This window comes from Longimicrobium sp. (assembly GCA_036377595.1).
Taxonomy (GTDB): Bacteria; Gemmatimonadota; Gemmatimonadetes; order Longimicrobiales; family Longimicrobiaceae; genus Longimicrobium.
Window position 1 is genome coordinate 1 of record DASUYB010000136.1, and the last position, 56,698, is coordinate 56,698.

At 71.7% G+C, this 56,698-nt stretch carries 52 protein-coding genes, 2 tRNA genes and 1 pseudogene (1 of these 55 cut by a window edge); 37 read left to right on the forward strand and 18 right to left on the reverse strand.

The window, feature by feature from the left end; all coding sequences use genetic code 11:
- The 11 genes from VF092_24400 to VF092_24450 form a co-directional block, all read left to right on the forward strand.
- Nucleotides 1-957, forward strand: a 957-nt coding sequence (locus VF092_24400) for an inositol-3-phosphate synthase (protein HEX6750455.1), incomplete at its 5' end; no start/stop codon positions are given.
- Nucleotides 958-1,477: 520 nt separating this feature from the next.
- Nucleotides 1,478-2,122: a YigZ family protein gene (locus VF092_24405; protein ID HEX6750456.1), complete on the forward strand. Its 645-nt coding sequence runs from the start codon at nucleotides 1,478-1,480 to the stop codon at nucleotides 2,120-2,122.
- 150 nt (nucleotides 2,123-2,272) lie between these two features.
- Nucleotides 2,273-2,656: a Minf_1886 family protein gene (locus VF092_24410; GenBank protein ID HEX6750457.1), complete on the forward strand. Its 384-nt coding sequence runs from the start codon at nucleotides 2,273-2,275 to the stop codon at nucleotides 2,654-2,656.
- A 140-nt stretch (nucleotides 2,657-2,796) separates the two neighbouring features.
- A complete protein-coding gene (locus VF092_24415) occupies nucleotides 2,797-2,994 on the forward strand; it encodes a hypothetical protein (protein ID HEX6750458.1) in 198 nt (65 codons plus the stop codon).
- 148 nt (nucleotides 2,995-3,142) lie between these two features.
- Entirely contained in the window at nucleotides 3,143-4,639 is a 1,497-nt protein-coding gene (locus VF092_24420; GenBank protein ID HEX6750459.1) for an NAD(P)H-hydrate dehydratase, read from the forward strand.
- Nucleotides 4,640-5,011: 372 nt separating this feature from the next.
- A complete protein-coding gene (eno, locus tag VF092_24425; protein ID HEX6750460.1) occupies nucleotides 5,012-6,289 on the forward strand; it encodes a phosphopyruvate hydratase in 1,278 nt (425 codons plus the stop codon).
- Nucleotides 6,280-6,606, forward strand: a complete 327-nt coding sequence (locus tag VF092_24430; protein ID HEX6750461.1) for a septum formation initiator family protein — start codon at nucleotides 6,280-6,282, stop codon at nucleotides 6,604-6,606. The genes eno and VF092_24430 overlap by 10 nt, the downstream gene beginning before the upstream one ends.
- 38 nt (nucleotides 6,607-6,644) lie before the next feature.
- Nucleotides 6,645-6,718 (forward strand) — tRNA-Met (locus VF092_24435).
- 38 nt (nucleotides 6,719-6,756) lie between these two features.
- Nucleotides 6,757-6,830 (forward strand) — tRNA-Met (locus VF092_24440).
- A 278-nt stretch (nucleotides 6,831-7,108) separates the two neighbouring features.
- On the forward strand, nucleotides 7,109-7,438 hold the full coding sequence (locus VF092_24445; protein HEX6750462.1) for a helix-turn-helix domain-containing protein: 330 nt from the start codon (nucleotides 7,109-7,111) through the stop codon (nucleotides 7,436-7,438).
- Nucleotides 7,429-7,914: an SRPBCC domain-containing protein gene (locus tag VF092_24450; GenBank protein HEX6750463.1), complete on the forward strand. Its 486-nt coding sequence runs from the start codon at nucleotides 7,429-7,431 to the stop codon at nucleotides 7,912-7,914. The genes VF092_24445 and VF092_24450 overlap by 10 nt, the downstream gene beginning before the upstream one ends.
- On the opposite strand, the pseudogene VF092_24455 reads toward VF092_24450, so the two are convergent.
- A pseudogene (locus VF092_24455) lies at nucleotides 7,907-8,333 on the reverse strand (DUF427 domain-containing protein). The gene VF092_24450 and the pseudogene VF092_24455 sit on opposite strands and share 8 nt — an antisense overlap.
- Before the next feature lie 669 nt (nucleotides 8,334-9,002).
- Between VF092_24455 and VF092_24460 the strand changes: the two are divergent.
- Nucleotides 9,003-9,278: a hypothetical protein gene (locus VF092_24460; protein ID HEX6750464.1), complete on the forward strand. Its 276-nt coding sequence runs from the start codon at nucleotides 9,003-9,005 to the stop codon at nucleotides 9,276-9,278.
- A gap of 83 nt (nucleotides 9,279-9,361) precedes the next feature.
- On the opposite strand, the gene VF092_24465 is transcribed toward VF092_24460, so the two are convergent.
- The 6 genes from VF092_24465 to VF092_24490 form a co-directional block, all read right to left on the reverse strand.
- Nucleotides 9,362-10,879 (reverse strand): Do family serine endopeptidase, encoded by a 1,518-nt coding sequence (locus tag VF092_24465; protein ID HEX6750465.1) that lies wholly within the window; start codon nucleotides 10,877-10,879, stop codon nucleotides 9,362-9,364.
- 520 nt (nucleotides 10,880-11,399) lie between these two features.
- Nucleotides 11,400-13,358, reverse strand: coding sequence for a molecular chaperone DnaK (gene dnaK / locus VF092_24470; protein ID HEX6750466.1), 1,959 nt, complete (start codon nucleotides 13,356-13,358; stop codon nucleotides 11,400-11,402).
- 354 nt (nucleotides 13,359-13,712) lie between these two features.
- Nucleotides 13,713-14,108: a hypothetical protein gene (locus tag VF092_24475; protein HEX6750467.1), complete on the reverse strand. Its 396-nt coding sequence runs from the start codon at nucleotides 14,106-14,108 to the stop codon at nucleotides 13,713-13,715.
- On the reverse strand, nucleotides 14,101-16,020 hold the full coding sequence (locus VF092_24480; protein HEX6750468.1) for a CheR family methyltransferase: 1,920 nt from the start codon (nucleotides 16,018-16,020) through the stop codon (nucleotides 14,101-14,103). The genes VF092_24475 and VF092_24480 overlap by 8 nt, the downstream gene beginning before the upstream one ends.
- A 4-nt stretch (nucleotides 16,021-16,024) precedes the next feature.
- Nucleotides 16,025-16,621, reverse strand: a complete 597-nt coding sequence (locus VF092_24485) for a chemotaxis protein CheB (GenBank protein ID HEX6750469.1) — start codon at nucleotides 16,619-16,621, stop codon at nucleotides 16,025-16,027.
- 3 nt (nucleotides 16,622-16,624) lie between these two features.
- A complete protein-coding gene (locus VF092_24490; GenBank protein ID HEX6750470.1) occupies nucleotides 16,625-16,963 on the reverse strand; it encodes a hypothetical protein in 339 nt (112 codons plus the stop codon).
- Between the two features lie 194 nt (nucleotides 16,964-17,157).
- Between VF092_24490 and VF092_24495 the strand changes: the two genes are divergently transcribed.
- On the forward strand, nucleotides 17,158-18,195 hold the full coding sequence (locus VF092_24495) for a chemotaxis protein CheB (GenBank protein ID HEX6750471.1): 1,038 nt from the start codon (nucleotides 17,158-17,160) through the stop codon (nucleotides 18,193-18,195).
- A 168-nt stretch (nucleotides 18,196-18,363) separates the two neighbouring features.
- On the opposite strand, the gene VF092_24500 is transcribed toward VF092_24495, so the two are convergent.
- Both VF092_24500 and VF092_24505 read right to left on the reverse strand, forming a co-directional pair.
- Nucleotides 18,364-19,731 carry a sigma-54 dependent transcriptional regulator gene (locus tag VF092_24500; GenBank protein HEX6750472.1) on the reverse strand — a complete coding sequence of 456 codons (1,368 nt, stop codon included), beginning with the start codon at nucleotides 19,729-19,731 and terminating at the stop codon, nucleotides 18,364-18,366.
- Nucleotides 19,728-21,425 carry an ATP-binding protein gene (locus tag VF092_24505; protein ID HEX6750473.1) on the reverse strand — a complete coding sequence of 566 codons (1,698 nt, stop codon included), beginning with the start codon at nucleotides 21,423-21,425 and terminating at the stop codon, nucleotides 19,728-19,730. Before VF092_24505 ends, VF092_24500 begins: the two co-directional genes overlap by 4 nt.
- A gap of 379 nt (nucleotides 21,426-21,804) precedes the next feature.
- Between VF092_24505 and VF092_24510 the strand changes: the two genes are divergently transcribed.
- Complete coding sequence (locus tag VF092_24510) at nucleotides 21,805-22,596, forward strand: SDR family oxidoreductase (GenBank protein ID HEX6750474.1); 792 nt, start codon at nucleotides 21,805-21,807, stop codon at nucleotides 22,594-22,596.
- Between the two features lie 489 nt (nucleotides 22,597-23,085).
- Nucleotides 23,086-24,312: a hypothetical protein gene (locus VF092_24515; protein HEX6750475.1), complete on the forward strand. Its 1,227-nt coding sequence runs from the start codon at nucleotides 23,086-23,088 to the stop codon at nucleotides 24,310-24,312.
- A 90-nt stretch (nucleotides 24,313-24,402) separates the two neighbouring features.
- Here VF092_24515 and VF092_24520 read toward each other — a convergent pair whose 3' ends face one another.
- The 3 genes from VF092_24520 to VF092_24530 form a co-directional block, all read right to left on the reverse strand.
- The gene (locus tag VF092_24520) at nucleotides 24,403-24,969 is read right to left on the reverse strand and encodes a DinB family protein (GenBank protein ID HEX6750476.1); all 567 of its coding nucleotides are present in this window, start codon (nucleotides 24,967-24,969) and stop codon (nucleotides 24,403-24,405) included.
- 88 nt (nucleotides 24,970-25,057) lie between these two features.
- Entirely contained in the window at nucleotides 25,058-25,306 is a 249-nt protein-coding gene (locus VF092_24525) for a hypothetical protein (protein ID HEX6750477.1), read from the reverse strand.
- Nucleotides 25,306-26,364 carry a heme o synthase gene (locus VF092_24530; protein HEX6750478.1) on the reverse strand — a complete coding sequence of 353 codons (1,059 nt, stop codon included), beginning with the start codon at nucleotides 26,362-26,364 and terminating at the stop codon, nucleotides 25,306-25,308. Before VF092_24530 ends, VF092_24525 begins: the two co-directional genes overlap by 1 nt.
- A 251-nt stretch (nucleotides 26,365-26,615) precedes the next feature.
- Between VF092_24530 and VF092_24535 the strand changes: the two genes are divergently transcribed.
- The 6 genes from VF092_24535 (at nucleotide 26,616) to VF092_24560 (ending at nucleotide 32,639) form a co-directional block, all read left to right on the forward strand.
- Complete coding sequence (locus VF092_24535) at nucleotides 26,616-27,584, forward strand: COX15/CtaA family protein (protein ID HEX6750479.1); 969 nt, start codon at nucleotides 26,616-26,618, stop codon at nucleotides 27,582-27,584.
- A 130-nt stretch (nucleotides 27,585-27,714) separates the two neighbouring features.
- A complete protein-coding gene (locus VF092_24540) occupies nucleotides 27,715-29,127 on the forward strand; it encodes a hypothetical protein (GenBank protein ID HEX6750480.1) in 1,413 nt (470 codons plus the stop codon).
- Between the two features lie 437 nt (nucleotides 29,128-29,564).
- Nucleotides 29,565-30,506, forward strand: coding sequence for an N-acetylmuramoyl-L-alanine amidase (locus tag VF092_24545; protein HEX6750481.1), 942 nt, complete (start codon nucleotides 29,565-29,567; stop codon nucleotides 30,504-30,506).
- Between the two features lie 380 nt (nucleotides 30,507-30,886).
- Entirely contained in the window at nucleotides 30,887-31,519 is a 633-nt protein-coding gene (locus VF092_24550) for an SRPBCC family protein (GenBank protein HEX6750482.1), read from the forward strand.
- Nucleotides 31,506-31,997 carry a hypothetical protein gene (locus tag VF092_24555; protein ID HEX6750483.1) on the forward strand — a complete coding sequence of 164 codons (492 nt, stop codon included), beginning with the start codon at nucleotides 31,506-31,508 and terminating at the stop codon, nucleotides 31,995-31,997. Before VF092_24550 ends, VF092_24555 begins: the two co-directional genes overlap by 14 nt.
- Before the next feature lie 300 nt (nucleotides 31,998-32,297).
- Complete coding sequence (locus VF092_24560; protein ID HEX6750484.1) at nucleotides 32,298-32,639, forward strand: hypothetical protein; 342 nt, start codon at nucleotides 32,298-32,300, stop codon at nucleotides 32,637-32,639.
- 199 nt (nucleotides 32,640-32,838) lie between these two features.
- Here the strand turns inward: VF092_24560 and VF092_24565 are convergent, their stop codons facing one another.
- Nucleotides 32,839-33,567, reverse strand: coding sequence for a DUF3800 domain-containing protein (locus VF092_24565; protein ID HEX6750485.1), 729 nt, complete (start codon nucleotides 33,565-33,567; stop codon nucleotides 32,839-32,841).
- Nucleotides 33,568-33,897: 330 nt separating this feature from the next.
- Between VF092_24565 and VF092_24570 the strand changes: the two genes are divergently transcribed.
- Nucleotides 33,898-34,044, forward strand: a complete 147-nt coding sequence (locus VF092_24570; protein ID HEX6750486.1) for a hypothetical protein — start codon at nucleotides 33,898-33,900, stop codon at nucleotides 34,042-34,044.
- A gap of 174 nt (nucleotides 34,045-34,218) precedes the next feature.
- The gene (locus VF092_24575) at nucleotides 34,219-34,389 is read left to right on the forward strand and encodes a hypothetical protein (GenBank protein HEX6750487.1); all 171 of its coding nucleotides are present in this window, start codon (nucleotides 34,219-34,221) and stop codon (nucleotides 34,387-34,389) included.
- A gap of 76 nt (nucleotides 34,390-34,465) precedes the next feature.
- Here VF092_24575 and VF092_24580 read toward each other — a convergent pair whose 3' ends face one another.
- Complete coding sequence (locus VF092_24580; protein HEX6750488.1) at nucleotides 34,466-36,244, reverse strand: DEAD/DEAH box helicase; 1,779 nt, start codon at nucleotides 36,242-36,244, stop codon at nucleotides 34,466-34,468.
- 362 nt (nucleotides 36,245-36,606) lie between these two features.
- Here VF092_24580 and VF092_24585 point away from each other — a divergent pair, with 362 nt between their 5' ends.
- The 3 genes from VF092_24585 (at nucleotide 36,607) to thiD (ending at nucleotide 40,784) form a co-directional block, all read left to right on the forward strand.
- Nucleotides 36,607-37,770, forward strand: coding sequence for a CoA transferase (locus tag VF092_24585; GenBank protein HEX6750489.1), 1,164 nt, complete (start codon nucleotides 36,607-36,609; stop codon nucleotides 37,768-37,770).
- A 164-nt stretch (nucleotides 37,771-37,934) separates the two neighbouring features.
- The gene (locus tag VF092_24590; protein HEX6750490.1) at nucleotides 37,935-39,830 is read left to right on the forward strand and encodes a PAS domain-containing protein; all 1,896 of its coding nucleotides are present in this window, start codon (nucleotides 37,935-37,937) and stop codon (nucleotides 39,828-39,830) included.
- Between the two features lie 162 nt (nucleotides 39,831-39,992).
- Nucleotides 39,993-40,784: a bifunctional hydroxymethylpyrimidine kinase/phosphomethylpyrimidine kinase gene (gene thiD / locus VF092_24595; GenBank protein HEX6750491.1), complete on the forward strand. Its 792-nt coding sequence runs from the start codon at nucleotides 39,993-39,995 to the stop codon at nucleotides 40,782-40,784.
- A gap of 170 nt (nucleotides 40,785-40,954) precedes the next feature.
- Here thiD and VF092_24600 read toward each other — a convergent pair whose 3' ends face one another.
- From VF092_24600 to VF092_24615, 4 genes are all read right to left on the reverse strand, one after another.
- On the reverse strand, nucleotides 40,955-41,797 hold the full coding sequence (locus VF092_24600) for a M48 family metalloprotease (protein ID HEX6750492.1): 843 nt from the start codon (nucleotides 41,795-41,797) through the stop codon (nucleotides 40,955-40,957).
- Nucleotides 41,794-44,577: an adenylate/guanylate cyclase domain-containing protein gene (locus tag VF092_24605; protein HEX6750493.1), complete on the reverse strand. Its 2,784-nt coding sequence runs from the start codon at nucleotides 44,575-44,577 to the stop codon at nucleotides 41,794-41,796. The genes VF092_24600 and VF092_24605 overlap by 4 nt, the downstream gene beginning before the upstream one ends.
- 1 nt (nucleotide 44,578) lies before the next feature.
- Complete coding sequence (locus tag VF092_24610; GenBank protein HEX6750494.1) at nucleotides 44,579-44,905, reverse strand: hypothetical protein; 327 nt, start codon at nucleotides 44,903-44,905, stop codon at nucleotides 44,579-44,581.
- Nucleotides 44,906-45,435: 530 nt separating this feature from the next.
- Nucleotides 45,436-46,290, reverse strand: coding sequence for a purine-nucleoside phosphorylase (locus VF092_24615; GenBank protein ID HEX6750495.1), 855 nt, complete (start codon nucleotides 46,288-46,290; stop codon nucleotides 45,436-45,438).
- A gap of 544 nt (nucleotides 46,291-46,834) precedes the next feature.
- Between VF092_24615 and VF092_24620 the strand changes: the two genes are divergently transcribed.
- The 11 genes from VF092_24620 to VF092_24670 all read left to right on the forward strand — a co-directional run.
- Entirely contained in the window at nucleotides 46,835-48,052 is a 1,218-nt protein-coding gene (locus tag VF092_24620) for a lytic transglycosylase domain-containing protein (GenBank protein HEX6750496.1), read from the forward strand.
- A 272-nt stretch (nucleotides 48,053-48,324) separates the two neighbouring features.
- Entirely contained in the window at nucleotides 48,325-49,263 is a 939-nt protein-coding gene (locus tag VF092_24625; GenBank protein HEX6750497.1) for an alkaline phosphatase family protein, read from the forward strand.
- Nucleotides 49,260-49,643: a hypothetical protein gene (locus VF092_24630; GenBank protein HEX6750498.1), complete on the forward strand. Its 384-nt coding sequence runs from the start codon at nucleotides 49,260-49,262 to the stop codon at nucleotides 49,641-49,643. The genes VF092_24625 and VF092_24630 overlap by 4 nt, the downstream gene beginning before the upstream one ends.
- Before the next feature lie 616 nt (nucleotides 49,644-50,259).
- The gene (locus VF092_24635) at nucleotides 50,260-52,611 is read left to right on the forward strand and encodes a DNA translocase FtsK (protein HEX6750499.1); all 2,352 of its coding nucleotides are present in this window, start codon (nucleotides 50,260-50,262) and stop codon (nucleotides 52,609-52,611) included.
- Between the two features lie 9 nt (nucleotides 52,612-52,620).
- A complete protein-coding gene (locus tag VF092_24640; protein ID HEX6750500.1) occupies nucleotides 52,621-52,914 on the forward strand; it encodes a BrnT family toxin in 294 nt (97 codons plus the stop codon).
- Nucleotides 52,901-53,197: a hypothetical protein gene (locus VF092_24645; GenBank protein HEX6750501.1), complete on the forward strand. Its 297-nt coding sequence runs from the start codon at nucleotides 52,901-52,903 to the stop codon at nucleotides 53,195-53,197. The genes VF092_24640 and VF092_24645 overlap by 14 nt, the downstream gene beginning before the upstream one ends.
- A gap of 113 nt (nucleotides 53,198-53,310) precedes the next feature.
- Nucleotides 53,311-53,718, forward strand: a complete 408-nt coding sequence (locus VF092_24650; protein HEX6750502.1) for a hypothetical protein — start codon at nucleotides 53,311-53,313, stop codon at nucleotides 53,716-53,718.
- Complete coding sequence (locus tag VF092_24655; protein ID HEX6750503.1) at nucleotides 53,715-54,332, forward strand: hypothetical protein; 618 nt, start codon at nucleotides 53,715-53,717, stop codon at nucleotides 54,330-54,332. Before VF092_24650 ends, VF092_24655 begins: the two co-directional genes overlap by 4 nt.
- On the forward strand, nucleotides 54,329-54,955 hold the full coding sequence (locus tag VF092_24660) for a hypothetical protein (GenBank protein ID HEX6750504.1): 627 nt from the start codon (nucleotides 54,329-54,331) through the stop codon (nucleotides 54,953-54,955). The genes VF092_24655 and VF092_24660 overlap by 4 nt, the downstream gene beginning before the upstream one ends.
- Before the next feature lie 141 nt (nucleotides 54,956-55,096).
- Nucleotides 55,097-55,534, forward strand: a complete 438-nt coding sequence (locus VF092_24665; protein HEX6750505.1) for a hypothetical protein — start codon at nucleotides 55,097-55,099, stop codon at nucleotides 55,532-55,534.
- Nucleotides 55,535-55,640: 106 nt separating this feature from the next.
- A protein-coding gene (locus tag VF092_24670) for an amino acid permease (GenBank protein ID HEX6750506.1) crosses the window boundary here: on the forward strand, nucleotides 55,641-56,698 show its 5' portion. The gene runs 304 nt beyond the window's last position; 1,058 of the gene's 1,362 nt are visible here — the first part of the coding sequence; its start codon is at nucleotides 55,641-55,643; the stop codon falls past the right edge of the window.

Here is a 56,698-nt window from a genome sequence, read left to right on the forward strand (position 1 = left end):
GAGGGGATCAACGTCAAGCCCGGCACCAGCAAGCGCGCCTGGGCCGACGCGCTGCGCGAGGACATCCGCCGCTTCAAGCAGGAGAAGGGGTGCGACCGGCTGGTGATGGTGTGGTGCGGCAGCACCGAGGTGTACATCAAGCCCGGCGCCGCGCACGCGAGCACCGAGGCCTTCGAGGCCGCGCTGGATGCCGACGACGACTCGATCGCGCCCAGCATGCTGTACGCGTACGCGGCGATCATGGAGGGTGTCCCCTACGCCAACGGCGCGCCCAACCTGTCGGTCGACTTCCCGGCCTTGGTGAAGCTGGCCGAGGAGCGCGGCGTGCCGATCGCCGGCAAGGACTTCAAGACCGGGCAGACGCTGATCAAGACGATCATCGCCCCCGGCCTGAAGGCGCGCATGCTGGGCCTCGACGGCTGGTTCAGCACCAACATCCTCGGCAACCGCGACGGCGAGGTGCTGGACGACCCGGAGAGCTTCAAGACGAAGGAAGAGTCGAAGCTCTCGGTGCTGGAGCACATCCTCCAGCCGGCGGCGTACCCGGACCTGTACAAGAACTTCTACCACAAGGTCCGCATCAACTACTACCCGCCGCGCGGCGACGCGAAGGAGGGGTGGGACAACATCGACATCCGCGGGTGGCTGGACTACCCGATGCAGATCAAGGTCGATTTCCTCTGCCGCGACAGCATCCTGGCCGCGCCGATCGTGCTCGACCTGGCGCTTTTCCTCGACCTCGCGCAGCGTTCGAGTCTTGGGGGGATCCAGGAGTGGCTCTCGTTCTACCTGAAGAGCCCGATGGCGGCCGAGGGGCTGTATCCCGAGCATGACCTGTTCATCCAGCAGATGAAGCTGAAGAACACGCTGCGCTGGCTGATGGGCGAGGAGCAGATCACCCACCTGGGCCTCGACTACTACCTCGAGGAGGCCGAGGCGCACGCGGGGATGCTGTAAGTGCCAAGTGCCCAGTGCCCAGTGCCAAGTGCCAAGTAGGAAGTGCTGAGTGCTGAGTGCTGAGTGCTGAGTGCTGAGTGCTGAGTGCTGAGTGCTGAGTGCTGAGTGCTGAGGAGATGGCCCTGCTTGCCGAGCGGCGAGCGGGGCCGTCTCTTTTGCGCTCGGTGCCGGCGCTGCGCCCTCTCCCTGGCGCTTCGCGCCTGTCCCTCCCCCAAAACCGACTGGGGGAGGGACCTGGGCTCGCTTCGCTCGCGGCTACTCAGCGCGGCCGCAGATTTCAGTTTTCTCCCCTCCCCTGCGCAGCGGGGGAGGGGCCGGGGGAGGGGGCCTGCCCGCGGCCGCGCGAATCCCCGCCGCCAGCGCGAATCTCCTCACCCCTACCTCTCCCGGTACGGGAGAGGTGGCGAGCCTAAGCGAGCCGGAGAGGGCGCGATGCCGAGGCGCGCTACGGTGCTCGCCTGACGTCGAGGGCTCCCGCTGCGCTATCCTGATCCTCATCTCCCGATACTCCACACCACCCGTGCCCCCCGACGACTTCCTCACCCTCGCGGCGCCCGCGGAGGCGCAGACGCGCGTGAAGGCGTCCGTCTTCCTCGCCTACGCGGCGCCCGTGGCGAGCGAGGAGGAGGCGCGCGCCGTCCTCGCCGCGCGCGAGAAGGCGATGTGGGACGCCACGCACCACTGCTCCGCGTGGCGCCTGCGCGGCGGCGTGTCGCGCGCGAACGACGCGGGCGAGCCGTCGGGGAGCGCGGGCGCGCCGATCCTCGCCGCGATTGAGGGCGCGGGGCTGGTCGACGCGATCGTCGTCGTGACGCGCTGGTACGGGGGGACGAAGCTGGGGGTGGGCGGGCTGATGCGCGCCTACGGGGAGGCCGCGGCGCTGGCGCTGGAGGCCGCGCCGCGGCGCGTGGGAACGGCTGCCGTGCGGCTGCGCGTGGCCTATCCCTACGCGCACACGGCGGCGGTGATGCGCGTGCTGGAGCGCGCCGGCGCCGCGGAGGTGGAGCACGGCTACGCGGAGTCGGGGGATTCGGGGATCGCGGAGTTCAGCGTTCCCGCGTCGGCCGAGGCGTTCGTGCGCGACGAGCTGCGCGAATCCACCGCGGGGGCGCTGGCGCCGGAGCGCGTGGGCGGGCGCGTGCTGTACCGGAACGCGGATTCGTGATCGGCGTATTCAGGGACACACGCGCCGCGGCACCGCCGCCGCGGGCGCGTTTTCTTCCGGCGCGACGCGCCGTTTCCCAGTCCGCACCGCCGCCCGCCGCAACCCGCGCGGCAGAGCTGTTCCCCGAGGTCGAAGCGCATGGATGGAGCCGTGTTAGCCGATCCGATCATGGAGCGCCTGCGCAGGCGCTATCCCATGTATCACGAGACGGCCTACCTCTTCCTCCTGGCCGCCCTCCACTACACCATCCAGCGCCTCGGCGAGGCGCGCCACATCTCGGGCCGCGAGCTGGCCGAGGGGTGCCGCGACCTGGCGCTGGAGCGCTACGGCCCCATGGCGCGCAGCGTGCTGGAATACTGGGGGATCCGCGGCACCCGCGACTTCGGCGAGATCGTGTTCGCGCTGGTGGAGCTGGGGATCCTGGTGAAGCAGGACAACGACTCGCTCGACGACTTCGACGGCGTGTTCTGCTTCTCCGACGCCTTCGAGCAGAACTACCCCTGGGCCTGCCCGCCCCGCATCGAAGAAGCCTGATCTCCATCTCCCTCCATCACCTCCGTACGCAATCGGCTCTCGTTGGAACACGCTTTGCGGCGACTTGCTCGTTTGTCCGAAGTGTGGGGGGCGTGAGGGCACGCCCGGGGCAGTGCTGACCGAAGAGGGGAGGGGACGCCATGCCGGACGAACGTGAGTTTCCGCAGTGCCTGAAGTGCAACCAGGGAATCCTGGTCCCGCTTTCCGACTACGGGCGCGACGGGGCGCCCATCACCTACAAGGCCTGGGTCTGCACCAATCCCGAGTGCGGGTTCAACATCCGCATCGACAACGGCGAGATCAGCTACGGCCGCACCATCGGGCAGAGCTTCAAGTAGCGCCGTAGCCCGCAGCCGACCCTGACCGGCAGTGCCCACGGCGGACCCTCCGCCGTGGGCCTCGCGCTTCCGGACCCGCCGCATCATGCCGAACCGGCACTCTTTTCCTCGTCACCGCCCCGCGTTCTTCGCGCGCGAGACCGTTCCCGTGCTCACCGCCGACGAGATGCGCGCGTGGGACCGCCACGCCATCGACGAGGCCGGCGTTCCCGAGCGGGTGCTGATGGAAAGCGCCGGCCGTGGCGTCGCCTCCGTCATCCAGCGTCTCCACCCCGACGGCCGCGTGCTCGTCCTCTGCGGCAGCGGCAACAACGGGGGAGACGGGCTCGTCGCCGCGCGGACGCTCGGCGCGTGGGGCCGCGACGTGCGCGTGATCGCCGCCGGTTCGCGCCCGCCGGAAGACGCGCTGCGGCATGGGTGGGAGATGGAGATCGGTTCGCTCGACGATCTCGACGCGGAGATCGCGGCCGCGGACGTGCTGGTCGACGCGCTGCTGGGGACGGGATCGACGGGCGCCCCGCGCGCGCCGTACAACCGCGTGATCGCCGCGATGAACGGGGCGGGGAAGCCGGTCATCGCCGTCGACGGTCCGTCGGGGATCGACTTCACCACCGGCGCGGCCGCGGGCGAGGTTGTCCATGCGGACGTGACGGTGACGTTCGGCGCGCCCAAGCGGGGGCTGCTCCTCTTCCCCGGACGCCAGCACGCGGGCCGCATCGTCTGCGTGGAGATCGGGTTCGATCCGCTCGCCCGCGGCCACCGCGCGCAGCTCATCACCCCCGCCTGGGCAATGAAGCATCTCCCGCCCGTTCCGCCTGACGCGCACAAGGGGGAGATGGGGCGCGTGGTGATCGTGGCCGGGCGGGAGGGGATGGCCGGCGCGTCCGTGCTCGCGGGGATGGGCGCCCTGCGCGCGGGCGCGGGGATGGCCGTGCTCGTTGCCCCCGAGGCCAACCGCAGGATCATCCAGACGGCGATCCCCGAGGCGCTGTACGAGGACCGCGCCTCCGTCGCCGACGACGTGTTCGCGAAGGCGGACGCCATCGTGGCCGGGCCGGGGATGGGGACCGACGACGAGGCGGCGGAGCTGCTGGGCCGGATCATCGACGTTGCGGACTGCCCGCTCCTTTTCGACGCGGACGCCACCACGCTGCTCGCCACCCACGACCGCCTCGCTGAAGCCGTCCGCCAGCCGCTCCTGCTGACACCGCACCCCGGCGAAGCCTCGCGGCTGCTGGACCGGCCGACGAAGAAGATCACCGCCGATCCGTTCGATGCCGCGCTCGACCTGGCGGACCGATTCGGGTGCGCCGCGCTGCTGAAGGGCGCGCCGTCGCTGGTGGCGTCGGGTGCCGAGCCGGTGCTGGTGAGCGTCGCAGGCCACAGCGGCATCGCCACCGGCGGGATGGGCGACACGCTGAGCGGCGTCACCGGCGCGTTCCTCGCGCTCTGCCGCGATCCGCGCGTGGCCGCGGGGCTGGGATTGTGGTACTGCGGCCGCGCCGCGGAGATCGCCGGCCGCGGCCGCGGCCTCATCCCCCGCGACGTCTCCTCCGCCGTCCCCCAAGCGCTGCTGGAGGCGCCGTCCACCGAGAGCGAGCTCGCCCTCCCCGCGCTGACGCTGGATCTGCACGCGGCGTACTGACGGCGGGGATCGTCGGATGTCGAGGGGACGGGGCGGATAAATCCGCGGCTACAACGACACGAAGTCCGCCTTCGCGGACTACAGGCTTCGGCTCGGACGCGATGTCGGTTCTCGCATCCAGCATCCTCGCGAGGCGGTCCCGATCCTGAGATTCTGTCCCGCGCGCCGAGGGTGCGGTGGCACCATCGGTTGTAGTCCGCGAAGGCGGACTTCGTGTGGTTGTTGCTGCGGATTCATCCGCCCCTCCTTTCCTCATCCGTCTACTTCCGCGCACCTTCTCCGTCGTTGACTTGGGGGGCCGCGAACGGTACGTTCCGCCCGCTTTCCGGCTGCATATATCTCCAACGAACCCAACGCATTCCGGGCAGATACATGGCAACGATCCAGCAGGTCCGCGCCCGCGAGATCCTCGACTCGCGCGGCAATCCCACCGTGGAGGCCGACGTCGTCCTCTCCAGCGGCGCCGTCGGCCGCGCGGCGGTGCCCAGCGGCGCCAGCACCGGCGAGCACGAGGCGGTGGAGCTGCGCGACGGCGACAAGGGGCGCTACCTGGGCAAGGGCGTGCGCAACGCCGTGGCCAACGCCAACGGCGAGATCGCCGACGCGCTGGCCGGCCGCGACGCCTACGACCAGGTGGGGCTGGACCGCGCGATGCTGGAGCTGGACGGCACGCCCAACAAGGGCCGGCTCGGCGCCAACGCCATCCTCGCCGTCTCCCTGGCCGCCGCCCGCGCCGCCGCGGCCGACTGCGGCCTCCCGCTCTACCGCTACCTCGGCGGCCCGCTGGCGAACGTCCTCCCCGTCCCCATGATGAACATCCTGAACGGAGGGGCGCACGCGGCCAACAACGTGGACTTCCAGGAGTTCATGGTGATGCCCGTCGGCGCCACCTCGTTCGGCGAGGGGCTGCGGATGGGGACGGAGATCTTCCATTCGCTCAAGAAGGTCCTGTCGTCGCAGAAGAAGAGCACGTCCGTGGGCGACGAGGGCGGCTTCGCGCCGGACCTGGCGACGAACGAGGAGGCGCTGGAGGTGATCCTCCAGGCCGTGGACCAGGCCGGCTACCGCATGGGCGAGGACATCGTGCTCGCGCTCGACGTGGCCGCGAGCGAGCTGTATCGCGACGGCGCGTACGTCTTCCACAAGAGCACGGGCGAGCGGAAGAGCCCGGCGGAGATGGTGGAGTTCTACCGCGGCTGGACGCAGCGCTATCCCATCCGCTCCATCGAGGACGGGCTGGCCGAGGACGACTGGGACGGGTGGAAGCAGCTCACCGACGCGCTGGGGGAGACGACGCAGCTGGTGGGCGACGACCTGTTCGTCACCAACACCCAGCGACTGGCGCGGGGGATCGAGCAGGGCGTGGCCAACGCCATCCTGGTGAAGGTGAACCAGATCGGCACGCTCACCGAGACGCTCGAGTCGATCGAGATGGCGCGGAAGGCCGGCTACAACGCCGTAATGAGCCACCGCTCGGGCGAGACCGAGGACACCTTCATCGCCGACCTGGCCGTCGCGACCGGCGTGGGGCAGATCAAGACGGGGAGCGCCAGCCGCACCGACCGCGTGGCCAAGTACAACCAGCTCCTGCGCATCGAGGAGGAGCTGGGCGCGGCGGCGCGGTACCCGGGCAGAGGGCTGTGGCGCTGAGGCCGAAGGGCCGGCACCTGCTGGCGGGCGCCGTGCTGGCCGCGGCGCTCTGGTTCGCTGTGTGGGGCGGCGAGTTCAGCGCGTTCGACCTGGCGCGGGTGAAGCGGCAGCGGCAGGCGGCGCAGGATTCGGCCGCCGCCTGGCGCCGCGAGGCCGCCGGCCTTCGCGCCCAGGCGAAGCGGCTGGAGGGCGATCCGGCGACGATCGAGCGTGTCGCCCGCGAGCGCTTCGGGATGATCAAGGAGGGCGAGACGCTGTACCGCTTCGTCCCCGTCGACTCGCCGTCGGCGGGGGCGGAAGAGGGCGCCAAGCCTTGACCCGCGGCGCGGAAATGCTTACATTTGCTGTTCAATGACGCGGGGTGGAGCAGCCTGGTAGCTCGTCGGGCTCATAACCCGAAGGTCGCGGGTTCGAATCCCGCCCCCGCTACTGTCGCGAAGGCCGGTCTTCGGGCCGGCCTTCTGCGTGGCAGGGTAGCTCAGCCGGTTAGAGCGTACGACTCATAATCGTAAGGTCGGGGGTTCGAGTCCCCCCCCTGCTACTACTTACAAGCGAAGGCCCCGCAACGGTTACGTTGCGGGGCCTTTGCTGTGTTCGGGCCCGGTGTCAACCGCAGTGACAGGGGACCTGGCAGTCTTGCGGCGCAATTTGAATTCCCGCTCGCCGGAGAAGTGTCTGGCGGCCCGGCCTCGGGAAGTCCGTACTCACGATAACCACACCGTTTATCCGCCGGTGACGCTATCTCGGCCGTTACCCTTGCGTCCCCGCAGGTCACGGACTATATACAACCGTATGGTTGTAGATCTGGAACCGGCCGAGGTGGACCTGCTCTTCCACGCCCTCTCCGACGCGACCCGGCGCGACATCGTGCGTCGCACCATGGAAGAGTCGTTCTCGGTCTCGACCTTGGCCCGCGACTACCCGATGAGCTTCGCGGCGGTGCAGAAGCACGTCGCCGTCCTGGAGAGGGCGGGACTCGTGACCAAACAACGACGGGGCCGGGAGCACCTGGTGGCGGGCAACGCCGCCGCCCTGCGTGCCGCCCATGACGCCCTGGACCGACTCGAACTGCTCTGGCGTGAGCGCGTCGCCCGGATGGACGACCTGCTCGCCACTGACCCCGACTCCCGGGAGAAGACATGCCGGTAACCAGCGTAACCCAGGACGCCGAGAGGCTGACGATGACCGTCGTCGCCGAGTTCGACGCGGCGCTTCCGCGAGTGTGGCAGCTCTACGCCGACCCTCGTCAGCTCGAGCAGTGGTGGAACCCGCCGGAGTTCCCGCTCACCGTCGTCGAGCACGACCTGTCCGTCGGCGGGTACGTTCGCGCCCAGGTCATTGGTCCGGGCGGCGAGAAGGTCCACGCCTACTGGCGCATCACCGCCGTGGAAGCCCCGCGCAGCATGGCGTGGGAGGACGGCTTCCTGAACGACCAGGGCGAACCCGACCCCAACATGCCGCTCAACACCATGCTGGTTACGCTCTCCGACCGCGCCGGCGGTGGCACCGTCATGACGCTGGTGACCACCTTCGCCTCCGTCGAGAGCATGGAGATGCACGTGGAGATGCCCCTCGAGGCTCAGCTCATCCAGATGGTCGGCCAAGCCGAGGCGCTGCTCAGCTGAACCTGGTCCTGACGCGCTCCTGCAGCTCGCCGTCGAGATAGAGGTCGACCTTCTCGTTGTAGAAGCACGCGATCTTCTGGCACTCCGGCAGCGGCGAGCGGTAGATCCAGACGAAGTCGGAGTACGTCATGTCGCCCACCTGCAGGTCCCAGTAGGTGGCGGTGCCCTGGTAGGGGCACTGCGTCTCCGACGCCGACGGCGTGGTCGAGCTTCACGTCGGTGATCGGCAGGTAGTAGCGCGGCGGCAGCCCCGTCTCGAAGAGGATCCGCGGCTGACGCGACTCCGCGAGGGTCACGCCGCCGACCTCGATCGCACGTCTCCGCCGCATCCAGCTACGGCTGCCCCTCCACGGGCGAGCTCGATTCCTGGCACATCCGCCTCCCGGGATCGCCGAGACGGTCTGCTCGGTCTCCCCCATCCCGGCCAACTACAGAGTCATCTCCTCCGGAAGCGCTACTTATACCAACTCCGGGTGAAGTATTGGTGCGACCCAGCCAATCCCGTGCTGCCGCGATGATAGATCCTTCGGCCTGCAAACGCTTGCACAGACGCTGATTACGGTCTGGCCGGCCTCAGGATGACGTCAGCGTGGGATCGGTGCGAGTGCATCAACTCAATTGCCGGAGTTGATTTACTGTCCCGGATCGGGGTTCAACACCCGAAAGATCCAGCGGGTGTAGCGCGGGCGAGGAAGCGGTCCGCGTGAACGCCCCCGCGCTGCGGCTCTGGCGGGGGCGTTCGTCACGCCGGCATGCCGGATCGTCACTGGCGCGTCATGCGCGTCAAGGGGCCTTCTGGCGCTCGGAGGGCGGTCTTCCTGCAGCATCAGGCTCTGGAACCGGCGATCGGCGCGGGTGATCGCCACCAACGGTGAACCGGCGGGGGTGATTCCACTCCCGCGATCACACCATTTCGTCGCACGCGTGACCCGGCGGTGACGGAGATCGCGTGTTCCGCGTCAAATGTTGCACACCGGACGGAGGGCACGTATCTTCCCGTCGCTTGCCGTGCCGGATCGCCGGGTCCTTCGCCCCAGGAGCGGTGCATGGTCCTCTGCCGGAAGTGCGCGCACACCACACGACTGAGGATGCTCAGCTGCCCGCGCTGCGGCTACGCGCTCCCCTACTGGCGGTCGAAGCGGTGGCGGATGCGCGTGGACCCGGCGGGGGTGACCTCGGGGAAGGAGTGCCCGCGCTGTGGCAGACCGACCAAGCGCCGGCCCTCGCCCGGCTGGGTGAAGCCGATCCGCGCGCTGTCGCTGCACCACTGCAGCTATCGCACGTGCGACGGCTGCGGCTGGCACGGCGTGGCCTTCCACGCCCGCTCCTCGCACCGACGGGCGGAGCGCGCCGCGGAAGGCTGATCTCCGTCGCGAAGAACGAAGAAGCGGGGCCGCCGGTGCATCCGGCGGCCCCGCTTCTTTCTCTCTTCCCGCGTCTCGGGCCGTCAGTCGGGGAGGCGGATGTTCAGGATCGAGCGGGTGGCGCCGGCCTGCACCTGCAGCGAGACGATGTCGCCGGGGCGCTTGCGGGCCATCGCCGCGCGGAAGGCGGCCACGTCGTTCACCGCCTGGCCGTCGACGGCCAGGATGCGCATCTCCTCCTGGATGCCGGCGCGGCTGGCGGGGCCGTACGGCTGCACGCCGGTCACGATCACCCCGCCGTTGCCGGCGTAGCCCTGCCGCCGCGCGATGTCGGGCGTGAGCGGGCCCACGGCCACGCCGAGCTTGCTGGCGCCGTTGTCGGTCGCCGCGGGCTGCGGCGTGCTTGCCGCCACGCGCTGCGACGGGTCGGTCTGCGCTTGGATCAGCGTGACCTTCACCTGCCGGCGGTTGCCGTAGCGGATCACGTCGAGCGTCACCTGGTCGCCCGGGTGGTAGCCGGCGATCACGCGCTGGAACTGGCCCACGCGCTGGATCGGCTTCCCGTCCACCGCCACGATCACGTCGCCCTGGCGCATCCCGGCGCGCTCGGCGGGCGAGCTGGCGGTGAAGTCCTGCGCCACCACCCCCTCGATGCGCTGGAGCCTGTAGACCTCGGCGTCCTCGGGGGTGACCTCGGTGATCTGCACGCCCAGCGCGGGGCGGCGCACCGCGTGGTAGCGGATCAGGTCGTCGGAGATGCGGCGCGCCAGGTCGACCGGCACGGCGAACCCGTATCCCGAGTAATAGCCGGTGCGCGAGGCGATGGCGCTGTTCACGCCGACCACCTCGCCGCGGAGGTTGACGAGCGGGCCGCCCGAGTTGCCGGGGTTGATGGGCGCGTCGGTCTGGATGAAGTCCTCGATGGCCCAGCGGCTCCCCGAGGTCTGGCCGATGATCCCCAGCCCCCGCCCCTTGGCGCTGATGATCCCCGAGGTGACGGTGGTCCCCAGGTCCAGCGGGTTGCCGATGGCCAGCACCCACTCGCCGATGCGGGCGGTCTCGGAGCTCCCCAGGCGCACGGTGGGAAGGCCGCGCGCGTCGACCTTGATCACCGCGATGTCGGTCAGCGGGTCGCGGCCCACCACGGTGGCGCGCAGGTGCCGGTTGTCCTGCAGCACCACGTCGATCTTGTCGGCGTCGGCCACCACGTGGTTGTTGGTCAGGATGTAGCCGTCGGCCGAGATGATGAAGCCCGAGCCGCGGCCCTCCTGCGGCGCGTTCTGGTCGGGCATGCGGAACTGCGGGAACATGCGCCGGAAGTCGTCGGCCTCCGGCCCCTCCTCGCCGCCATCGCCGCCGCCGCGCGGGCGCCGCTCGGTGTCGATGGAGACCACCGCGGGCGTGACGCTCTCGGCGATGGAGATGAAGGCGTCGCTGAGGTCGGCCACCGGCTTGACGTCGGTGCGGCTGGGGGCCTGCTGCAGCACGGCGGCGTGGCCGCCGGCGGTCAGGTCCAGCCCCGAGGCCAGCAGCACCCCGCCGGTAAAGGCAACGGCGGTGGCGGCGATCAGCGTAATCCTGGTGCGCACTGGATCGGGCATGGGGGTGTGATTCGGGTTGTGCGGGATGGGTGATGCTAATCCTCCACCCATAAAAGTGCCTGCGCGGCAGCGACTTCGGTAGGGGGTCGGATTAGATGGGGATTAGCCGCCCCGGGAGATCCGGCTTCCGTGCGGCCCGCCGCCATGAGACCCTCACCCGAAAAAGTGAAGAGCCGAGACAAAACTGCCGTCTCGGCTCTTCACTTTTTCGACCTCTCCCGACAGCAGGAGAGGTGAACAGCAACTGCAACTCAGCGCGGCGAGCCTCATTGGGGACGATATGCCACCCGCGACGGATCAACTCTTCGCGCTGAGTTCTCCCCTCCCCTGCGCAGCGGGGGAGGGGCCGGGGGAGGGGGCCAGCCGCGGCGGCACGAATCCCAGTCTTTCGCAACGCGGCCGCCCCAGCGCTGAGTTTCTCCTTCCGTGGTTTCGGAGGACACGAAAAACGGCCCCGCCTCCGGAACCCGGAGGCGGGGCCGTTCCCCCATCCGTCGACCGACGCGGACCGCGGCGGCGGCTACTTGTTGTCGTCCACGATCTCGTAGTCGGCCTCGACCACGTCGTCCTGGGCGCGGCCGCCGGCCTGCGCGGTGGCGTCGCCCTCGAAGCCCGCGCCCGCGGTGGCGCCGCCGGTGAAGCCGGCGTCGGCGCCGCCCGCGTCCGCCTGCTGCTGCGACGCGTAGATCTGCGCGCCGGCCGAGCTGTAGGCCTGCTGCAGCGCCTCGGTGGCGCTGCGCACCTCGCCCACGTCGTCCTGCTTCAGCGCCTTGCGCGCGCGCTCCAGCGCCTCGTCGAGCGCGGTGCGGGTGGACTGGTCGAGCTTCTCCTCCCACTCCTTCTTGTTCTTCTCCACCTCGTAGACCATCGAGTCCAGCCGGTTGCGCGCCTCCACCTGCTCGCGGCGCTGCTTGTCCTCGCCGGCGTGGCTCTCGGCGTCCTTCACCATCCGGTCGATCTCCGAGTCCGACAGCCCGCTGCTGGCCTCGATGCGGATCTTCTGCTCCTTGCCGGTGGCCCGGTCCTTGGCGGAGACGTGCAGGATGCCGTTGGCGTCGATGTCGAACGTCACCTCCACCTGCGGCATGCCGCGCGGCGCCGGCGGGATGCCGGTGAGCTGGAACTTGCCGATGGTCTTGTTATACATCGCCAGCTCGCGCTCGCCCTGCAGCACGTGGATCTCCACCGTGGTCTGGTTGTCCTCGGCGGTCGAGAACACCTCGCTCTTCTTGGTGGGGATGGTGGTGTTGCGCTCGATCAGCTTGGTGAACACGCCGCCCAGCGTCTCGATCCCCAGCGACAGCGGGGTCACGTCCAGCAGCAGCACGTCCTTCACGTCGCCGGCCAGCACGCCGCCCTGGATGGCCGCGCCCACGGCCACCACCTCGTCGGGGTTCACGCCGCGGTGCGGGTCCTTGCCGAAGAAGGCCTTCACCACCTCCTGGATCTTGGGGATGCGGGTGCTGCCGCCCACCAGGATCACCTCGTCGATGTCGCCCGGCTTGAGCCCCGCGTCGTCGAGCGCCTTCTGCATGGGCGGGATGGTGCGCTGCACCAGGTCGTCCACCAGCTGCTCGAACTTGGCGCGGGTCAGCGTCACGTTCAGGTGCTTGGGCCCCTCCTGCGTGGCGGTGATGAAGGGAAGGTTGATGTCGGTCGACGCGGTGGTCGACAGCTCCATCTTGGCCTTCTCCGCCGCCTCCTTCAGGCGCTGCAGCGCCATGGGGTCCTTGGAGAGGTCGATCCCCTGGTCCTTCTTGAACTCGTCCACCAGCCACTCGATCACGCGCTGGTCGAAGTCGTCGCCGCCCAGGTGGGTGTCGCCGTTGGTGGCCTTCACCTCGAAGACGCCCTCGCCCAGCTCCAGGATGGAGATGTCGTAGGTGCCGCCGCCCAGGTCGTACACGGCGATCTTCTCGTCCTTCTTCTTGTCGAGCCCGTAGGCCAGCGCGGCCGCGGTGGGCTCGTTGATGATGCGCAGCACCTCGAGCCCGGCGATCTTGCCGGCGTCCTTGGTGGCCTGCCGCTGCGCGTCGTTGAAGTAGGCCGGCACGGTGATGACCGCCTGGGTCACCGTCTGCCCCAGGTAGTCCTCGGCGGTCTGCTTCATCTTCTGCAGGATCATCGCCGAGATCTCGGGCGGGCTGAACGCCTTGTCGCCCGCGTTGGGCACCTTCACCATCGCCAGCCCGTTGGGGCCGGAGATGACCTCGTAGGGAACGATCTTCTCCTCGCTCTTCACCTCGGACTCCTTGCGTCCCATGAAGCGCTTGATGGAGAAGATGGTGTTCTTGGGGTTGGTGATGGCCTGGCGGCGGGCCACCTGGCCCACCAGGCGCTCGCCGTCCTTGGTGAACGCCACCACCGACGGGGTGGTGCGCCCGCCCTCGGCGTTGGGGATGACGACCGGGTCGCCGCCCTCCATGACGGCGACCACGGAGTTCGTGGTCCCCAGGTCGATCCCAATGACCTTGGCCATGGGTGCTCCTTCTTTCGGATGATCGAGAATCGTTGCTCAGGACACGCCCGCGCGGGTTGGTCGCGGTGCGCGGGCGTGCTATGCCGGAGTGGAGAAGAGCAACGCATATGCCAAGTGTTTGTGCCCGTTTTCCTGCGATTCCGACAGCAATTCCACCCTCGTCCCGCCATTTCGGCGGTGCCTGTCACCGGGTCCCGATGCGACGAGCGGCGCCCCTCCCGGAGCGCCTCTCGTCTTCATCCCCCAGCCATCCCCGGACCTCACGCGGAGACGCGGAGACGCGGAGGTGCTCGTCCGCTCCTCCGCGTCTCCGCGCCTCCGCGTGAGAATCTCCCGTTCTTCGCGAACGAGGGATCAGGTGCCGGATCCGTCGCCAGGCGAGGTGCGGCCGCGGAATCCCTTGAGGAGCCGCTCGATCTCCTGCCGCAGGGCGAGGTCGGCCTCGGCGTGGGCGCGCGCCTCGTCGGCGTAGTGGCGCGCCGCCTCGGCGTACTGGCGGGCGCGCTCGGCCTCGCGGCGGGCCGTCTCGGCGATCACCCGCAGCTCCTCCGCGGCGATGCGCGCCGACTCGCCCTCCTCGCGCGAGTGCTCGCTCTCGACGCGCCTCTTCTCGGCGGCCTCGCGCTCTTCCTCGCGGTGCACGCGCTCGACCTCGGCCGAGGTGCGCACCTGTTCGGCGATCTCGCGCTGCTGGTCGCGCGCGTCCGGGCCCGGCTGCGCCGCCACGCGCCTGCGCGCCGGGTCAGCCATCGCCGCTTCCCCCGTCGACCGCCGCCCCGGCGGGCGCCCCGCCATCGCCCGCGGACGGCACGACGCCGTCGCGCCACTCCTCCATCACCAGCACGGCGCCGCGGATCTCGCGGTCGCCGCCCAGGAAGGGGGTGGCCGCCACCCGGCAGCGGATGGGGCGGCCGCGGCGGTTCACCGCGTCGAGCACCAGCTCCTCGTACTCGCTCTTCCCCTCGATGCAGGCACGGATCGGCCCCTTCAGCCGCTCCACGGGAAGGCCGATGTCGAGGTTCTGGAAGGCGTGCCCGTCGACCTCGTCGGCCCTGAGCCCCCACAGGTCCTCGGCCTTGCGGTTCCACACGCGGATGTCGAGCTGCCGGTCGAGCACCACCACCGCGGCGCGCAGCGAGGTGAGGATGGAGGCCATGTACGCGTTGACGTTGTTCAGCTCGCCGGTGCGGCGGTTGAGCTCGTCGTTGATGGTCTCCAGCTCCTCGTTGGTGGACTGGAGCTCCTCGTTCATGGTCTCCAGCTCCTCGTTGGTCGACTGGAGCTCCTCGTTGGTGGTCTCCAGCTCCTCGATGGTGCTCTGCAGCTCCTCGTTGGTGGTCTCGAGCTCCTCGTTGGTGCTCTGCAGCTCCTCGAAGGCGGTCTCGAGCTCCTGGTTGGTCTCCTGCAGCTCGGCCTGCAGCCGCTGGTAGCCGGTGACGTCGACGAAGGCGATGCTCACCCCCAGCGGCTCGCGGTCGTCGCCCGCCAGCGGCGCCACGTGCACGTCGAAGTGGTGCAGCTCGCCGTCGGGAAGCGGGTACTCCACGTTGTTCAGCACCACCGGCCGGCGGTCGGACTGCACCTGCTCGATGCGCGAGCGCAGCTCCACCGGGCGGTACGACACGGTGAGGTCCTGCAGCGGCCGCCCCTCGTCTTCGGTTCCCAGCCCGAACAGCGCGCGTGCGTTCGCGTTGGCCAGCGCCACCGCGCCGCGCGCGTCGACCACGATCTGCGCCGCGGGATGGGCGTCGAGCGCGGCGGCGCGCAGGTGAAGGGCGCGCGTCAGCCTCTCGTTCCCGTCGTTGCGAGCCGCCTGGCCCATCAGCAGCAGCCGCTCGCGGAAGTTGGTGCGGGGGACCTTGGCGAAGAGCCGCGCCTTCAGGTTCAGCGGGGTGAAGAGCGCCGCGTGGCTGCGCAGCATCTCGGCCTTCCCCAGGAAGAGCAGGCCGCCGTCGTTCAGCGCGAAGTGGAAGCGGTTGACGATGCGCGTCTGGATCTCGGCGGTGAAGTACATCAGCGTGTTGCGCGACACCAGCAGGTCCAGGTGGCTGATGGGCGCGTCGCGCACCAGGTCGTGCCGGCCGAAGATCACCAGCCGCCGCAGGTCGGCGCGGAAGGCGTAGCCGTCGCCGGAAGGCTCGAAGTACCGGGCCCGCAGGTCGGGCGGCACCGCCTCGAGGACGCGCGGCGCGTAGGTGGCCACCCGCGCCTGCGCCAGCGCCTCGTCGTCGGCGTCGGTGGCGTAGATCTTCACCTGGTCGCGGAAGCGGTCCAGCCCCAGCGCCTCGGCCAGCACGATGGCCAGCGTGTAGGTCTCCTCGCCGCTGGCGCACCCGGCGCTCCACACGCGGAAGGGCTCGCTGGGGCGCTTGCGGGCGATCAGCGCCGGCAGGTGCTCGCGCACCAGCACGTCCCACGCCTCGGGGTCGCGGAAGAAGCCGGTGACGTTGATGAGGATGGTGTTGAAGAGCGCGGTGAACTCTTCGGGGTGCGCCTCGAGGTAGGTGCGGTACGCGGCGTAGTCGTCCACGCCCACCTCGCCCATGCGCTTGCGCACGCGGCGGCCCAGGGTGGAGCGCTTGTAGCCGGTGAAGTCGAACCCGCGGTCGTCGCGCAGGAACTCGAGCAGCGCCTCGAAGGCTTCGTCGGAGGACCGCGTCATGGCGTCAGGTCGGGACGGTGACGAGGGTGGACAGGAGCCGCGCCATGGCCCGGGGGGGCAGCACGTGCGCCACGCCGCCGGTGGCGATGGCGGCGGCGGGCATCCCGTAGTACCCGGCGGTGGCGGCGTCCTGCGCCAGCACCGTGCCGCCGCCGTCGGCCACCGCCCGCACGCCGCGCGAGCCGTCCATGCCCATCCCGCTCAGCACCGCGGCCACGGCGCGCCGTCCGCAGTAGTCGGCCAGCGAGGCGAAGAGCGGGTCGGCCGAGGGGCGGGTGTGGTGCTCGGGCGGCGTGTCGGCCAGCGCCAGCCGGCCGTCGGCACCGACCACCAGGTGGCGGTCGGGCGGGGCCACGTACACGTGCCCGCTCTGCGGCGCCTCTCCCGCGGCGGCCTGTGTCACCGGGAGCGCCGACGAGCGCGCCAGGACCTCGGCCAGGTGGCTGATGCGGTGGGGCTCGATGTGCAGCACCACCAGCACCGCGCCGGGAAAGTCGTCGGGGAGCTCGCGCAGCAGTTCGGAAAGCGCGGGAATCCCCCCCGCCGAGGCGGCGACCGCCACCAGCGGCGGCGAGGGCGGGGAGGGAGCGGGGGCGGACATGGTTCAGTGGCGCAGCCGCGGCGGCGTACGAGTGCTGTACGGCGCAATATCCGCGCGCCGCTCATGCGGTGTCAACCTGCGGCGCGGGCGGCGCGGCGATGGCATTCGGTCCGCCCCCCCCCCCCCGTGCTGGAGCAGGTGCAGCTCCCGGCGCGCTTCGGCCAGCAGCCACGCACGATACGCCACCTGCCGGCGGGCCACCCAGAGCGCGACCCGCACCTGCTCGCGGAGCGCTGCCGCCTCCATGCGCGCGATGGCGCCGCGGCCGCGCCAGATCTCCTGCGTGACTCTCGCCTGCTCCAGCGCGGCGGGCGAGGTGTCGTGCTCGTCTGCGGCGTTCATTCGTAGACCTGTGCAGGGTTGGGGAGGACGCTGGGATCTACTCCGCTTCCTTGCAATTCGGTGTCCAGCCGGTCAGGTGGGAACCCACCGCTGGTGCGCCTGCGGGCGTGGAACCCCGGCGGCGCGCACGCGACTTGCCGCAATTCTCACCTTCCGGGGGGGCCCGGCAAGGGGAGACGGGAAGCGGAGGGCGCGTGGAGAATCGGGACATCGTGGTGATCGGCGCGTCCGCGGGCGGCGTCGAGGCGCTGAAGCACATCGCCTCGGTGCTTCCCGCGGACTTCCCGGCCAGCGTGTTCGCGGTGGTGCACTTCCCCTCCTACGTCACCAGCAGCCTTCCCGAGATCCTGGCCCGCGCGGGGAAGCTGGAGGCGAAGCATCCCGGCGAGGACGAGGAGATCCGCCGCGGCACCATCTACCTGGCCCCGCCCGACCGCCACCTGCTGATCGACCGCGACGGCACCATCCGCCTGTCGCGCGGGCCGCGCGAGAACGGGCACCGGCCGGCGGCGGACCCGCTCTTCCGCAGCGCGGCGCGCGCGTTCGGCCGCCGGGTGATCGGCGTCGTCCTCACGGGAAACCTGGACGACGGCACCGCGGGGCTGGCCGCGGTGCGCAGGCGGGGGGGATGCACGGTGGTGCAGGACCCGGCCGACGCCGCCCACCCGGGGATGCCCAGCAGCGCGCTGGCCAACGTGCGCATCGACTTTTCCGTGCCGCTGGCGGAGATCCCCGCGCTGCTGCAGCGGCTGGTGTCGGAGCCGCTCCCCCCGCCCGAGGAGGAGGGGCGCGAGGACGAGCTGGACTTCGAGGCCGACGTGGCCGAGATGGAGCCGTACGCGCTCCACGCCGACCGGCGCCCCGGGCGGCCCAGCCCGTTCAGCTGCCCCGAGTGCCACGGCGTGCTGTGGGAGATCCACGACGGCGAGCTGGTGCGCTTCCGCTGCCGCGTGGGGCACGCGTTCGGCCCCGAGACGCTGCTGGCCGAGCAGAGCAGCGAGGTGGAGACGGCGCTGTGGACGGCGTTCCAGGCGCTGAAGGAGAAGGCGGCGTTCGCGCGGAAGATGGCCCGGAAGATGGAGGTCCGCGGCAACATGTACTCGCGCGGGCGCTTCATGGAGCAGGCGGCCGAGGCCGACCAGCGCGCCGCGGTGATCCGCGAGGTGCTGCGCGGCGGGCAGAAGCAGGCGATCCCCGAGCAGGTGGCGGCCGCGGGGGAAGGGATGGACTAGGAGTGCTGAGTGCGGGTTCGATCGGATCCGCGAGCTTCTGTTCTCCCCCGAATCTCCAATTGGAAGGCTCACGCAGAGTCAGCAGGGTCAGCAGAGAAACTGAAGCTGTTCTCTGCTGACCCTGCTGACTCTGCGTGAGCCCTCTTCTTTTGTCAGTTACTCAGTCCGTCACCCCGCGCTCTCCATCCCGTAGCGCAGGAGCTTGCGGTAGAGCGTCGACGGGTCGATCCCCAGCACCTCGGCGGCGCGCGTCTTGTTGCCGCCCTCGCTCTGCAGCACCCAGTGGATGTACGCGCGCTCGATGATCTCCAGCGTGGGGTTGGGCGGGAGCGAGGCCTGCACCAGCGGCTGCGGCGCCCGCTCGGTGATGCGGACGGGAAGCGACTGCGGCTGGATCTCCTCGCCCGGGCTCATCACCGCCGCGCGCTCCAGCGCGTTCTCCAGTTCGCGCACGTTTCCCGGCCAGTCGTACCCCTGCAGCGCCTCCATCATCTCGGCCGAGGGCCGCATCTCGCGCCCGCGGCTGCCGTTGTAGCGCTTGAGGAAGTGCTCCACCAGCAGCGGCACGTCGTCGGCGCGCTCGCGCAGCGGCGGCAGGTGCAGGGTGATCACGTTCAGGCGGTAGAACAGGTCGCTGCGGAAGCCGCCGCGCCGGATCTCCTCCTCCAGGTCGCGGTTCGTCGCGGCGATGATGCGCACGTCGACGGCCAACGGCTCGGTGGCGCCCACCGGGATCACCTCGCGCTCCTGCAGCACGCGCAGGAGCTTGACCTGCGTGGCGGGCGTCATCTCCCCCACCTCGTCGAGGAAGAAGGTCCCTCCTTTCGCCGCGACGAAGAGGCCCTGCTTGTCGCGCACGGCGCCGGTGAACGAGCCGCGCACGTGGCCGAAGAGCTCGCTCTCCAGCAGGTTCTCCGGCAGCGCGCCGCAGTTGATGGAGACGAACGGGCCGTCCGAGCGCGCCGAAAGCTCGTGGATGTAGCGCGCCAGCACCTCCTTCCCCGTTCCCGACTCGCCGGAGATGAGGACGGTGGAGTCGGTGGGCGCCACCGTCTCGGCCAGCTTCAGCACGTCGATGAACTTGCGCGCCTTGCCGATGGGGCGCACCGCGTCGCCGCGGTCGCGGCGGCGGATCTCCGTCTTCAGCGCCTGGTTCTCGCGCTTGAGCTGGCGGCTCTCGATGGCGCGGCGGACGATGGCCAGCAGCTCGTCGTTGGCGAACGGCTTCTGGATGTAGTAGAAGGCGCCCTCGTTGACCGCGCGGATGGCCGTCTGCAGCGAGGCCTGCGCGGTCATCAGGATCACCGGCGTGGTGGCGTCGAGCTCGCGCGCGGCGAGGAGCACCTCGAGCCCGCCCACGTTGGGCATGCGCACGTCGGAGAGGACCACGTCGGGGCGGATCTCGTGCATCCGGTCGATCCCCGCCTGCCCGCCGATGGCCGTCTCCACCGCGAACCCCTCGCGCTTCAGCAGGATGCGCAGGGTGTCGAGGATGGCGGTCTCGTCGTCCACGATCAGGACCTTGGCCTCGCTCACGTCTCCCGTTCCTTCCCGTCTGCGGGCTCGTCCTCCCCGGCCGAAACGGCCACGCCGCCGTTGCGCCACTCGGGAAGGTACAGGGTGAAGGTGGTGCTCCAGCCCCGGCGCGGCTCGTCCACGAACACCGCGCCGCCGTGCGCCTCGGCCGCGCGCTGCACCAGCGCCAGCCCCAGCCCCGTGCCGCCCGGGCGCAGGGTGAAGAAGGGGTCGAACACGTGCTCCGCGTCTTCCTCGGGCACGCCGGGGCCGCTGTCGCTCACGCGGATGCGCACCGCGCGCGTGTACTCCAGCGCGGTGGAGAGAATGTCGCTCTCCACCACGTCGAGCGCCACCTCGGCGGCGCCGCCGGGGCCGGCCCACTGCACCGCGTTCAGCGCCAGGTTCAGCACCGCGCGGTGCAGCAGGTCCTCGTCGCCGCTCACCAGCGCCGCCGCGGCCGACTCGTCCACCTCGAAGCGCAGCTCGCGCCCGTCCGCGTGGGGATGCGTCCGCACCAGGTCCAGCGCGCGCTTCACCAGCCCGCCCACGTGCAGCTCCTCCGATGAGCGCACCTTCACCCGCGCGAAGTCCAGGAACTCGGTCAGCAGGCGCGAAAGGCGGTCGCTCTCGCGGACGACCAGGTCGCGCAGCACCTCGCGGTCCTCGGGGTCCATCCCGTCGCCGGTCAGCTGCTCGGTGGCGCTGCGGATGGAGGCCAGGGGGTTGCGGATCTCGTGCGCCAGCGAGGCGGAGAGGTCGGCGACCGCTTCGAGGCGCTCGGCGCGGCGGCGCAGCGACTCCATCCGCTTGCGCTCGGTGATGTCCTGGAAGATGGCGGTGACCGAGGGCGGATCGCTGCGCTCGAGGACGGTGGTGCTCACGCCCAGCACGGTGCCGTCGTCCTGCTCGGGGGTCTCGTGGCGGCGCACCGGCTCGCGCCGCTCCAGCGTCTCGCCGATCACCTTCCCCAGCCCCGGTGCCAGGCGGTCCAGGTGGGCCAGGACGGGGCGGCCGATCCACGGGTCGAGGTCGGCGGACAGGAGCTCCTCGGCGGCGGGGTTGGCGTAGGCCAGCCTGCCCTCGCCATCGACGGTGAGGATCCCCGTGGCGATCCCCGCCAGCACGTCGTCGGTGTCCAGCCGCAGCCGCTGCAGTTCCGTCTCCACCTCGCCCAGCACCGCGCCGGTCTGCCGCAGCCGGTCGCCCAGGTAGCCGGTGACCAGGGCCACGGTGGTGAACAGCCCGCACTGCAGGAACACGGTGGCGTCCACCGCGTGCGCGCTCAGCGCCACGTCGGTGAAGTAGAGGATGCTGGCCAGCACGCCGATCAGCAGCCCGCCCAGGATCGGCAGCGTGACCGCGGCCTCCACCACGACCAGCACGTACAGCGGCGCGAAGCTGCTCTGCCCGCCGCCCGTGAGATGGACGACGGAGGTGACCAGCAGCGCGTCGAACAGCACCTGGAAGTAGAGGAAGTTGCGCCCCGGCGGCCGCCGCTGCAGGTGCGTCCACCACGCCGAGCCGGTGGTGAACACGGCCGTGGCGACGAGGACGAGCGTGGCGGCGAGCGTGGTCTGCGGGGCCACGTCGCGCCACGTCCACGCGGCGGCCACGAAGATGCCGGCGGCCAGCGCCACGCGGCCGAGATAGAGCCACGACAGGATACGCCGCGGCTCCGGCAGCGTGGAGATGCGCGCCCTCACGCGCCGCATGTCCGGAGCGTGCGGCGTGCGCGCGGGCGCGGACCGCGGCGTGTGGTGGGGATCATCGTGGATCGGATGAGGACGATGCGTAACTCGTTGCGAGGGATAGTCGAGCGCGGACGGCGGGAAGTCAAGGGAAGTGCTGAGTGCGAGAGTGCGAGAGTGCGAGAGTGCGAGAGTGCGAGAGTGCGAGAGTGCGAGAGTGCGCGTGCTGGACTCGCCGCCGCGCTGAGTTCTCCCCTCCCCTGCGCAGCGGGGGAGGGGGCCGGCCTGCGGCCGCGCGAATGTCTGCTGCTCTCAAGTGATGCCCGCTTTCCGCCCCGCCCGCCGCACCCTACCTTCACCCCGGTGATCGTGGGAACGCACATTCGGCAGGAGACGGTGCGGGATGGACCTGGGGATCAGGGAGCGCGTCGCCATCGTGACCGGCGCCAGCATGGGGCTGGGGAAGGCCGTCGCGCGCGAGCTGGCGCGCGAGCGGGCGCGGGTCGTCGTCTCCGCGCGCAACGAGCAGCGCCTGCGCGCCGCCGCCGAGGAGATCCGCCGCGAAACCGGCGCGCAGGTCGTCGCCATCCCCGCCGACATGACGCGGCCGGAGGAGATCCGCGCGCTGGTCGACCAGACGGTGGACCGCTGGGGCACCGTGGAGATCGCGATCGCCAACGCGGGCGGGCCGCCGGGCACGCGCTTCGAGACCACCGCGGCGGAGGACTTCGAGCGCGCCGTGGAGCTCAACCTGATGAGCACCATCCGCCTGGCGCAGGAAACGGTGCCGCACATGAAGGCGCGGCGCTGGGGGCGCTTCATCGCCATCACCTCCGTCTCCGTCAAGCAGCCGCTCCCGGGGCTCATCCTCAGCAACACCGCGCGCGCCGGCGTGGTCGGCTTCGTCAAGACGATGGCCACGGAGATGGCGCCCTTCGGCGTGCTCTGCAACGTGGTGGCGCCGGGCTACACGCGCACCGGCCGCGTCGAGGACCTGGCCGAGGAGCGCGCCCGCAACGAGGAGCGCGAGGTCGACGACGTGCTGGCCGAGATCGGGGGCCACATCCCGCTGGGCCGCATGGGCGAGCCCGAAGAGCTGGCGGCGGTGGTAGCGTTCCTGGCCTCCGCGCGCGCCAGCTACGTCACCGGCACCACCATCCAGGTGGACGGCGGGTTCGTGCAGGGGCTGCTGTGACCGAAGTGCGTGAGTGCGGAAGTGCGAGAGTGCGAGAGTGCGTTGGTCCTGCGCGGGTCCAGCGCACTTCCGCACTTCCGCACTTTCGCACTCACGCACTCACGCACTCACGCACTGCTTTTTCCGGGCGTGTTTGGCGCTGAGACGCCAAAACGGGCTGCGCGCGCGGTAGGGCACGATACAACTGTGCCCAACCGCGCCGGGCCACCGCCGCGCACGGACGTCCTCGCGGAACGCGGCGACGGTGCACGCGCGGCGGCGTCCCGGCCCTCCGGGCGCGCATCCCTCACGCAAGTGCTTGCCCCGCACTGAGTTCTCCCCTCCCCTGCGTAGCGGGGGAGGGGCCGGGGGAGGGGCCGGGGGAGGGGGCCCGCCTGCGGCCACACGAGCGCCAGTCTCACCGCGCCAGGGCCATCCCCCGCGAACCTTCACCCCGCAGGAGAGTACCATCCCCAACCCCCGCTCTGCCGCCAGACCCAGACGTTCGCAGTGACGCCCGTTCTCCGAGCATCGCTCCTCCCGCTCCTCTGCGCCGCCCCTCTCGCCGCGCAGACCGTCGACGCGCCTGCGGGCAAGCCCGACACGTCGCGAGCCGCGGCGCGTCCCCCCACCGCGCCGAACGGCACGCCACCGGCGACGGCGCATCCTGCGGCGGCGCCCAGCACGACGAATCCCGGCGCGACGGGATCGCGGTCAACCACGGCGCCCATCACCCCGGCTCCCCGTGCGAGCGCGACGACCGCGCCGCCGCTCCCCGTCGCACCGCGGCCGCCGATCCTCGGCACCGCGACGACACACGCGAGCGTATCACCCGCCGAGAACGGCTGCACCATCCGCGACATCACCCGGCTCGGGCGCAACCCGACGCCGGGGGAGCTGCGGTGCCGCTACCATGCGCGCGGGCCGGGGAAGTTCGGGCTGCTGTCGTACCTCGACGTTCCCGTCTACCAGCCGCTCACCCCGCAGCCGGGCACCCACGTCGTGGGCGTGCCGGGGATGCCGCACCCGCTTCCGGGCGAGAGCTACGAACAGTGGGAGTGGCGCGTGCTGCGCAGCACATTCGGTCCCGCCGTCCGCTCCGTGCACCGGGAGATGGAGCTGCTGGACCCGATCTTCGCCTCCAAGCTGATGCAGTTCGAGCGTGAGCTGCGGGCGCGCGGCGTCCGCGCGGTGCGGCGCGAGACGTGGCGGTCGGCGGAGCGGCAGGCGTACATCTTCCAGCAGGGGCGGTCGCGGCCGGGGCCCATCTCCACCACCACGCTCACCTCGTGGCACAACCGCGTGGACCGCATGGGCCGTCCCGCCGCGCGCGCCGCCGACTACGACGTCAGCCCGCGCGACCTCCCGCTCTTCCACCAGGTCGCCGCGCAGCTGGGGATCGAGGGGTACGGCGCCGACAGCAACGACCCCGGCCACGTCTACCTCCCCGACACCGACGCCGCCGCCGGGATGGAGATCGCCGTGCTGCGCCTGGTCCCGCGCGTCGCCCACGTCACGCTGGAGACCGGGCGCCCGTACGACGAGCGGCCGATCCCCGGGATGCCGAACTACTGGCGCGAGCTCACGGCCGACTTCCTCTCGCTCTGGCGGGCCTTCCCGGCGACGGAGGTGCGTGCGCTGACACCGCCGCAGCTCTCCACCCTCCGCGCGCCGAAGCCGCCACCGCCTCCGCCTCCTCCGCCCGTCCCCGACCGCCGGCGCGGACGCAGGCACTGATTGGGATCACGCAGAGGCCGCAGAGGGCGCAGAGGATTTCGACGATCTCCTCTGCGCCCTCTGCGGCCTCTGCGTGAGACCCTCTGGTGCCTACGTGCCCTTCGCGATGTGCCGGGTGTGGTGCTCGATGTGGACGGCCACGAAGCGCATCGCCTTCACCGGCCCCACGCGCCCGAAGTAGGGATGCGTCAGCCACCCGCCGCCGCGGCGCCGCGCCAGGTCCAGCTCGTGCTCGAAGCGCTCGCCCAGCTCGCGCATCCGGCGCAGCAGCTGCGGCCGCGCCATCGTCACCTCCGGCGGCCGGATCTCGCGCGGAGTGGCGGCGCGGAGCGGGAAGCTGCGGTGGAAGAGGATGTGGGGAAGCACCACCCAGCGCAGCAGCGTCTGGCGCCAGGGGCCGACCTTCGGGCGCATCGCCTCGCCGGTCGACAGCTCGCGCAGGGTGGCCTCGTAGCCCAGCGCCAGGTGCTCGGCCACCTGCGCGCGCGTCCACTTCCCCGGCCTGTACGGCGCGCGCCACGCATCGTCGCCCAGCTCCTCGGCCGCGTCGATGAACGCGGCCAGCGCGGCGCGGTGCTCCTCCACCGCCTCGTCCCAGCGGGGATCGTCGCGTTCGGGGGGAGCGGACGGGTGATCGCGGGCCGTCGCCACGCCCATGGCAGGCACTCCGGTGAAGGGGCCGGCCGCGGGGATGGGGCCGGCGGGGGAACGGTGCTGCGGAAGAAGAAGGTAACGCCGCGCGCGCTCAGGGCGCGCGCAGCCACGCCAGGACCAGGTGCGGGCTCTCGCTCAGCTTCCAGCCGTCCTCGGTCCACTCCTGCAGCCGCCGCTCGATCTCGTCCACGCTCGACGAGCCCTCGCGCGGCGGACCGACGTAATCATCCGACGACCACTCGCGCCAGCTGACCCGCCCCTGCGCGTCGGGGCGGTGCAGGAGCAGCACGTAGCCCTCGTGCCCCTCGGGGTGGGCGGCGTGCACCGTCAGCGCGTCCATCAGCGGGCGGGGGTGGCGGCCACCACGTCGGGGTGGCGGAGAACGGTCGGCTCGGCGCCCGCGCGGCCCACGGGGATCACCCCGTCCACCGCCATCGCCGCGAACAGCAGCGCCAGGTACAGCAGCGAGCTGCGGTACAGCGCCCACGCCGGCTGCGTGAAGTTCTTGGCGCGCGCCACCTTCACCACCCCCCACATGAACCATCCCCCCAGCAGCGCCGCGGCCAGCCCGTACACCGGCCCCAGCCCGCCGTACGTCACCGGCGCCAGGGTGATGGGCACCAGCAGCGCGGTGTAGATCAGCATCTGCTTCATCGTCTCGCGCTCGCCCCACACGTTGGGAGCCATGGGCACGCCCACGCGGCCGTAGTCCTTCTGCTTGACCAGCGCCAGCGCCCAGAAGTGCGGCGGCGTCCAGAAGAACACGATCAGGAAGAGGTAGACGGCGGTCAGCGAGACGTGCCCCGTGGCCGCCGCCCAGCCGACAAGCGGCGGAAAGGCGCCCGCCGCGCCGCCGATCACGATGTTCTGCGGCGAGGTGCGCTTGAGCCAGCGGGTGTAGATGAACACGTAGTACAGCAGCCCCGCCAGCGCCAGCCCGGCGGAGAGCAGGTTCACGAAGAGCGCGAAGACGGCGAGCGCGGCCGCGCCCAGCGCGATGCCGAAGGCCAGCACGTGGCGCGGCGACATCCGTCCGCTGGGGATGGGGCGCAGCGCCGTGCGCGGCATCCGCGCGTCGATGTCGCGGTCCATGTACATGTTGATGGCGTTGGCCCCGCCCGCCATCAGGTAGCCGCCCAGCATGGTCCACAGCACCGTGGCCGCCGGCGGCAGGCCGCGGAGCGCGATCACCATCGGCGCCCAGGTGGTCACCAGCAGCAGGGAGATGATGCGCGGCTTGGTGAGCGTCACGTAGTCGCGCACGCGCTGCCGCACGCCCGCGGCACCGCCCCTCGCCGCGGCGATGCCGGCGCGGTGCGTGGCGGTGGTCAGCGGGGTCTCGAGCGCCTCGCGGACGGCCGTGGGGTCGGCCGCGTACTGCGCAGTGGCTTCCGGCATCGGTCCATCAACGGGTACGAGCGGGCGCGCGCGGACGGCGGCCCGCCAAAGAGCGTGCAAATATAACCCGCGCCGCCCTCTCCGCCACCCCGCGGCGGCGGCTCCCGCGCCGCGCGCCGCATCTCCGCGCGATCGGCTGGCGAGCGGGCGAACGCGTTCGCGCCCAAGCACTTGCGTGGACTGGGCGCGCTCGTGTATCCTCCCCGCTCGCCGACCGTGCACCCGTGACCACGCAACGCGCGTTCCCAGCCTTGCACCAGACGCCGCGCCTCACCCGCTTCGCCCGCTACGCCTGGGCCGTGCTCGCCTGGAACGTGGGCGTGGTGCTGTGGGGCGCGTTCGTGCGCGCCTCGGGCTCCGGCGCGGGGTGCGGCAACCACTGGCCGGCGTGCAACGGCCAGGTCATCCCCCAGGCGCCGTCGGTCAAGACGCTGATCGAGCTCACCCACCGGGTGATGACCGGCGTCGACACGCTGCTGGTGATCGCCCTGCTCTGGCTCGCCTGGCGGCTGTACGCGAAGGGGCACCCGGTGCGCACCGGCGCCGCGCTCTCGGCCTTCTTCCTGGTGACGGAGGCGCTGGTCGGCGCCGCGCTGGTGAAGCTCGACCTCGTCGCGGACAACCGGTCCACCGCGCGGATCTGGGTGATGGCGCTGCACCTGGTCAACACTTTCCTGCTCCTCGCCTCGCTCACGCTGACCGCGTGGTGGGCGTCGGGCCGGCCGGGGATGCGGCTGCGCGGGCAGGGCGCCGTCGCCTGGGCGATGCTGGGCGCCGTCGCGGCGACGATCGTCGTCGGCACCACCGGGGCCATCACCGCGCTGGGCGACACGCTCTATCCCAAGGCGCACGTGGGGCTCGGCGTGGCCACCGCGGCGACGTTCCTGGAGCGGCTGCGCATCGTCCACCCGTTCGTCGCCGTCGCCACCGCCGTCTACGTGGTGCTCGCGGGAATCCTCGCGCGGCGGTTGCGTCCGGGCGCGGACACCGCGCGGCTCTCGCGCCTCCTCATCGCCCTCTTCGCCGTCCAGATCGCCGCGGGCGCCGTCAACGTCGTCCTGCTCGCGCCGGTGTGGATGCAGCTGCTCCACCTCCTGCTAGCCGACGCGGTGTGGATCGTCCTGGTCTGCGCCACCGCCTCCGCTCTCTCTCGCGGCAGGGACGACGCACGCGGAGTCGAGCCGCAGCCCCGCCCCGTCGCAGCAATCTCGCACGGTTGAGCTCGACCGGGGTGATCATCGCCCCAGCGCACCCCCTGCCACGGCGTTAACGGAAACCGGCGATGTCCGGATCTGTCCGAGCCCTGAATTGCCCCCCCCATTCGAGCACATCCCCAGAGCGAGAACATCCATGAGCGAGCAAGATCCGTCCGGACCTGCGGGCGGCCGGAACGCGTCCGGCCAGGACCATCTCGACCACCTCAGGAAATCCCATTTCTTCCTCGTGTCGGCCGCGGGGCTGTTGAGCATCGCCGTTCTGAGCCACGAGGAGAACCGCACGCTCATCGCCTTCGAGGACGCGCAGCAGATCGCTTCCTCTGCCGCTCGCTTCGATTCGCTTCCTCTGGCGTCGATGATCGAAGGGGAGATGCTGAGAGGCGCTCCCGAACGTGTCCTTGTTTCTGTCTGCCCCGAGATTCCCGGTGAACAACGATGCATGCAGGCGGGATTACCGGTGAATGAGCTGTACGTGATCGACCTCGACTCGACCGTTTTCTGGACTGCTTCTCCCTCGCCTGACAGCACCACGGTGATATCGGCCACTCCGCTGGTCGCTCCGGTCCACATTCGTACTCTTCGAGACTGGAAGTCTCTTTGGGAGATGTTGGGATACTCCACCATCTGCCGCGCCGGTCGCAACAGCGATCTTGCCGGGCACGGCCGGACGTCGGGAGATACGCTCCGCCGCGCGGTCTCCCTCGAGAAAGACACCGGTGCTGTGGGTGATGGCGCGAGGAGAGAGCGATACCGAGGGTATTACGTCATATCGCACCTGCCGGGCAGCTCCGATTATTCACTATGGCTCATGTTCTACGACGACGTACTCCCGCCCGGCCGCACCCCGTGGCGCGATGCACCCGCCCGGCACGCGCACCTCTTTTCGCTTTCATGCACCCGGACCAGCAACCTGGATTCACAGGACAGCGCATCGCAGCTTGCGGGAAAGCAGTGGAAGACAGGTCACTTCGGCGAAAGCTTCCGCCACCTGGCGGGGTTCACGAGCGGGCTGGAGGCCGTCAGCGTCAAGACCATCGCGGACATGCTGCAGAAGAAGCAGGCGAGCGGCGTGCGCGACGTGCAGGTCGTCGGCCTTCCCATCCCGATCGGGATGCTGGTGGAAGGGGGCATGCTCCTGATCCTTATGCTGCAGCTCTATTTCCTGCTTCACCTACGCGCGTACGAAGAGCTCCCGCACCGCAGCCACTCGATTGCATGGATCGGGTTCTACGACGATCCGGCTTCGTGGCTCGTGTACTCCGCCTCGATCTTCGTGCTCCCGGTTGCGTGCGGGTACATCCTCGTGCAGAAGGCGCTCGGCAGGGAGCCGGGCGGCGGCGCTCCGTTCTACCTGGTGGAGTTCGGTCTGATCGTGGTCCTTTCCCTCGCCCTGCTGTTCCGCCATCCCCGGCGAGGCCGCGACGCACGGTATCGGAGCTTCTTCCGACGGGTGTGGCGAGATACGTTCCTCATCGCGAAGAAGCCTGCGAGCCCTGCGGTGGACGAGCCCCATGCTCCCCCCGACCAGCCGAGCCTCTCACATTAAGGCTGGCTGCGCCATCTCCCGCACTCCCCGACCTCGCCGCGACGGCAGGTTGAGCGTCGCATCCCCCCGCGATCGAGAATCGTCGCCCCGGCGCCCGCGCGCCGGGGCGATTTTCATCTCCATCTGTCGGCGGCATTCCGGGTCAGAGTCCGAGAGGACATTGCTCGCCGACTGGGACATCGCTGCCGCCATCCCGCTCTCCCGCGCATGTCCCACTCGCCCGCCGCGAGCGTCCACCCTTCGGCCAAGGCTTCGATAAGCTAGCTGTTTTCAATCGCTTGCGAGTGATGCAAACCTTACGCAGCGGGGGCATGCCCGTTGCACCCGCCCACCGGACCGCAGGCGTTTCGCCTGGCTCCACGCGAACGCCTGCTCTCTCCGTTTCGCGCCCACGGCGCGTGTCCCATCCGGTCCCACCAGCTGCAAAGGAGTTCCCCATGCCCGACAACACCACGCCGGGAACCGTCGCCGGCGGCGCGGTGCCCACGCCTGCCATCGCGGGGCTCGCGTTCAAGATCAACGAATCGGCCATGATCCCCGTCGAGTCCGGCCAGGCCGTGGCGAAGGGGTGGCCGGCGTCGATCGGCGGCAAGCCGGTGGGCGTGACCTGGCACTGGACGGTGACCCACAACCTGCTGGTGTGCCGGCAGGTGCTGGGCGGCAGGAACGCGGAGCGGAAGGGCGAGGCGTCGGCGCACTACGGGATCGGCCGCAGCTTCGCCGAGGGCGTGGACCGCTACGTGTCGCTGGAGAACCGCTCGTTCCACGCCGGCATCGGCCAGACGATGCAGTTCGACGGCAAGGCGCTCTCCAGCCCCGACTTCAAGGGCTCGCGCAGCACGATCGGGGTGGAGACGGTGACCATCGGCGCGGTCGACGGCTCCAAGGCGAAGCCCGACTTTATCCGCACCGCGGGCCCGCACGGCGAGCCGCTGTTCGTGCAGCCGTGGACCGAGGAGCAGGTCGCGATGATGATCGCCATCGGCGTGGAGATCGTCACGCGCTTCCCGAACATCCAGCCGCGGCACCACCACGGACACCACGACATCTGCCCCGACCGCAAGATCGACGTGGCGGGCTTCCCCTTCGCGCGCGTGCTGCGCGGGATCTATCCCAAGCTGGAGATTCCCGACGTGTGGACGCCGCTGCTGACGGTGCGTCAGCGCCAGCGCGCGCTGATCGCGCTCGGCTTCAACCTGGGCGCCAGCGGCGCCGACGGCGACTTCGGGCAGAAGAGCCGCGACGCGCTGACCCTCTTCCAGAAGCAGAACGGGCTGTTCGCGAACACCCGCTGGAGCACGTTCGTGAACTGGAAGCTGCACGATGTGTTCAAGGCCAAGGGGATGGACCTGGCCAAGGTCACCGGCGCCGCCGACTGACCCGCTCGGCTAGTGCCCAGTGCCCAGTGCCCAGTGCCCAGTGCCCAGTGCCCAGTGCCCAGTGCCCAGTGCTCAGTGCCCAGTGCTCAGTGATCGCAGACTGGGCACTGGGCACTTTCGCACTTTCGCACTTTCGCACTCTCGCACTCTCGCACTTTCGCACTTTCGCACTTGCGCATCCCCCTGACCGGCCCACCTCTTGCACCCGCGCGCTGCGTCGAATTGCGCGCTCCGGCCCATCCCGCAAGGAGTTTTCATCGTGACGGAGATCGCTGAACGGCTTCGGCTCGGCCGCAAGGTGAACGTCGGCAGGAACGAGCGCCTCGCGTCGGTGATCGGCGGCGCGGGGGCTGGGGTTGATCGGCGCGCGGCAGCGGGGCATGGGCGGCGCGCTGCTGGGGCTGGCCGGGGCGTGGCTGATCGCCCGCGGCGCGAGCGGCCACTGCTTCGTGTACGACGCGCTGGACGTCGACACCGCTGACGACGCGTCACCCGAGCGGGGTGGCTTCGTCGCCGCGGAGAACGAGCCGGGCGTCAGCGTGCACGCCTCTATCACCGTCGACCGGCCGGCCGACGAGGTGTACGCCGCCTGGCGCGACTTCGAGCGCGCGCCGCGCTACATGGACCGCATCGCCCGCGTCCACGTCCTCGATCCCACGCGCTCGCGCTGGACGGCCACGGGGCCGATGGGGCGCTCGTGGACGTGGGAGAGCGAGGTGGTCGAGGACCGCGCGGGCGAGCTGATCGCCTGGGAGTCGCTTCCCGGCGCGGAACTCCCGAACCGCGGTTGGGTGCAGTTCCACCCCGCCGGCGCGGACGGGCGGCAGACCGAGGTGCGCTACTTCGTGGAGTTCGACCCGCCCGGCGGCGTGATCGGAGACGCCGTCGCGCGCGTCTTCCACGACGCGCCGAAGGAGATGATCCGCGGCGACCTGCGCCGCTTCCGCCAGATGGTGGAGGCGGAAGAGGTGGCCGCCCCCGCCGGCCGCGAGGCGGACGATGCCGAGGGATGACCGTCCGCCGCCGGCGCTGCGCCGCCGCGACGTGGCGGAGACGGAGCGGCCGCGCCGCTATTCGCGCGCGGAGACGGTGGCCATCGTGCAGGGCGCCTGGTTCGCGGCCACGGGGATCTGGCCGTTCCTGTCGATGGAGACGTTCGAGGACGTCACCGGCCCCAAGGAGGACCGCTGGCTGGTGAAGACGGTCGGCGGGCTGGTGGCGGTGATCGGCGGCGCGCTGGTCTCCGCCGGGCTGCGGCGCCGGGTGACACCGGAGATCGCGGCGGTCGGCGCCGGCGCGGCCGCCGTGCTCGCGGGGATCGACGTGGTTTACACCGCGCGCCGCCGCATCCCGCCCGTGTACCTGGGCGACGCCGCGGCCGAGGGGCTGCTGATCGCCGGCTGGGCCTCCGCCGCGCGGGAGCGCGAGGCGGCCGAGGACGACGGGGCGCCGCGCGGGAGGCGGCGGCGGCGCCGCGAGCGGGAGGGTTGATTCCCGGTCCCGGAATTCAGCGGGCGCATCCACGCACCAGCGCGGCGGGCATCCCTCGGGGGATGCCCGCCGCGTTTCGCGCTACGGGATGCCTCGCCGCTCCCCTGCTCCCGTCAGGGCCACCCTGTAGACCGTCCCACGGCGCATCACTCCATGCCGCGGTCCGTGGCGTTCGTACCAATCTCGTCCCCTTGCACGCCCCGTCGCGCGAACGTACCGCTGCGTCCGCCGTGATGCGGGCGCCGCCGCTCTCCGGACGGCCGCGGGCGGCGACGGAACCATCACCCGAAGGAGCGTGCCATGAAAAACAAGATCTCTCTGGACCTCGACGCCCTGACGGTGGAGTCGTTCGAGATGGGAACGGACTTCCACTCCATGCTGGGCACGGTGGAAGGGCACCTGAGCCCCACCTGCAACACGCGCGCGGCGTGTAGCTGCGGCAGCGCCTGCGAGGGCACCTGCTTCAACACCTGCGACACGTGCGACGCGTCGTGCCTGGGCACCTGCGGCACCTGCGCCGGCCAGAACACGTGCGGCGGCTCCACCTGCGTCGGGACCTGCGGCGAGGCCACCTGCGCGGCCAGTTGCTACGACACCTGCGGCATCAGCTGCTTCGACACCTGCCCGCCGTGCCCGATGTGACGCGCGATGCCGGAGCCGCGGCCCCGTGCCGCGGCTCCGGCACTTCCGCCGCTCGCGCCGCAGATTCGTCGGGCTTGACAGGCATGCCGGGTCGATGTAGCTTTCGTCCACCAACACGTCAGGCGCAGCCGAGAGCGGGCACCGCAGTGGCGGAGCTCCAGCGAGTGCAAACTCGCCTTGGCTGCGCACGTGTTTTTGGTCATCTCGGCCAGATCTTCCCGCGGTACACCTGCCCCTCCACGCTCCCCCACAGCTCCTGCACCGCCCGCGCCGACGGCGAGGTCTTGTCGCGGTCGCGATGAAACCGCTGGCAGATGTATGCGCAGCAGTCCGCCAGCTGCATCAGCCGGCTGTTGTGCGAGCGCACCCAGTGCACGTTGTCGATCACCCGCGTCAGCTCGATGGGGCTGTGGCCGAACGAGGTGCCCAGCTCCTTGTAGCGCGCCAGGTCTTCGATGAACTGCTGCTCCATCTCCTTCTCGTCGTCCGACACGATCAGGCCGAACTCCCGCCGCGCGCGCAGGAAGCGCTCGATGGTCTCGACCAGGTAGATGAACGCGAGCTTGTGCGGGTGCATGGGCGCGCGGTAGCGCCTGGCCAGCCGCGCCTTGTCGATCCCCACCCACATCAGCTCCGCCCCGTGCCGCCCCGGCAGCGCGAGCAGGTCGCGGTACAGCTCGACGCGGTCGCCTGGGCGCATCCCCGCGCACGGCCCTTGGCCGCGGTAGAGGTCGCTCCCCTTGCACTCGAAGCCGGGGCGGCGGCAGTCGTCGCCGAAGCGGTCCACGAGGAGGGAGGTCGCGCCGTCCTCGAGCCTGCGTGCGCGGGTGCCGTGCACCGCCAGCCCCACGAGGAAGTAGGCGGTGCTGGTAGGGTGATCCAGGTGCAGACCCGTGTTGCCGGATCCGTCGAGCAGGATGACGTACATGCGGCGGCATCATGGGCGAGAGCACGTGACGGTGGCGATGAGAGGCGCGCAGAGTACGTTTGCCCCGTTTGCTTTGCAAGCACTTTTCAAGGCACAGGAACAAAGACGCCACCGCTGGCACAGCGATCAATCCCTTCGCGCCGCGTTGGGGACGGAGTCACATTTCGTCCATCGCGCGCCCACATCGTCCTGTGCTCCGCGGGCGACGGCTCGTCCCACGTTCGTCGCGCGTCCGGCGAACAGGCCGCACCGTTCGCGTGCGGGTCCCGCTCGGCCGGAGATCTCCGGGTGCGGCGTGGGCCCGTCCACCCGAATCATGGAGCGTAGAGGATGAACAAGCTGTCGCTGGACGTCGAAGAGCTGCGGGTCGATTCCTTCGAAACCAACGAGCGCGCGGGCGATGACAGGGGATTCGCCTGGAGCGACGATTCCGTCTGCCCGACGACGGCGCCGTCGGATCGGCGGCCCTGCTACTGATCTTCACCGGCCCGGCGCGGCGGATGGACGGCGCGCCGGGTATCTGTTCGTGTCTCCCATGCGACGGCTCGTCCCACGACCGTCGCGGCGGGGGGCGGAGATGCGGCACCTTCGCGGTACGGGCCCGGTGAGCGTCCCTCGCCGGGTCCGCCCCACCCGAGCCGCGGAGACGCGATGAAGAGGCTGATGCTGGATCCCGACGACCTGCGGGTCGAATCGTTCGGCACCGGGCGCGAGGAGCGCGCGGTGCGCGGCCACGAGTACAGCGGCGGCTGGAGCTGCGATTCCATCTGCCCCACGGTGACCGACCCCGAGCGCTGCTGCCGGACTCCGCGTCCGTACTGATCGCGTCGCGGGCGGAGACGACGATGCCCCCGCGGAGGCTCCGCGGGGGCATCGTTGTCTCGTCACCATGCGATCGCTACTCGTCGCGCGGGGGGCGGCGGATGGTGCGCCGCGGGCCGCCGGGGCCGCGCGACCCGCCGCCGCCAGGGCCGCGCGGACCGCCGCCGGGGCGCCCGCCGCCCTCGCGGCCGCCGCGGAAGCCGCCGGGGCGCGGGCCCGCGCCGCGCGGTCCGCCCTCGCGCCCGCCTGGGCGGCGCGCGCGGTCGCCGCCGCGATCGTAGTCCACGCGCGCGCTGCGGCCCTTGATCGTGGTGCCGTTCACCGCGTCGATCACCCGCTGCGCGATGTCGGCGGGGACCTCGACGATCGAGAAGGTGTCGCGGATCTCGATCTTCCCCACGCTGCTCCCGGGGATGTCGGCCTCGCCGGCGATGGCGCCGACCAGGTCGCCGGCGCGAATGCCGTCGCGCTCGCCCACGCTCACGAACAGGCGCGCGAAGGCGGCCGGCGCTGCGCCCGCGGTGGACTCGCGCGGCGCGGGGCGTGTGGTGCGCGACGCGGCGGCGCTCGGCGCGGCGGCGGGCGCCGGCTCGGCGGACGGCGCCGGGGGACGCTTGCGCAGTAGCGCGGCGGCCGCGGCGGCCACCTCGGCGGCGGTGAAGTCCTCGAACAGCGGCTCCAGCACCAGCATCTGCGCGCCCACGTCCTCTTCGCGGAGGGCGCGGCGCAGCTCCTGGCGGAAGCGGCGGATCTCGTCCGCGGCGCCCTGGCGCTCGCCGGTGATGCCGGCGGGGCTGGCGGCCAGCCCGGCGCGCTTCGCGATGTCGCGCAGGTGCGGCAGCTCGCGCGGCTGCACCAGCACGAACCCGGTGTGCTCGCCGCCGTGGCGCGCGCGCAGCGACTCCTCGTCGGGCGGCACGTCGAACGAGATCACCGTGCCCGAAGCGCCATCACTCAGCGCCTCGCCGGCGCCGACCACCACCACGTCGGCCTCGTCGTCGTCCGCGTCGCCCACCAGGAAGCCCCGCAGCGACAGCGCCTCGGCCACCTGCGCGGCGCGCTCCTCGGTGCGGCAGACGAGCACCGGCGGCGCCTCCCCATCTCCCCCGCCGCCGAGGAGACGGGCGACGGTGTCGATCTTCTCGCGCTCGCTGACGGGGACGTAGCCCACGACACCCGTCGCCTCCTGCGCCTCGGCCTCCGCGTCGGGGACGGCGGGCTGCGTGGGATACTTGATCGCCCGCTTCACGCGGCGGTCGACCAGGTCCTGCACGCCGGGCGTGGTCTCCGCCGTCACGATCACGCGCTGCGCGGTGCGGGGGACGTTGTCGAACAGCGTCTCCAGCGACTCCCATTCGCCCAGCGCCTCGATGTCGCTGGCGCCGTCCACCACCACGGCCTCGACCGCGTCGAGCTTGACGCCCGAGGAACGGACCGCGTCCATCACCTGGCCCGGCGTGGCGACGAGCACGTCGGCCTCGCGCGGCTGCGTCCCCCAGCCGGGGCCGGAGACGGTGACCACCAGCTCGGCCGCGTGGGCCACGGGGACGAGCGAAAGCGCGGTACGCTCGGCGTCCTCGGCGGTGGCGGTCAGCACCAGCACGCGCGTCCCCGCTGCCTCGGCATCACCCTCCTCGCCCTCGTCACCCTCGGCGCGCGGCTCGATGCGGTCGAGCACGCCCAGCCCGTACGCCAGCGTCTTTCCCGAGCCGCTGCCGGCGCGCGCGACGAGGTTGCCCTCGCGCCGCAGCACGGGGATGGCGGCCTGCTGGAGCGCCGTCGGGTGTTCGATTCCCTCCTCCTCGAGCACCATCAGCAGCGGCTCGCGGAGCCCGAGGTCGTTGAACGAAGCCATGTTTGTTTCCGATCCGTCTGGTCCGGGTGCGCGTTGGTTTCTGAAGGGCGGCCAATATAGGGGACAGCAAGTATTCTGCCTACTGAGTGTTTGGAGACGAGTGCTGAGTGCCCAGTGCCCAGTGCCCAGTGCCCAGTGCGTTCGCACGAAACCTCCACCGCGCTGAGTTCTCCCCTCCCCTGCGAAGCGGGGGAGGGGCCGGGGGAGGGGGCCGTCCGCGGCCGCGCCGGGCTCCGTCAGCCATGGCCGATCCTTTCCCCGGAGCGACCGGGTTGCGCCGCGCGCTCAAGCCCGCCTATCGTCCGCCCCGCTGTCGCACTCAGCACTCAGCAAAGCACTCAGCACTCAGCACTCAGCACTCCATGACGAACTCCGGCCCGCTCGCCGGCCTTCGCGTACTCGACCTCAGCCGCGTGCTCGCGGGGCCGCTGTGCACCATGGTGCTCGGCGACCTGGGCGCGGACGTGGTCAAGGTCGAGCGCCCCGGCACCGGCGACGACACGCGCACCTGGGGGCCGCCGTGGGCCGAGGGTCCGGCCGGGCGCGAGGCCGCCTACTACCTCTGCGCCAACCGCAACAAGCGCTCGGTGGCCGCGGACCTGAAGAGCGACGAGGGGCGGGCGCTCGTCCGCCGCCTGGCCGCCGACGCGGACGTGCTGGTGGAGAACTTCGCGCCGGGGACGCTGGAGCGAGCGGGGCTGGGGTACGACGAGCTCGCCGCCCTCAACCCGCGGCTGGTGTGGTGCAGCATCACCGGCTACGGCAGCGACGGGCCCGAGGCGGGGCGGCCCGGCTACGACTTCGCCGTGCAGGCGCGCGCCGGGTGGATGGCCATCACCGGCGAGCCGGAGGGGGACCCGATGAAGGTGGGCGTCGCCATCGTCGACGTGCTCACCGGGCAGAACGCCGCCGTGGCCATCCTCGCCGCGCTGAGGGAGCGCGAGGCGAGCGGGCGCGGCCAGCGCATCGAGGTCACCCTCTTCGACAGCGCGCTCGCCGGGCTGATCAACGTCGCCCAGGCGGCGCTGGTCACCGGGCGCGAGCCGGCGCGCTGGGGGAACGCGCACGTCACCATCGTTCCCTACCAGACCTTCGACGCCTCCGATCGCCCGTTCGTCGTGGCCGTGGGGAACGACGCGCAGTGGCGGAAGCTCTGCGCGGCCATCGGCGCGGACGGGCTGGCGGCCGATCCCCGCTTCGCGGAGAACCCCGGGCGCGTGGAGCACCGCGCCGAGGTGGAGGCCGCGCTGGCGCCCGTCTTCCGCGCCCGCCCCGCCGCCGAGTGGCTCGCGGTCCTCGAGGCCGCCGGCATCCCCTGCAGCCCCGTGCAGACCGTCCGCGAGGCGCTCGCCGATCCGCTGCTGACGGAGCGCGGCGGCGCCTGGCCCGTCACCGGCGCAACTTTCGGGACGGTCGATACAGTTCCCTCGCCACTCCGCTTCTCGCGCACTCCGGCGTGCGTTCGCCATCCCCCGCCCGCTCTGGGTGAGCACACCGAGGCGATCAGGGTGAACGGCTGGGATTGAGCCCGCGCCGCGCCGAAATCCAATCTCTTACGCCGTCTCCACGAACGTTCCGGGGGATGCCTTCGTGGCCGGCTTCTTGCGCCCTCTTCCGTATTACTCCCCGCCGCCCGGCATTCTCGTACCGGCGACGCCATCCGGCCATTTTGTTACCCCGCCCGGCCCCCATGCATGATTATCAATCGCTGGATCAGTTCCTGAAAAACCTCGAGCCCCGGGTGCGCGGCGGCGACATGGCGCGCGACACCTCGGGCGTCCTGCACCTGTTCGAGGAGACGGTGGAGGAGCTGCGCGTGGCCGTGGAGGAGCTGCGCGTGACCGAGGAGGAGATGGCCAGCGCCGCCCAGCAGAAGGATCTCGCCGGCGAGGCCGCCGCGCGCGACGCCCGGCGGCTGCGCGACGCCTTCACCGCGGCGCCCTTCCCGCTGCTGCTGACCGACTCGCTCGGCGTGGTGATCTACGCGAACGCCGCCGCCGGCGCGCTGGTGGGGGTTCGCCCGGGGGACCTGCCGGGGAAGCCGCTGGCGGTGTTCATCGCCGAGGACGCCAGGAAGCCGTTCCGCGCGCTGGTGTCGCGGCTGGCGCACGAGGCGGCGCCGCGCACCGCCCAGCTGGTGCTGCAGCCGCGCGCCCGGCTGCCGCTGGAGGTGGAGGCCGCCGTCTGGCCGGTTCCCCAGTCCGACGGGATGGCCTTCGGCTGGCGGCTGACCGACGTCACCGAGCGGCTGGTGAGCGAGGCGGCGGGCGCGGAGCAGCTGGCCGTGCTGCGCGCCACCATCGACTCGCTTCCCGACGCGGTGGCGGCGATGGACGTGGACGGCAGCGTGCTGGTGTGGAACCGCGCCGCGCAGGAGTTGCTTGGGTGGGCCGAGGACGAGGTGGCCGGGCGCCCCAACCCCGCCGTGGGCGACGAGGTTTCGTCACTGCTCGGCGCGGTGCGTGCCGCGCCGGGGGTGGCGGCGCCGTCGCGCGTGGCGGCGGTAGCGGAGCCGAAGGAGGGCGACCCGCTGCCGGTGGAGCTCTCCCTGTCGCCGCTGGCGGACGCGTCGGGGCGGGTGCGCGGGACGGTGTCGATCATCCGCCCCGCCGCGGTCCCCGCCCCCGCGCGCGAGGGCTGGTCCGAGGCGGAGATGCGCCGCGTCCTGCTCGAGGGCGCCACCGTCGGCACGCTCGCCGACCGGCTGCGCGACGGGATCGCCGCGGGGCTGCACGCCGGCTACCTGCGCGCGGGCGACCGCCTCCCCAGCATCCGCGACGCGGCGCAGGAGACGGGGATCGACCACCGGATCGTGGCGGGCGCCTACCGCCGGCTGGGCGCGGCGGGGTTCGTGGAGGTGCGCTACCGCAAGGGCGTGCGCGTGGCGCCGCCGCCGCAGGAGACCGATCCCGAGCTGGGCGAGACGGCCGACTGGCTGGCCGGGGTGCTGGAAGAGGCGGCGGCGCTGCAGGTGCGCGTGCCCGGGCTTCCCGACCTGGTGCGGCGCTGGACGGCGTCGCGGCCGCTGCGCTGCGCCTGCGTGGACGCCACGGTCGACGCCCGCGCCGCGCTCTGCCACGAGATGCACAGCCAGTGGGGGATGGAGGCGGTGCCCGTGGCGCTGCGCCCCGGCGGCGAGGGGCGGCGCGAGCTGGTGCAGGCGCTGCGCGACGCCGACCTGGTCGTCACCACGCACTTCCACGGGCACGAGCTGGCCGCCGCCTGCCAGGCCGAGGGGAAGCCGCTGGTGCTGGCGCGCCTCAGCCCCGAGCTGGTGGACGCGGTGGAGGAGTGCGTCCATCACCGCCCGCTGACGGCGCTCGTGGCCGACCCCGCGTACGGCGAGCGGCTGCGCGCGCTGGCCGGCGGGGCGGCCATCCGGGTCGTCGCGGTGGGCGACATCGCCGCGGTGGAAGCGCTGGATCCCGACACGCCCGTGCTGGCCACCCTGGCCGCGCGCGAGCAGGTGTCCCGGCGGCTGCGGCTGCTGGTGCCCGCCACGCACTTCGTGGCGCCGGTGTCGGTGCGCACGCTGGCGCGCCTGCTGGTGAACGCCAACGTGCACCCGCCCTCGGGCCTCTCCTGAGGCGCGGCGATCGGTCGGTGTGGTGTCGATGAGATGTCGGGGACGTGGAGATGGGATCTCCGCGTCCCCCGCGCTTCTTCCTCGATCCCCATCTTGCGCGGGTGGAGACGAACGGCGCTCTTTCCGCGATCCCGATCTCCATCTCCCTGACGCAGCGAGCGGATGGCCATCCCCATCGTCCTGACCATCGCCGGGTCGGACTCCGGCGGCGGCGCGGGGATCCAGGCGGACCTGAAGAGCTTCCACGCGTTCGGCGTGTTCGGCACCAGCGCGATCACCGCCATCACCGTGCAGAACACGCTCGGCGTCAGCGGTGTGCACCCGGTGCCCATCGACGTGGTGCGCGCGCAGATCGCCGCCGTGGCGGAGGATCTGCCGCCCGCCGCGTGCAAGTCGGGGATGCTGGCCACGGCCGGGCTGGTGCGCGCGGTGGCCGCGTCGATCCGCGAGCACGCGCTGCCGAACTACGTGCTGGACCCGGTGATGGTGGCCACCAGCGGCGACCGCCTCCTGGCCGGCGACGCGGAGCGCACGATCGTGGAGGAGCTGGTGCCGCTGGCCGCGCTCGTCACGCCCAACCTCGACGAGGCGGCGATCCTGGTGGGCGAGCCGGTGGAGGATGAAACGGGGATGCGCCGCGCCGCGGATGCGCTGGTGGCGATGGGCGCGCGCGCCGCGCTGCTGAAGGGCGGCCACCTGCGCGGCGACGAGCTGGTAGACGTGCTCTACGACGGCCGCGAATGGCGCACCTGGCGGCGGCCGAAGCTGGCGACGCGCAACACGCACGGCACCGGCTGCACCCTCTCCGCCGCGGCGGCCGCGGGGCTGGCGCACGGCCGCCCGCTCGCCCGCGCGGTGGAGGACGCGCTCGACTACGTCCAGCGTGCCATGGCCGCCGCGCCCGGCCTGGGCCGCGGCCACGGCCCCCTCAACCACATGGTCGGGAATTCCTGAAACAGAAGGGGCTCACGCAGAGTCAGCAGAGTTAGCAGTTACAAGCAGTGGCATGACTGCTGATCAACTGCTGACCCTGCTAACTCTGCGTGAGCCCAAGTCTTTCAGGGATATGGAAGCGGCGCCCCGTCAGGACGGAGCGCCGCTTCATCGCGATTTCTCCCGACGATTTACCGCCGCCGGACGTAGCGGCGGAAGCGGTCGGCGAGGAGCTGGCCGCTCGCGGGGTCGAGGTGCGCGGCGGCGGCCTGGCGCTCCAGCGCGGCCACGCGCTCCGGCGGCTCGGGGTGCGTGGCCTTCATCTCGGCCAGGAAGCGGCGCTTGCGCTCGTTGCTCTCCGACGTCTGCAGGCGGCGCACGAAGGTGGCCAGGCCGTCGGGACGGTAGCCGGCGGACGCGGCGTACAGCATCCCCAGCGAGTCGCTCTCCAGCTCGTCGCCGCGCCCCAGGCCGGTGAAGATCAGGGAGGTCAGCCGCCCCACCGCCTGGTCCAGCACGAAGCCGTTCAGGTCGGCCTCGCTCTGCGCGCCCTGGATCATGCTCCCCTTCCGCATCTGCTCCAGCACGTGCTTCTGGTCCACGTGCGCCACCTCGTGGGCCAGCACGCCGGCCAGCTCCGCCTCGCTCTCCATCAGCTCCAGCGCGCCGCGGGTCACGAACACGTAGCCGCCCGGCGCCGCGAACGCGTTGATCTCGTCCGTGTCCAGCACCGCGAAGCGGAAGGGCAGCTCGTTGTAGCGCGGCGACTGCTGGGCGACCACGGTGCCGACCAGGTTCACGTAGTCGTTCAGCGCGGGGTCGTTCAGCACGCGCCAGCGGCCGGCCACGGTGGCCGCCACCTCGCGCCCGATCTCGCGCTCCTTCGCCACGCCGACGGTGAACGAGCCCGCGGCCGCGCCGCCCGCCGCGCGCGCCACCCGCCCCAGGATCCCCCCGCGCTGCGCGGCCAGCGTACGGTCCGCCGCGGGGACCGCCAGCAGGAGGGTGGCGGAGATGATGATCGCCCGGTTCATGGTGCCGTCTCCTCCTTCACTGGTGCCGACTGGCCCAGCCGTCCGTCGCGGGTGAAGGCGTCGACCGCCACCGCGTCCACCGCGCGCTGGTCCATCGCCGCCACGGCCGCCGCGTCCGGCGTCACCGTGACGGCGCCGGATGGCGTCTGCACGGTGCGCGGCGCCACGCCTCGCGTCCCGGCCGTCGGCGCCAGGCTGGCGGTGCGGTTCGACGCCACCTGGCCGGTGGTGCGCTGCACCATGTCGTTGATCGTCCGGCGTCCCCGGCTCATGGCCAGCAGGGCGTCGGGGAAGTCGGCCTGCACCGCCGGCCGCCGCGCGAACACGCGGGCGACCTTTCCTTCGGCGCGCTGCACGATGCGCCCGGCGCCCGGCTGCTTCAGCGCGCCCGACGCGTCGAACTGGGCGACCACGGCCTGGACGAGCGGGTCGTCCTTGGCCGCGTTCTGCTCCAGTGGCGCGGCGGCCACGCCGGTCACCACCTGCACGCGGTTGCGCTCGCCGACCAGGATCAGCGGCTCGGAGAGGTGGCTGTCCGCGCCCACGCGGCGGATCTCGGCGCGCCAGCGCGGCGCCTTGGCGAAGCCGTCGACGCGGGCGACCAGCGCCAGCGAGTCGGCCCGCGCGGGGTTGGTGACGCTCCACGCCACCAGCTGCCCGCGCTGCCAGCGCCCGGGCTGGTAGACGTCGTCGGTCCAGCGCTGCTTGGCCTGCGCGGACGCGGTGAGCGGGGCGGCGGCCAGCAGCAGCGCCGCGATCCCCGCCGTCGCCATCACCTTCGCGGCGGCGGCGGGGGAGGCGGCGGACGCCGCGCGGCGGCCCCGCAGCTCGTGCACCTGCACGGCCTGCTCCTTTCCCTTCACGTGCACCTCCGGCAGCGCGCGCGTGTCGTAGCCGTCGCCCAGGGCGGCACGCACCGCGTCGCTGATGATGATGGTGGTCTCCATCTCCTTGTTCAGCGATTCCAGCCGGCTGGCAAGGTTCACCGCGTCGCCGATGGCGGTGTAGTCGAGCTTGTGGCGGAGCGAGCCGATCATTCCCACCACCGCCTCGCCCGTGTTGATGCCGATGCCGATGCGCAGCCCCGCCGCGCGCCCGTCGGCCTCCCACGCGCGGTTCAGGCGGTCGAGCTCGGCGATCATCTCCAGCGCGCAGTCGCAGGCGCGGCGCGCGTGGTCGGCCGCGGGGAGCGGCGCGCCCCAGAACGCCATCACCGCGTCGCCGATGAACTTGTCGCTCGTCCCGCGGTGGCGGAACACGATGTCCGTCATCGCCCCCAGGTACTCGTTCAGCATGGCGACGACGGTCTCCGCGGGGAGCTTCTCCGACAGCGAGGTGAAGCCGCGGATGTCGCTGAAGAGGATGGTGAGCGGCACGCGCTGCCCGCCCAGCGCCAGCGACTGCCCCGCGTCCGCGAGCTGGCGGACCACGTGGGGGTCGACGAAGCGGCTGAACATGTCGCGCACGCGGCGCCGCTCGCGTCCCTCGGTGACGTAGTTCCCCGCCATCGCGCCGGCGTAGGCCAGCGCGCCGCCCAGCGCCGGCGCCGCGGCGTCCAGCCACACCCCGCCCGCGAACGCGCCGACGCTGGCGATCGCCGCCAGCAGGAGGACGAGCAGCGCCGCCGCCGTCCCCCACGCGGCCGAGACGATCAGCGACACCGCCGTCGCCGCCGCCAGCGCGGACGCCGCGGCCGTCCCCGCGTTGGCCCACGCGGGCGCGCGCCGCATGAAGTCGCCGCGCAGGAGGTTGTCGAGCGCGGTGGCGTGGATCATCACCCCCGGCTCCTTGGCGCCGTAGGGGGTCACGCGCAGGTCCAGCATTCCACTCGCCGTCGCCGCGACGAAGACGATCTTCCCCTTCAGCGAATCCGGCGGCAGGGCGGGCGCGCGGCCGTGGAAGACGTCGTCGTACGACAGCGCCAGCCGCGAGTACGAGAACGCGGGATACGTCTGCCGCGCCCGCGTGCCGAACGGCCCCCGCCAGCGGATCACCATCCGCCCGTCCTCCAGCGGCACCGCCACCACGCCGCCGCGCAGCGCGCCGCGATCGAGCGAGAACGCGCCGCCGTAGCGCCGGGGGTCGGCGAGCCGCGCCGCGGCCAGGGAGAGCGAGGGATAGAATCGCCCGTCGTGGCGCCAGACCAGCTGCTCGTGGCGCACGGTGCCGCTCACCGTGTCGGAGTTCAGCGCGATGGAGCCGACGCCCGCCGCGCCGCGGGTCAGCGCGGGCATCGGCGCGATCTCCTGCCCCTGCTCGACCAGCGCGTTGCCGCCGCGCAGGGGGAGGGCGAAGCGCCGCGCCTCCGCCTCGCCGCTCGCCCCGGCGGCGATCCCCTCCACCGAGTCGGTGTCGCGCGACATGGCCATCGGCAGGACGACGTTCCCCGCCTCCGCCACGGCGTCGGCGAAGGCCTGGTCGCTGGCGCTGTCCAGCCCCGCCTCGGGGAACTGCACGTCGTAGACGACGAGCTTCGCGCCGGCGTAGCGGAGATAGTCGAGCACCGCCGCGTGCACCGCGCGGGGCCAGGGCCAGCGCCCGTACTGCGGCTGCAGCTCGCGCAGCGAGCGGTCGTCGATGGCGGCGATGACGATGTCCCTCGACGCCCGCGACGGGTCTGCCAGCGCCGTCGTGCGCAGGTCGTACGTGGCCCCCTCCGCGCGCCGCATCAGCGTGGTCCCGCGCAGGGAGACGGTGACCGCCGCCGCGGCCGTGCCGACGGCCAGTCCACGCCCCAGGCGGCGGAGCCGCCGCGCGCGCGGCGTGGAGGCGCCGGCCACGCTACGAGTTCCGCTCGGGTGCGCCCGCGGGCGGGAGCGCGGCCGCCTGCACGGGCGACGTCGCCTCCAGCCGGCGGCGGAAGTCGGCGTCCTCCACCAGCACGCGCAGCGAGCGGTCCATCCCGTCCAGCTGCTGCTCGATCAGGCCGATGCGGCGCTCGAGCAGGTTCACGTTGTCGTCCACCCCGCGCATCTCGCGGTAGCGGGCCATCGCCTCGACGATCGGCTTCAGCGCGATGCGGGCGGTGATTCCCGCGATGGGGATGAGGACTGCCAGCCCGCCCAGGGTCACGGCGGTCAGACCGATCAGCTCTCCGGAGATCTGCATGGATGGGAACCAGGGAATCCGGTGGATGCCAGCAGGACGAAGTGTGTCCGGTGGCAGCTACGGAGGTCGGCAGAGGAAAGTTTGCGGCGGCGCCGGCGGAATCGCGGCGCGGGGATACACAATGTGCTGCGGGCGGGGATGAAAAGCCAGTGCGGCGGCGATGGAAGTCGTTGCCCTCTCAACCGCTTGTGCAGCGTCCCCGCGATGGGCTTGAGACGCGCAAACACCGGGAGATGTCATTCCGAGCGCGGCCAGACCGACCCTGCGTCCTGCTCCGTCGGCCGCAGCGCGAGCAATCCATCGCCGGCGTACGAGCGACAGGCCGCCTATGGCTCGTATGCGGAGCACAGATTCCTCACGGAGCCGCCAGTCATCGCTGCGGTGGAAAGAATGGTGCGGCGGCTCCGCTCGGAATGACATTCATCGTCTTGAACTCTCGCACTCTCGCACTCACGCACTCACGCACTCACGCACTCACGCACTCACGCACTCACGCACTCTCGCACTCTCGCACTCTCGCACTCTCGCACTCAGGCCGCCGCCTCGCTCGCCAGGTTCAGCGACGCGATCCTTGGCAGCACCCCGCGCACCAGCGCCGCCAGCCGGTCACGGACGCGCGCGCCGACCTCCATCACCTCGTCGTGGCTCAGCGTGGCGCCGCCCAGCCCCGCGGCCAGGTTGGTGATGCACGAGATCCCCAGGCAGCGCACGCCGAGCGCGCGCGCCACCAGCACTTCGGGCACGGTCGACATCCCCACCGCGTCGGCGCCCAGGCGGGCGAGCATGCGGATCTCCGCCGGCGTCTCGTAGCTGGGGCCCAGGAGCGCGGCGTAGACGCCCTGGGTGACGGGGATGCCGAGCTCCAGCGCCACCGCCTCGGCCTGTGCGCGGAAGGTGCGGTCGTACGGGTCCGACATGTCGGGGAAGCGCTGCTCGCCGGGGACGACCTGGCCGGCAAGCGGGTTCTTCCACATCAGGTTGATGTGGTCGGCGATGATCATCAGGTCGCCCGGCTGCATCCCCGGGCGCAGGCCGCCGGCCGCGTTGGTCAGCAGCATGGCCTCCGCGCCGAGCGCCGCCAGCGCGCGCACGGGGAGCGCCACGTCCGCCGGCGACCATCCTTCGTACAGGTGGAAGCGTCCCTGCATGGCGGCGACCTCCACGCCCTCCATCCGCCCGGCGACGAGGCGCCCGGCATGCCCCGCGAGCTCCTGCGTGCGCCGCGGGAAGCCGGGGATCTGGTCGAAGGGGATGGCGACGGGGTCCTCGATCTCGTCCGCCAGCCCGCCCAGCCCGGAGCCCAGCACCAGCACGGCGTGGGGCGCGCGGGTGATGCGCTCGCGGAGAAAGTGGACCGTTTCGGCGATGGGGGCGGGATGCGCCATGCGTCCTCGGGCGGAGAGGTGGAGGCGGGACGATAGCCGCGCCGCCGGAACGCGTCAACGCCGCGGCGGGTGGGTGTCCGCGGAGGTGTCGGGATTCCCGAGCGGACCGCGGATGTCATCCTGAGGGCGCGGGCACCGAGGCCGCGTACGGACGAATCTCCGCGCGCCCGAAGGATCTTGCAGGGCGGGCTGGATATCCGCTCTGAACGAGCAGGCCTGTCCGCGGCGGCGAGTAGATCCTTCGGTCGGCGCCAACCAGTGATGCGGTGGAAAGTTCGGTGCGGCGCCTCCCTCAGGATGACAACCAGAGGTGTTCAGCCGATCGACCCCATCCCCCATCCCCCTGTCCTTGTCCCCCTGTCCCCTGCGGTTCTTCGGACCACGTTCGGTTGCATAAACCGTTGTTCCATATTATGTTGCGAAGGAACGAAGGCCGGTGCGCCACGTTCAATCCCCCGTAAAACCGGCAGTTACGCTTCGTTCCCCCGGTTGATCAGACCGCCGCGGCCCCCGCGGTGCGCCCGCAGTGCAATCCGGAGGCAGAATGCAGTTCAGGACGGCGTTCCCCGCCGCGCTCCTGCTGGGGAGCACCCTCGGCGGGGTGCTGGCGGCCACGGGCCGGCAGCTCCCGCTCCATCGCGACGGCGACGGCCAGCCGCTGGGCTTCATCCGCGAGGCCGCGGCGGCCACCGCCACCCGCTGGGACATCCCGGTGGTGCGCAACGACGCGGTGGACCGCTTCGTCGACCTCTTCTCGGGCCGGCGCAGCGAGGTGATGGCCGACTACCTGAAGCGCTCCGGCCGCTACGAGGGGATGATCCGCGCCAAGCTGCGCAAGGCGGGGATGCCGGAGGACCTCGTCTACCTCTCCATGATCGAGAGCGGGTTCAACCCCAACGCCCGCTCGCACGCCAACGCGGTCGGCCTCTGGCAGTTCATGGCGCCCACCGCGCGCGGCTACGGCCTGCGCGTCGACGGCTACGTGGACGAGCGCCGCGACCCCGAGAAGAGCACCGACGCCGCGCTGCGCTACCTGCGCGACCTCTACAACCAGCTGGGCTCGTGGTACCTGGCCGCGGCCGCCTACAACGGCGGCGACGGCCGCGTGAGCCGCGCGCTGGCCGCCGAGACCGGACGCCGGCGCGGCGAGAGCGACGAGGACTTCTGGCGCATCCGCCACCGCCTGCCGCGCGAGACGCGCGAGTACGTGCCGCTGATGGTGGCCGCCGCTCTGGTGGGCAAGGAGCCGGGCAAGTACGGCCTGGGCGAGGTGGAGCGCTGGATGCCGCTGCGCACCGACACCGTGACCGTGCCCGGCGGCACCGAGCTGGCGCTGGTGGCGCGCGCCGCCGGCGTCAGCGAGCGCGAGGTCACGCGGCTGAACCCGCACCTGGTGCAGAAGGTGACGCCGCCGGGGAAGAAGGCCTTCGCCGTGCGCATCCCCCACGGCCGGGGCGGCGATTTCGAAGACGCGTTCCCCGCGCTGCACCGCGAGGCGGTGGCGCAGGCGACCGCCGAGCGCGCCCGCGAGGAGGCCGCCGCCCGCCAGCGCGCATCCGAGCGCCGGGCCGCCGAGCGCCGCGCGGAGGCCCGCCGTGCCGAGGTCCGTAGGGCCGAAGTCCGCAGGGCCGCCGCGCGCCGCGCCGCCCGCCGCCGCGCGTCCGCCTCGGCACATCGCTCGACGCGGCGCAAGGCGAGCGCCCACACCCGCCGCACCGTTCGCCACACCACCGCCCGCAAGACCCGCCGCCACCGCCGCTGAGGCGATCGAGGGTCTGGAGATTCGATGCGTCGCCGCGTCCCGGGATCGGGATGCGGCGATTGTGTTTGCGGGCGATCGATCCCTTCACGCCCGCGCGGAGATGCGCCCCCGCGCAGTCCGCGAAGGGGGATTTTTCGAAGTTCCAGCGGCACGTTTCAGCCTGCCGAATCCAGAGACGCACGCGCTCGAACCCGTCCGCGTCCTGTCGCCATCGTCACGCCCTTGCTAGAATCCCGCGGTCCGCGTCGCCGCCGCCCGTTTCCCGGTCTATCGTGCCGCCCAGCCGTCCCTCGCGCGCGCTGCTCGTGTTCCTGGACGGCGTCGGCATCGGCCCGGCGGACCCGGAGCGCAACCCGTTCGCGCGGGCCAAGCTCCCGAACCTGCGGCGGCTGCTGGGCGGGCGGCTGCCGGTGGCGGACGACCTGGATGCGGAGGGGCGGATCGTGGGTGGCGACGCGGTGCTGGTCGCGGCGGACGCGACGCTCGGCGTGGCCGGCGTGCCGCAGAGCGGGACGGGGCAGACGGCGCTGCTCACCGGCCGCAACGCCGCCGCGGAGTACGGGCGCCACTTCGGCCCGTGGGTGCCGACGGGCCTGAGGGAGTTGCTCGCGGCGGAGAACCTGCTCGTCCGCGCGGTGAATGCGGGCGCGGCGGCGGCGTTCGCGAACGCGTATCCGATCGCCTCGATCGACGCGGACCCGCGCATCTTCCGGCGTCCGGCCGCGCCGCCGCTGGCCGCCCGCGCCGCCGGAGTGCTCACGCGCGACCTGCCGGAGCTGGCGCGGGGAGACGCGATCGCCTCGTCCATCACCAACGAGCGGTGGCGCGAGCACCTGGGCGACGAGCTGGCGGAGGTGACCGCGGCGGAGGCCGGGCGGCGATTGGCGCGCATCGCCGCGGGGGTGGAGGTGACGCTGTTCGCGCACTACGACACCGACTATGCCGGCCACCGCGGCGCCATGCCCGGCGCCGTGGCCGCGCTGGAGAGGGTGGACGCCTTCCTCGGCGGCATCGCCGGGGCGCTGCCGGACGACGCGCTGCTCGTGGTCGGCAGCGACCACGGCAACGTGGAGGACGTGTCGGGCGGGCACACCACCAACCCCGTGCCCGTGCTGGCGCTGGGGGCGGGGAGCGGGGATTTCGCCGGGCGCGTGCGCGACATCACCCTCGTGGCGCCCGCGCTACTGGAGATGCTGGGAATGGGACGATGACGGATCCGGACGAGGACGAGACCGCCGGGATCTACGAAGACCTGGACACCATCGACCGCGACGAGGCCGAGGCCCTGTTCGCCGCGGGCGGGCGCGAGATCGGCCTGGCCCTGCTGCGCCTGGCGCTGTACTGGGACGACTGGGCGTACGTGGAGCGCCGCTGCCTGGACTTCGCGCGCCACCCCGACGTGTGGGTGCGCCGCAACGCCGCCACCGCGCTGGGGCACCTGGCGCGCATCCACGGCCGCCTGCACGTGGAGCGGGTGATGCCCGCGCTGATGACCCTGTGGGCCGACCCCGACGTCAGCGGCTGGGCCGACGACGCGCTGGACGACGTCGAAATGTTCTGCAAGGTCGACCGGAGGCGCTGGGCGCACTGATCGAAGTGCCCAGTGCCCAGTGCCCAGTGCCCAGTGCCCGATAGGACGTCATCCTGAGGCCGGCCAGACTGTAATCAGCGTCTGCGCAGGAGCCTGCAGGCCGAAGGATCCATAACCGCGTCATCACGCGATCCGGCCGGACGCACCGGCACATCACCTCGGACTCAGTACAATCCCCCCCGATCCCACTTCATCTCCCTCCCGTAGTGGATTTCCTCGAGCCTGACTGGGAGCAGGACGTGCCGGCGGACACCAACGCGACCGCCACCTTGCAACACGGTCGGCGGCTGCGCGTGCTCAGCGTAGTGATTCCTGGATTTCCTCGCGATCGAAGTAGCCGCGCGCGCAGCGCGCCCAGGTCCCTCCCCCAGTCGGTTTTGGGGGAGGGACAGGCTGTCCGGATGCGACGTAGTCGCGCCGGTCAGCCAGGGAGAGGGCCCCCCGCACCGAACGCATCGCCGCGACATTTGGCATATCTTCGTCCAGCCTATATCTTTCGCGGACGACCCCGACTGCCCCCACGCAGAAACCCCGGCGCCCGGCGGCGCGTACGCACCGCCCGAGCGTCACCCTTCCCGAACGCGTCAACCAGCCTCAACGGCGCATTCCCGGCCCGATGCTGTTCACACTCGACGACCGGCAGCGACGCGAGCTCTGGGGGCTCGGTCTCCTCGCGCTGGCGCTGCTCGTGGCGCTCAGCCTGTTACCGCTCGACTGGTTCCGCCCCACCGCCCCGGGCAACGTGGTCGGCCCCGTGGGCGGCTGGCTGCGCGGCGCGCTGGTCGGCGGCCTGGGGATGGGCGCCGCCGCCATCCCCATCCTCTGCGGCGCCTGGGGGCTCGTCGCCTTCGGCAAGCTCCATCCCCAGCCCGCGCTCCGCTGGACCATCCTCCTCGGCGGGCTGGCGATCCTGGCCCCCGCGGCCGTGGCCGTGCTGGCGGGCGCGGACCCCAAATCGCCCGTCACCGGCGCCATCGGAGCGGCGCTCGGCGGCGGGATGGCCGGGACGCTGGGCACCGTCGGCTCCACGATCGTCCTCGTCACCCTCTTCGCCGCCCTCTGCGTCGCCACGGTCGGCTGGAACCCGCTCCGCAGCGCGCTCCGGGGCGGGCGCTTCGCGTGGGGGCACACCCGCCGCGCCGCCGCCGCCCTCCCCGTTCCCCCGCTCAAGCTTCCCCTCCGCCGCGGCGCCGCGGAAGAGGAGGACCTGGACGACGACGAGGACGACGACTTCGGGCTGGGCGACGACGGCGAGTGGATGGACGTGCCGCTGGACGACGAGGAGCCCGTCGGCGCCGCCGCCCCCGCGCGCCTCCCGGCGGTCGATCCGGACGCGACGCTTCCCTCGCCCGCGGCGAAGCCGAAGCGCGTCCGCTCGCCCTCGGCCGCGCACGACGATCTTCTTGCGGAGGCGGGAGATCCGACGAGCACGGACCTCCCCGCGACCACGCTGCTGACCGCCGCCCCGCCGCGCGACGAGGCCAGGAACCGCGCCGAACTGGACAAGCTCGGCCACGTGCTGGTCGAGAAGCTGGCCACCTTCAAGATCGAGGGGCAGGTGGTGGGGATGACCACCGGGCCCGTGGTCACGCAGTTCGAGGTGGAGCCCGCGCCCGGGGTGAAGGTGGCGCGGATCGCCAACCTCGAGGCGGACCTGGCGCTGGCGCTGCGCGCGCCGTCGGTCCGCATCGTCGCGCCCATACCGGGAAAGGGCGCCGTGGGCGTGGAGGTGCCGAACCCCGCGCCGGAGATGGTGCACTTCCGCGAGGTCATCGAGAGCCAGCAGTTCCGCAGCAGCAAGGCCGCGCTCCCGCTGGCGCTGGGGAAGGACATCGGCGGGCGGCCCCTCGTCGTCGACCTGGCGCGGATGCCGCACCTGCTGATCGCGGGCGCCACCGGCTCGGGGAAGTCGGTGTGCGTCAACACCATCATCACCTCGCTGGTCTACCGCCACACGCCGCAGAGCCTGCGGTTCCTGATGGTGGACCCGAAGATGGTGGAGCTCAGCATGTACAACGACCTCCCCCATCTCCGTCACCCCGTCGTCACCGACAACAACGACGCCGCCGCCGTCCTCAAGTGGGCGGTGATCGAGATGGAGCGGCGCTACCAGCTTCTCTCCGCCAACGGCGTCCGCAACCTGGGCGACTTCAACTCCCGCATCGACGGCGGGCAGCTGATGCGCTCGCCCGATCCCGAGGGCGAGGAGGGAGATCCGGACCGCTGGGTGTACCGCGGCGGGCGGCTGCCGTACATCGTGGTGATCATCGACGAGCTGGCGGACCTGATGATGACCGTGCAGGGCGAGGTGGAGAAGCCGCTGGCGCTGCTGGCGCAGAAGGCGCGGGCCATCGGCATCCACCTGATCCTGGCCACGCAGCGTCCGTCGGTGAACGTGATCACCGGGCTGATCAAGGCCAACTTCCCCAGCCGCATCGCCTTCCGCGTCTCGAGCAAGGTCGACTCGCGCACCATCCTCGACCAGAACGGCGCCGACGCGCTCCTCGGCAACGGCGACATGCTCCTGCTGCCGCCGGCCTCGAACGAGCCGATCCGGGTGCAGGGCGCCTACCTGTCGACGGACGAGACCGAGCAGCTGATGCGCTGGTACCGCGAGCAGCGGGAGCTGCGCGAGGCGGCCGCGGCGGAGCAGGGATACGCGCCGGCGGCCGAGGAGGACATCCTGGAGGTGGTGCGCGCGCACGAGGGCGACCCCGACGAGCTGGCTGCCAGCGACGACCCCGCCGACCGCGACAAGCTCTTCCGCGAGGCGGCGATGCTGTGCATCCAGCACCAGGGCGGCAGCACCTCGCTGCTGCAGCGGCGGCTGCGCATCGGCTACGGCCGCGCGGCGCGCATCATCGACCAGCTGCACCTGGCCGGCGTGCTGGGCCCGCCCGACGGCTCCAAGCCCCGCGAGATCCTCGTCGACATCATCGGCCTCGACATGATCGCGCCGGACGATTGAGGCGCGGACATGACGGTCTTCTATCATCTTCAGGGCGACGACTTTTCCTGGGACGAGCAGAAAGCCGAGTCCAACGTCGGCAAACACGGCGTTACATTCGAGGAAGCTGCCGAAGCGTTCCTCGATCCGTTTGCCCTGGCGATCGATGCATCGGTGGAGGGTGAGCAACGCGAGGCTGTAATCGGGTACTCCTTCGCACACCGCTTGCTGCTCGTGGTATTCGTAGAGAGGGTGGCAGCAACGAGGATCATCTCCGCAAGACTCGCAACGCGTGCTGAGAGAAGGCTGTATGAGCAATCCTGATGACATCACCGTCCTGCGCGTGCATCCGCGCCCGGCGGAGTCCGTGTCGCTGTCGATTCCGAACGATGCACTAGCTAAGCTCAAGGATGTAGCCGAGACCCGAGACATGTCTCCGGAGGCCCTGATGAAGTTCTACATCGGTCAGGGGCTGCGGCAGGACCTCGCGCGTTTGTACTCGGAACGCATCCTCGATACGACCGAGCGTGTGCTGGCGCGCCACATCCCCTCGGAAGACGAGCGGTCGGCGATCCTGCGTGAGATCCGCGGTGAAGCGGCTGCATAAGCGCTATCTGCGAAGGCGCGCCTGATTCGCCATCAGCCATTTTACCTGCCGGCCGCGCTCCGCCGAACCGCGGGCGCGGCCGAGTCCTTCCGATCTCCACCCCCCCCTTTCCCATGGCCCCTCAGCCGTTCGCTCCCGCCCCGATGAAGCCCGAGGTGCTGAAGCTGCTGCGCCACGTGATGCTCACCGGCATCCTGCTCTTTGGCGGGGTGGCGTACTGGCAGAGCACGCACCGCGCGGAGCCGCCTGATCCGGAGCATCTCGCGACGCTGCGGTGGCCCGGCTATCTGCTGTGCCTGCTGGCGATCGGGGGGATGATGTACTTCCGCCGCGTCCGTGCGCGCACCGAGCCCGCCGCGCGCACCACGTACAGCCTGATCGGCACGGCGATGGCCGAGGGCGCGGCGCTGTACGGCGCCGTCTACATCTTCCTGGGCGGAGACCCGTCGATCTTCGCGTTCGGCGTGCTGATCTTCCTGGTCACCTGGGCCGCCCTCCCCGCCGACCCCGAAGCAGTGTGACGGAGCCGCGAGACGCGAAGCACGCCGAGCGGCCCGCCGGCGCCGCATGGCCGCCGCCCGCCGGCAATCGCCAGCTTGCGACGCAGGGTGGGGGAGACGGCGCCGTCGTCATCCTCCCGCGCCTGCGGGCGGACGACGTGGGCGACGCGCTGGTGTCGCTCGGCACGGGCGTGGTGATCGCCCTCGAGCTGCTGGTGCTGCCGGCGCTCGTCTACGCGGCGGTGGGGCGTGGGAGCGAAGCGGGACTGATCGCCGCGCTGGCGGTGTTCGTCGCCGAGGCGCTCGCCGCCGCCTTCACGGGGGTGCACTGGCTGAAGCTGGACGCGCGCGGCATCCACTTCGGACGGCGGATGGGATTCCCGCGCTTCGTCCCCTGGCAGGACGTAGCCCGCGTCCGCCGCGCGGGCCGCGCCGAGATCGTCGTCCGCGGCTGGCTGTGGCCGCCCGTCCCGCCCGCGGAGGCCACGCGCTCGATGAGCTCGCTCGGGCACTTCGCGATTCATCACCCCCATGGCGTCAGCTACTTCCCGCCGGCGGACGAGGCCGCGTTCCTGGACGCGGTGCGCCGCTGGGCGCCCCACGCGCTCGACCGCATCGACGGAGGGCTGCGGTGACGAAGCCGCGCCGTCCGGGAGACGCGCCACGCGCGGAAGCCGCGGATCGTCCGGTCTCCACGCCAGCCGGCGGCTTCGCGGAGGAGCGGGACGTGCGGCCGATGGAGAACGAGGCCGTCATCCGCCCGCGCCGGCTCCCGCGCAGCGTGGGCGACGCGATGGTGGCGCTCGCCACTCTCCCCGTCGCCCTCCTCATGCTCTTGATCTTTCCCGTGCTCGTCTGGAAGTCCATCGGCGACGGCACGCAGGCGACGGCGGTGGCGGGCGTGATCGTGTTCGTGGCGGAGGTGATCGCCGCCGCGCTGATGACGGTGCGCTGGATCAGGCTGGACGCGCGCGGGATCCACTTCGGGCGGCGGAGGGGCCGGCCGAAGCTCATCCGCTGGAAGGACGTTAACCACGTGCGCCGCGCGGACCGCGGCGACGTGGTGGTGGGATTGCTCTCCATGCCGCCGCTCGGGGCCACGCGCTCGCTCACGGCGCGGGGGTACTTCGTCGTCTACGCCCGCCGCGAGTACGTCGTCTACCCGCCCGCCGACGAGGAGGCGTTCCTGGCCGCCCTCCGCCGTTGGTGCAAGCCGGCGCTGCTCGCGCCGGAGCTGCGCAGCAGGGCGCGAGTTTGACCGTCACCGCCGCCACGCCTCCCGGCGGAACGAAACTCTGGCGCGTGGGCGGCGCGCGCGTGAGCTTGGAACCATTGGTGCCGGGTCTCCCCCGAAGCCGGTGCCGCGCTTTGGGCGCTCCCACCTTTTCCTCGCCGCGCCATGAGCATCGTCGACCTCGTCACTCACCGCCGCGCGCGGCTCGCGCTGGCCGCGGGGATGCTGCCGCTGGCCGCCGGCGCCAGTTCCGGCTTCCGGGCCGAGCCGCCGCCGTCGCCCGCCGCGGGGTACGTCTACTATGGCGCCGTGGAAGGTGGCAGGTGGACGGCGAGGAACTTCGACAACCTCACCCGGCGGAGCGGCGGGAACTCTGCCGACCCGGCCGACGCCATCCACGAAGGCGACCTCCTCCGCGCCCGCGTGCCGGTGAACGTGCGCGCGCGGCCGTGGACGGTCCAGGCAGAGGAGCCGCCGGTGACCGGAGCGCTGCGCCCCGGTGAGCGGGTTGTCGTTCGCGACATCCAGCCCGTGGGGCTGAGCGAGGAGTTCCGCCGCATGGGGTTCTGGATCCGGTATGAGCATCCGCCACGCAGGCGTTGAGCGCGCGCGCTCGAAACGCACACGGGCGGCCCGGTCGGCCGCCCGTCGTTCGTACGCATTGACGCACTGATTCTCCCAGGTTCCATCCTCTCGGCAACCGATACGAATGGCACCACACGGAACCAGACAGGCCATTCCGGCGACGGATGCTGCCGCCGCTCCGGACGCGCCGCGGCTCGCGCGCCGCCTGGGCGTGTTCGACGCGACGATGATCGTGATGGGTGGCATCATCGGGTCGGGGATCTTCGTCAACCCGCACGTGGTGGCCGAGCGCGTGCACACGCCGCTGCTGATCGTGGGCGCGTGGGTGGCGGGCGGGCTGATCGCGCTGGCAGGCGCGTTCGTGTACGCGGAGCTGGCGGCGCGCCGGCCGGAGGTGGGCGGGCAGTACGCGTACCTCCGCGACGCCTATCACCCGGCAGTGGCGTTCGTCTACGGCTGGGCGCTGCTGCTGGTGATCCAGACCGGGGGGATGGCAGCGGTCGCCGTCACCTTCGCGCGCTACTTCCGCGAGATCACGCACGTGCCGCTGGGCGAGTCCGCGGTGGCCGCCTTGGGGCTCGCGCTTCTCGTGGCGGTGAACTGCCTGGGCGTGCGCGCGGGGAGCACCGTGCAGAGCGCGCTGATGGTGCTCAAGATCCTGGCAATCGCGGCGCTGGTGGCGGCCGGGCTCTTCTTCACCGGGCGGCCGGCGGACACGACCGCGGTTACGGCGGGGCAGGGGGATTCGCTCGCGTCGTTCGGCGCGGCGATGACGCCGGTGATGTTCGCGTACGGCGGATGGCAGACCGCCAGCTTCGTGGCCGGAGAGATGCGCGACCCGCGGCGCGACCTCGCCCGCGGGCTGCTGGTCGGCGTCCTCGGCGTGATCGCGCTCTACGTCGCCGTCAACGTCGCCTGCGTGCTCGCCCTCGGTGCCGCGGGGCTGGCGGCGACGCCGACGCCTGCGTCGGCGGTGATGCGGAGCGCGTTCGGCCCGCGCGGCGCGGCGCTGATCGCGGTGGGCATCGCCATCTCCACGCTCGGCTTCCTGAGCCAGGGGATGCTCACCGCGCCGCGCGTCTACTTCGCCATGGCGGCGGACGGCGTGTTCTTCCGCCGCGTCGCCTGGGTCGATCCCCGCACGCGCGCGCCGGTCGTTGCCATCGTGCTGCAGGGCGCGCT

Bases quoted from the DNA above. Each gene is read 5' to 3' on its own strand.
- VF092_24415 (HEX6750458.1), top strand. From the start codon at position 2,797: ATGCCGGACGAACGTGAGTTTCCGCAGTGCCTGAAGTGCAACCAGGGA.
- eno (HEX6750460.1), top strand. From the start codon at position 5,012: ATGGCAACGATCCAGCAGGTCCGCGCCCGCGAGATCCTCGACTCGCGC.
- VF092_24450 (HEX6750463.1), top strand. From the start codon at position 7,429: ATGCCGGTAACCAGCGTAACCCAGGACGCCGAGAGGCTGACGATGACC.
- VF092_24460 (HEX6750464.1), top strand. From the start codon at position 9,003: ATGCTCAGCTGCCCGCGCTGCGGCTACGCGCTCCCCTACTGGCGGTCG.
- VF092_24465 (HEX6750465.1), bottom strand. From the start codon at position 10,879: ATGCCCGATCCAGTGCGCACCAGGATTACGCTGATCGCCGCCACCGCC.
- dnaK (HEX6750466.1), bottom strand. From the start codon at position 13,358: ATGGCCAAGGTCATTGGGATCGACCTGGGGACCACGAACTCCGTGGTC.
- VF092_24475 (HEX6750467.1), bottom strand. From the start codon at position 14,108: ATGGCTGACCCGGCGCGCAGGCGCGTGGCGGCGCAGCCGGGCCCGGAC.
- VF092_24480 (HEX6750468.1), bottom strand. From the start codon at position 16,020: ATGACGCGGTCCTCCGACGAAGCCTTCGAGGCGCTGCTCGAGTTCCTG.
- VF092_24485 (HEX6750469.1), bottom strand. From the start codon at position 16,621: ATGTCCGCCCCCGCTCCCTCCCCGCCCTCGCCGCCGCTGGTGGCGGTC.
- VF092_24490 (HEX6750470.1), bottom strand. From the start codon at position 16,963: ATGAACGCCGCAGACGAGCACGACACCTCGCCCGCCGCGCTGGAGCAG.
- VF092_24505 (HEX6750473.1), bottom strand. From the start codon at position 21,425: ATGCGGCGCGTGAGGGCGCGCATCTCCACGCTGCCGGAGCCGCGGCGT.
- VF092_24510 (HEX6750474.1), top strand. From the start codon at position 21,805: ATGGACCTGGGGATCAGGGAGCGCGTCGCCATCGTGACCGGCGCCAGC.
- VF092_24520 (HEX6750476.1), bottom strand. From the start codon at position 24,969: ATGGGCGTGGCGACGGCCCGCGATCACCCGTCCGCTCCCCCCGAACGC.
- VF092_24525 (HEX6750477.1), bottom strand. From the start codon at position 25,306: ATGGACGCGCTGACGGTGCACGCCGCCCACCCCGAGGGGCACGAGGGC.
- VF092_24530 (HEX6750478.1), bottom strand. From the start codon at position 26,364: ATGCCGGAAGCCACTGCGCAGTACGCGGCCGACCCCACGGCCGTCCGC.
- VF092_24540 (HEX6750480.1), top strand. From the start codon at position 27,715: ATGAGCGAGCAAGATCCGTCCGGACCTGCGGGCGGCCGGAACGCGTCC.
- VF092_24545 (HEX6750481.1), top strand. From the start codon at position 29,565: ATGCCCGACAACACCACGCCGGGAACCGTCGCCGGCGGCGCGGTGCCC.
- VF092_24550 (HEX6750482.1), top strand. From the start codon at position 30,887: ATGGGCGGCGCGCTGCTGGGGCTGGCCGGGGCGTGGCTGATCGCCCGC.
- VF092_24555 (HEX6750483.1), top strand. From the start codon at position 31,506: ATGCCGAGGGATGACCGTCCGCCGCCGGCGCTGCGCCGCCGCGACGTG.
- VF092_24560 (HEX6750484.1), top strand. From the start codon at position 32,298: ATGAAAAACAAGATCTCTCTGGACCTCGACGCCCTGACGGTGGAGTCG.
- VF092_24565 (HEX6750485.1), bottom strand. From the start codon at position 33,567: ATGTACGTCATCCTGCTCGACGGATCCGGCAACACGGGTCTGCACCTG.
- VF092_24570 (HEX6750486.1), top strand. From the start codon at position 33,898: ATGAACAAGCTGTCGCTGGACGTCGAAGAGCTGCGGGTCGATTCCTTC.
- VF092_24575 (HEX6750487.1), top strand. From the start codon at position 34,219: ATGAAGAGGCTGATGCTGGATCCCGACGACCTGCGGGTCGAATCGTTC.
- VF092_24580 (HEX6750488.1), bottom strand. From the start codon at position 36,244: ATGGCTTCGTTCAACGACCTCGGGCTCCGCGAGCCGCTGCTGATGGTG.
- VF092_24585 (HEX6750489.1), top strand. From the start codon at position 36,607: ATGACGAACTCCGGCCCGCTCGCCGGCCTTCGCGTACTCGACCTCAGC.
- VF092_24590 (HEX6750490.1), top strand. From the start codon at position 37,935: ATGCATGATTATCAATCGCTGGATCAGTTCCTGAAAAACCTCGAGCCC.
- thiD (HEX6750491.1), top strand. From the start codon at position 39,993: ATGGCCATCCCCATCGTCCTGACCATCGCCGGGTCGGACTCCGGCGGC.
- VF092_24600 (HEX6750492.1), bottom strand. From the start codon at position 41,797: ATGAACCGGGCGATCATCATCTCCGCCACCCTCCTGCTGGCGGTCCCC.
- VF092_24610 (HEX6750494.1), bottom strand. From the start codon at position 44,905: ATGCAGATCTCCGGAGAGCTGATCGGTCTGACCGCCGTGACCCTGGGC.
- VF092_24615 (HEX6750495.1), bottom strand. From the start codon at position 46,290: ATGGCGCATCCCGCCCCCATCGCCGAAACGGTCCACTTTCTCCGCGAG.
- VF092_24620 (HEX6750496.1), top strand. From the start codon at position 46,835: ATGCAGTTCAGGACGGCGTTCCCCGCCGCGCTCCTGCTGGGGAGCACC.
- VF092_24630 (HEX6750498.1), top strand. From the start codon at position 49,260: ATGACGGATCCGGACGAGGACGAGACCGCCGGGATCTACGAAGACCTG.
- VF092_24635 (HEX6750499.1), top strand. From the start codon at position 50,260: ATGCTGTTCACACTCGACGACCGGCAGCGACGCGAGCTCTGGGGGCTC.
- VF092_24640 (HEX6750500.1), top strand. From the start codon at position 52,621: ATGACGGTCTTCTATCATCTTCAGGGCGACGACTTTTCCTGGGACGAG.
- VF092_24645 (HEX6750501.1), top strand. From the start codon at position 52,901: ATGAGCAATCCTGATGACATCACCGTCCTGCGCGTGCATCCGCGCCCG.
- VF092_24650 (HEX6750502.1), top strand. From the start codon at position 53,311: ATGGCCCCTCAGCCGTTCGCTCCCGCCCCGATGAAGCCCGAGGTGCTG.
- VF092_24665 (HEX6750505.1), top strand. From the start codon at position 55,097: ATGAGCATCGTCGACCTCGTCACTCACCGCCGCGCGCGGCTCGCGCTG.